We start from the raw sequence: 57,671 nt of genomic DNA, 5'->3' as shown, positions 1-57,671 counted from the left end.
CCTGCGCGGAGATATGAATCGATCGCTTCCACCGTACCGCCCTCTATTTTTTCTCCGGGCACCACAATTGGAACTCCCGGAGGATATAAGTTAATAAATTCGGCGGACGTCCTGCCCTGCGCTTCCCGAACCGGTATATAATGATACCCTTTTTCGTCGGATAACGCAATCGCTTTTGCAATAGACATCATTATTTCCAGAGGAGCCAAAACCCTTTCCTCCTGTATATCCGCAACAGACGCCGTTATTTCGTTATCGATTTCCAATAAAGCCTTCGCAAGCCGTTCCAGGCCCTCCTGTCTGTCTATCGGAGAAAGCATTGCCAAAACATAGCCGTCTGCCGCCATCTCCAGCTGGAGGTGATACTTCTCTCTTAGAATATCGTAGAGCTGCTGCCCCGTCAATTCTCCGTTCTTTATGGAAATCACTACCTTCGTGGGATCCATGACCTGCATACGGCAGTCAGGAATTCTCTGCATGTCCATAATCTCCAAATATCTGCATCCCGCAATCTCTTTTATGAAACTGTCGCGGTAATCCAACAACTGTTCTAAAAGCTGCCGTCCTTTCGTTTTCATCAAATTCATACATGAATCGATAGAAGCCATAAGGACATAGGAAGGGCTGCTGGTCTGGAATGCCTTGAGATACCTCTTAAGACGCTCTCTGTTCACCAGTTTCCCATTTACATGCAAAAGAGCTGTCTGTGTCATGGCGGGCAGCGTCTTATGAACGCTGTGTATCACTATGTCAGCACCCTGCCTTACCGCATTTTCCGGGAAGGCTTCATGAAAACCGAAATGTGCTCCGTGGGCCTCGTCTACAATCAGGGGCTTTCCATATCTATGTGTTATATCGGCAATTTTCCCGATGTCGGATACCACTCCTTCATAGGTGGGAGAGGTAATAATTACCGCCGCTATATCCGGCTGTTCCTCCAAGAGCCTTTCCACGCTCTCGGGAGCTACTGCGTCCGCAATGTTGTACTTTTTCACTATGTCAGGATATAAATAGGACACCTGAAGCTCCTGCAGATAAACAGCATAATACACCGACTTGTGACAGTTCCTCGCCACTAAAAGCCGGTCTCCCCTTTGTGTCACTGCGAAAATTGCGCTGAGTATCCCGCAAGTGCTTCCATTTACGAGGAAGAATGTCTCTTCCGCGCCATAAAGCTTCGCCGCCTCCTGCTGTGCTTTTCGTAAAATTCCCTGCGGTTGATGCAGGTTGTCGAATCCGTCTATTTCCGTAATATCGATTCCGTATGCCGCCTCCAAGGCGCGGCCACACTTTCCTACAGCATTTCTCTTATGCCCCGGCATGTGAAAGGGGTAATAGTCAGAATCTCTGTATTTTTCAAGTTGTTCAAATAAATCGCTCAATCTTTTATCCTTACGGGTGTTCCGTACTTATTATGAGTGTTGTTTACTCATTGTGAGTGTTCTTCACTCATTGATATTGCACTTTCACTTTGATACCGAGCTTTGGCGCTCTTCTTTCCCAATACTGCTTCCCGTCTCCCCGATGCAAGCGTATCGTCTCCAAAAGGGAGCAGTATTTATCCGCAGTAGTCACTATCCACGCCTCGCGGCACTGGGGCGGAACTACTGTAAGCGGCCACATATGCTTCTTGATAATATCCCTTTCTCTGGGAGTAAGCTTATATTCTCTTGAAGCATTCCTAAGCGCTATTCCCGGATGGTAGAAGCCGTGCAGCCGCTTTCTGTTCTCCCTTTGCTTGTCGTGCCAGTCGTAAAGAAAATAATCGTGAAGCAAAGCTCCCCGTACCAGTTCTCTTTGGCTGCAATTAATTCTCAGCTTTTTACTGATGGCTAGGCTGTATTTGGCAACATTGATACAATGGTTATTCACGCTCATATTTCCATGCTGGATATGCTCGTTTGTCTTCTTGAAGTTGTCGGAATCCAGAATGTCCCCACCGTGCTGCTTCAGCAGATTGTTCAATTCTTTTTGCTTATGAAAAGCTTCCTGCAGCTTCTCTCTTTTCTTTTCACTTTTTTTCACTGTGTCTCTCATCTCGCATTCAATCTCAGCTTTCTTGATTTTACAAGCCTTTATATCGAATTACTAATTAATAATAACATACAACTGGGAATCCGGTATATATATATTCGTAAATTATTTTTGCATTTTCTAGTGGAAGATTTATACAACCGTGAGAACCGTTAGTCTCGTATATCTGCCCGCCGAAAGAGCCGCGCCATGTGGCGTCGTGCATTCCGATATTTCCGTTAAAAGGCATCCAATAGTTCACGGGCGTCTCATATCCCTCTCCCCGAAGAACCGCATTCCTGGCCTTGTAGGTCAGACCGTAGACTCCTGCAGGCGTATTCCAGCCTCTGGACGCATTTCCTGAAACAAAATCGCTTTCTACAATAATAGCACTTTCCACATACAAATACAGGTGTTGGTTGCTCAAATCGATTTCCACATAGCTGTTTCCGATGTCCTGCTGTCCGGGCGCTGCTGCCGTATAGCTGTATGCCGGCTCCCGGCTCTGAGTTTCCCCATTTTTCACAGCCGCGGTCAATGTTTCTATTTCGGCCTCCTTATCGGTCTTCCAGCCATATGCACCGCTTTTCAATTCGATTTCCCGGCCGTCCGTAGTATGAAATATGCGGTTCTTCCCGTAGGTATCATACAGCTCAGCCTGCTCTGTCACGAATTCCCTTATCTTCTCTTCGTCCAGGGTTGCCGAATCCTTCGTTATGACAATCCATCCGCTTATTACATCTCCATCCACCACTACATCGCTTCCATTCCAGTTATAAATAATATTGGCTGAAATGTATTTATTAGCCTGAACAGCCAGCTCATTTAGTGTTTTATCGTCCGCATTCACCTCTGCATACCGGTAGCAATCTTTTTCATCGAGGTCCACCGAGAACTCCATTCTGTTTATCGCTTCTTTGATTACTTGTGCCGTCTTCTCCTTTACTATGTCCGTTCCCGGGCTGCTGTCCACAACGATATAGCATTTTCCCTCTGAGGAATATGTGAGATAAGCGTCGCTGGGCGCCCTGATGTTCTCCGTTTTAAAAAAGGTAAGACCGTCTATCTTTTCGTCCAGTATTTCTTCATTATATTCTACTAATTGCGGTATGTCATAGGAATATTCCTTAAAAAATCCTAAAATCCACAGCAGAGGACTCTGCTCTCTCTTTATGTTTATAAGAGAATCGTCGAATATGTATTCCATATCTATCTCAGCCGGCAGAATTGTATCATACATTCCCTCTCTTCCCTGAATCTCAAGAGAATATTTCTGAAACTCTTGGTACATGATGGCCTCTGCCTCCACCGGTGTCTTATAACTGTAATCGTCTCCATTTATTTTTGTATGATAATAATAGTGATCTTCAAAAAACAGAGAAAAACCGGCATATGTAGCCGCTATCAGTATAACGCTCACAATCACCACAGTAGCTGCAATTTTCTTCCATAATGACTTTTTTCTCCTTTCCATGTCCCTTCTCCCCTATCATTTGTCTCTCTATTTTATGTGAATATCATTTGAATAAGCACCATATAACATATTGTTCCCAAACCTACCGAAATCAGTATATTTTTTTTCCATAAATGTAAAATTGCCACAAGTGCAACGGAAATCAACTCTGGAAATCCATGCGTCCCTTCCATAATTTCGATATTTCGCAGACAATATATAACCAAGGTAGCCATAATCGCTTCGGGAAGAAATTTCCCTAAATAATGTATGGTCTCGGGCACCTGCCTGTTGCCACCGAACAAAAGAAACGGAACAGCGCGTATCAAGATCGTGCAGGCCGACACTACCGCAATAATTGCAACCGAATGTATAACGTCCATATGAATAATCTCACCTTTCTTTCTATTCTTCCGTTCGGATACAGGATGCATCCTGCATCTGTGCCTCTTTACCGTCCAGATGTTTTCTTGCCGCAATCAAGATGATAACGGACATAAGAAGAGACGGAAGGATAAACCTGTCAGCCCCGAATACGAATAAAAACAGCAGGGACATCAAAAAGCCTGCGGTTGCTGGAATATGAGATTTGCTTTCCCGCCACTGCTCCACCACAATCGCTACGAACAAAGCGGTCATGGAAAAATCAATTCCCGTTGAGTCAAAGGTGATGAGTTGTCCTGCCAGTCCGCCGATTACTGAGCCCGCAATCCAATAGCATTGGTTGAAGAAAGAAATAAGAAACATTACTTTCTTTTCGTTCATTTCGGGGGGAACCTTGGTCCTGCACAGCACGGAATATGTTTCATCCGTCAAAGAAAACACCATATAGGGGTATACTTTTCCCATACTACGGTATTTTTCGATAAAAGAAAAACCATAAAAGATATGTCTGCCGTTAATGAATAACGTCATGATTGCCGTATAAAAAAGGCTTGCGCCTCCGGAAAGCAGCGTAACCATTACAAACTGCATGCTTCCCGCATAAACGACCACACTGATCGCAAATGCCCACATAAAATGATATCCCGCGTCTTGCAGCATCAGCCCAAACGCTATACCTAAAAATATATAACCGAGCATAACAGGAATCGAATGCCTGAATGCATATTGTATACAGGATGTTCTTTTATCTCTTTCCACTGAAAATCACCTCAAAATTCATTTCATTGTATCATTAATAGGGCAATTAATCAATGTTGGAATATGCAGGTAGCCAAGATAAAAACGATTCCTTTCACACTGGAAATAGCAATGTTGACGGTTATCTATATGATATAAAGATACTGAGTTTCGAAGACTTGCATAAAAGAGAGTTCGTTTCGGTGCCATTATGGGATTCGCTTTATTGTGAAAACATGCAGATTGGATGAGTATACCATAAATGAATGGGTATCAGCTGAAGTATTAAAAGCCCTTAACTGATACCCATTCACTCTATGTTTCAAGGAAATGGCAATAGGACAATTCTGAAGAAAAACTGCTTCTTTTGAACAGTCGATAATATTCACAACATAGCTTAGTTCCCATCCCTATCGTATCAGCAAAGCTCACTCCAAACAGTATTTTTCAACCGTCTAGTCAGTGATGTTGTTCCCGCATCCTTAAGCTGGAAGGTAAGCAGCATTGTCAGTTTATCCTTCGGGCTGTTCGCGAAATATGCGCCAAGCCAGCCGTCCCAGCCGTATTCCCCTTTTGTTGTCATCATACAAGCCTTTCCTGGCTGTGTCACAATGCGCAAAAGATTCGCATATGTATGTCCACTCAATCCCTCCCATCCCTGCTCCAGAACGTCTTGCTGCCACGGCAGCAATTCTGCCTGCGTCATATAACGTACGGTCTGTGGCTTGATAATCTGTCCGCCTGCATAGCTGCCCTCGGCTAGAAGCATCGATGCAAATTTTTCATAGTCATCCAGGGTGGATACCAGACCTGCTCCGCCCGATTCAAAAGCCGGCGGTTGTGCCATTGCATTAGGAACCCCCAGATGACTGTCTGCATACAAAATCAGTCCGTCCGGAGTTCTTTCATATACCTTGGCCAACCTCTCCTGCTTTTCCTGCGGTACATGAAATGCAGTGTCCTTCATTCCCAGAGGTTCAAAGAATTCTTTTTTTAGAAATTCACCGAAGGGCACTCCGCTTATTATCTCGATAACAGCACCAAGCACGTCTGCAGAGGCTCCATACTGCCATGAATCCCCCGGATGGAAAGCCAGCGGCACAAGCCCCAGGGAATTGGCAATTTCCACTGTAGTAAGAGCATCCTTCCCTAACAGCCTTTCACTGACTTTATGGAACAGCTTCTCCGTTTCTATGGAACTGATGCTTGTTGTATCGCCGCCATAAACCAGTCCTGAAGTCATATTCAGCAACTCGCAGATTCGCATCGGACGCCTTGCCGGAGTTCTTCCCTTCCCTTCTGCAACGGACGCATTGTGAAAGCCCGGCAAAAAGTCCTCCACAAAACCGCCCGGATCCAAGAGCCCTCGCTCCATCAAAAGCATTGCCGCTGCAGCAGTCACAGGCTTTGTCATGGAATAAAGCCTTGCTATCGTGTCCCTCTCATAAAACTTTTTCTCTGCTCTGTCTGCATAGCCTGCCTGTGCATATGCAATTTCTTTTCCCTCTTTCAGTATCAGTATATTTGCTCCGGCGATTTCCTCATTATCCACAGCCCGGAGTAACAGCTGTTCTAATTTTCCACTTAATGTTTTCATAAATACCACTCTCCTATTCGTTGCCGATTACTAAAAACATTATACCATAAGAAGAAATACCGACTACCGTATAAATTAGACCTATAGAACCTGAAAAATTATGAATAGCAAAAAACTTAATTAAATGGTATGATTTAGAATTATGATGTAAAATAAATATACCAATCTATTAGAAGTTCATCAGAGTAATATAATGCGCAGTTGAATAGTGATAGTGTGAAAACTATGAAGAAATATATATGAAGGGATTAATATTTAAATGAATAAGTTATTATTGAAATTTGTTAATTTGTTGCCTGAACCTTTAATAATCGAATTTGTCAGGTTTTATGTTGATTTTGAGATGAAAAAACATGCAAGATTAGATGTAGCAGGTCTTGAAAACTTAAACTGTGATTTTAAAAGACCATATTTATTTATATGTAATCATTTAAGTAATTCTGATGGATTATTATTGAATAAAGTTCTGGAAAAAGAGAAAATCATCTTTATAGCTGGAAAAAAGCTAGAATCTAATTCTCTGACTAATTTAGGTTTTAAAATTGTCAGGTCAATACCAATATTGCCGAATTCACCTGATAAAGATGCAATCAAAAAAGTCATTGGTGTCATAAAAGAGGGTAACAGCATTTTAATATTTCCTGAAGGAACACGGAGCAGAACAGGGAAGATGCTTGAAGGAAAAAAAGGAATCTTGCTATTTGCAAAGCTTACCGATGCTCCAATAGTACCAATAGGTATTTGGGGTACGGAGAGATTTATGCCTATAAAAGAAGACATGAGTCAAGAAGTATTTCATGATGCTGATATAAATATAAAAATAGGTAAAGTCTTCCATCTGCCCCCAAAAAGTGATGATGAGACCAAGGAGCACTGGGAAACCAATTGTTTAAATTATATTATGATGAGAATTGCTGAGCTTTTGCCAAAAGAATATAGAGGTTTTTATGATGATATAACATAAACCAAAAAGACTGTATCCGAACTCCTCTTGTTCGAACCAGTCTTCTAAAGTGAGACATCGGGGATTCGAACCCCGGACAACTTGATTAAAAGTCAAGTGCTCTACCAACTGAGCTAATATCCCATTTCTATATTTTAAACCCAAACTACACAGTACTTATTAAGCTTGTCCACAACTCGAAAAAATGATGCCCAGAGCCGGAATCGAACCAGCGACACGAGGATTTTCAGTCCTCTGCTCTACCAACTGAGCTATCTGGGCACTAAATAGCGGGGACAGGATTTGAACCTATGACCTTCGGGTTATGAGCCCGACGAGCTTCCAGACTGCTCCACCCCGCGTTATTCAATTAATCATTGATTGTATAATTATATGCAATCACTTGGTATTTTTATACCAAATGGATGGAGGTGGATTCGAACCACCGAAGCAATTTGCAGCAGATTTACAGTCTGTCCCCTTTGGCCACTCGGGAATCCATCCATATTAAATATTCATTACATTGACAGAAGTCTTTCGTTGAGCTCCTATCAACAGCCGATGATCGGACTCGAACCGATAACCTGCTGATTACAAATCAGCTGCTCTGCCAATTGAGCCACATCGGCAAAATGGGACCTATAGGGCTCGAACCTATGACCCTCTGCTTGTAAGGCAGATGCTCTCCCAGCTGAGCTAAGATCCCCTAAAAACAATATACAATTCTAACGACCCGGATGGGACTCGAACCCACGACCTCCGCCGTGACAGGGCGGCGCTCTAACCAACTGAGCCACCAGGCCACAATAGTACAAACATAAACGTTTGCACCCTCAAAACCGAATACCAACAGGCTTCTTCCCTTTCGGAAATCTACCTACTACAGGTGTTGTTCACCTGTCACTCTCTCCTATCTCTTCCATCCGTTTCTTTCCTGTCTCTTATGAGCGTCTTATGAGTGTCTTTTACTCATTACTCATTATGAGTGTTCTTTACTCATTAACCAGCCTTACAAGGATAAGCCCTCGACCGATTAGTACTTATCAGCTACACGCATTGCTGCGCTTCCACCTTAAGCCTATCTACCTCGTACTCTCCAAGGGGTCTTAATACAAAGCAAGCTTTGTATGGGATATCTCATCTTGAGGGGGGCTTCACGCTTAGATGCCTTCAGCGTTTATCCCTGCCGGACTTGGCTACTCTGCCATAGGTCTGGTACCTAACAGATACACCAGCGGTCCGTCCATCCCGGTCCTCTCGTACTAAGGACAGCTCCTCTCAGATATCCTACGCCTGCGCCGGATAGGGACCGAACTGTCTCACGACGTTCTGAACCCAGCTCGCGTACCGCTTTAATGGGCGAACAGCCCAACCCTTGGGACCTACTACAGCCCCAGGATGCGATGAGCCGACATCGAGGTGCCAAACCACTCCGTCGATGTGAACTCTTGGGAGTGATAAGCCTGTTATCCCCAGGGTAGCTTTTATCCGTTGAGCGATGGCAATCCCACGTTATACCACCGGATCACTAAGTCCTAGTTTCCTACCTGCTCCACCCGTCGGTGTCGCAGTCAAGCTCCCTTATGCCTTTGCACTCTGCGAATGGTTTCCGACCATTCTGAGGGAACCTTTGAGCGCCTCCGATACCCTTTCGGAGGCGACCGCCCCAGTCAAACTCCCCGCCAGACATTGTCCCGGGACCAGATTCATGGCCCTCGGTTAGAAATCCAATACTGCAAGGGTGGTATCCCAACATTGGCTCCATGGAGACTGGCGTCTCCACTTCATTGCCTCCCACCTATCCTGTACATACAGCATCGAATCCCAGTATCAAGCTGGAGTAAAGCTCCATGGGGTCTTTCCGTCCTGGCGCAGGTAACCAGCATCTTCACTGGTACTTCAATTTCACCGGGTGCATTGTCGAGACAGCGCTCAAATCATTACGCCTTTCGTGCGGGTCGGAACTTACCCGACAAGGAATTTCGCTACCTTAGGACCGTTATAGTTACGGCCGCCGTTTACTGGGGCTTAAATTCAAGGCTTCGGTTGCCCTGACCTCTCCTCTTAACCTTCCAGCACCGGGCAGGCGTCAGCCCATATACTTCACCTTTCGGTTTTGCATAGACCTGTGTTTTTGCTAAACAGTTGCTTGAGCCTATTCTCTGCGGCCCCATTTCTGGGGCACCCCTTCTCCCGAAGTTACGGGGTCATTTTGCCGAGTTCCTTGACAATGCTTCTCCCGCCGGCCTTAGGATTCTCTCCTCATCCACCTGTGTCGGTTTACGGTACGGGTACATAATGAACAATAGCAGCTTTTCTTGGCACATGGCTTGCATGCTTCGCTACTTTATTTCGCTCCGCTTCACGCCTTTGGATTGAGAAAGGGATTTGCCTCTTCCTCTCCTACCTCGCTTGCACCGGTCTTTCCTTTCCCGGCTCATGCGCTCCACATGCGTCCCTACAGTTCTGTCATTATGCAGTACAGGAATCTCCACCTGTTGTCCATCGGCTACGCATTTCTGCCTCGCCTTAGGCCCCGACTTACCCAGAGCAGATCAGCTTTACTCTGGAATCCTTGGATATTCGGCCAAGAGGATTCTCACCTCTTTCTCGCTACTCATTCCGGCATTCTCTCTTCCTGACGCTCCACGGCTCCTTACGGTACCGCTTCCCTGCATCAGCAATGCTCCTCTACCAATCATACGAATGTATGATTCCTAAGCTTCGGTGTCGTGTTTCAGCCCCGGACATTTTCGGCGCAGGACCTCTCGACTAGTGAGCTATTACGCACTCTTTGAATGTGTGGCTGCTTCTGAGCCAACATCCTAGTTGTCTTTGAAATCCCACATCCTTTTCCACTTAACACGCACTTTGGGACCTTAGCTGTAGGTCTGGGCTCTTTCCCTTTTGACTGCCCAACTTATCTCGTGCAGTCTGACTCCCATATAACATCTTCACGGCATTCGGAGTTTGATAACCTTCGGTAAGCTTTGACGCCCCCTAGGGTATTCAGTGCTCTACCTCCGCAAGACTCTTTATGAGGCTAGCCCTAAAGCTATTTCGAGGAGAACCAGCTATCTCCGGGTTCGATTGGAATTTCTCCCCTATCCACACCTCATCGCCACCCTTTTCAACGGATGTGCGTTCGGTCCTCCATTGCCTTTTACGGCAACTTCAACCTGGACATGGATAGATCACCCGGTTTCGGGTCTGCACATACTGACTCAACCAACATAGTTGGTTTTGCGCCCTATTAAGGCTCGGTTTCCCTTCGGCTCCACACCTTAAGTGCTTAACCTTGCCAGTATGCACAACTCGCCGGACCGTTCTACAAAAAGTACGCGGTCCCACCTTAACGTGGTCCCACAGCTTGTAAACACAGGGTTTCAGGTTCTCTTTCACTCCCCTCCCGGGGTCCTTTTCACCTTTCCTTCACAGTACTATGCGCTATCGGTCACTGAGGAGTATTTAGCCTTACGGGGTGGTCCCCGCTCTTTCCCACAAGGTTTCTCGTGTCTCGTGGTACTCTGGATACCGCTCTGTCTGGTCTGGTTTCACGTACGGGGCTCTCACCCTCTCTGGCTGGTCTTTCCAGGACCATTCCGTTACCTTTCCTGAATCAGTTGATGCGGTCCGAACCCCGGAGTGCACGCACTCCGGTTTGGGCTCCTTCCGGTTCGCTCGCCGCTACTTCGGAAATCACTGTTGTTTTCTTCTCCTCCGGCTACTTAGATGTTTCAGTTCACCGGGTTCCCTTCCTTACGCTATGGATTCACGCAAGGATACATAAGGTCTTCTTATGTGGGTCTCCCCATTCAGATATCTGCGGATCATAGGATATTTGCTCCTCCCCGCAGCTTTTCGCAGCTTATCACGTCTTTCTTCGGCTCTCAGTGCCAAGGCATCCACCCTGTGCTCTTTCTTGCTTAACCTGTTCTCGTCCCTCTAGCGTGAGGAACGCAGGCTGGTCTGCTGTCTGCGAGCTTTCGCTCGTTCAGCGACTGACTTTCGTCAGACTTTTGTCTCTAACATTTATAAATACAAGTGTCCTTCACTTTTACAAGTGTCCTTCACTTGTTGCCCATCCTTTCGGATGGACCTCGGATGTCTTTGATACTTGATTGTTTTTCGGTATTCGGTTTTCAAGGTGCAAATTTGTCTATTATGACACTTGACTGTTTTATCAGTCATTAAAAACCAAAATAATAGTATTTTAATCTTTAATCACTGGTAAAACCAGCTACAAAACGCTTTCGCATTTTATATTTATATATGAAAGCCTTACGGCTTTATTTACATAAGGAATCTGGCAGCCACCTGCTCTCCCATGCCGTCTCCAGCATAGTACCATCGGCCGCTTAAGTCTTAACCTTCGTGTTCGGGATGAGAACGGGTGTCTCCCCTAAGCGCATCGCCACCAGAATCTTCGCGTTAATGAATCTGATTAAAATCAGATCGGGATTGCAAATGTAAGGACAAACGGATGGGAGAACTCGTTTTCCCAGACTTTTTTTCTTACATTTATTAGCGTCTTCGACGCGGCCGAGAGGCTATGCCTCGAGGTGCAATCCTTCCAGAAGGTACACATCTCTCAGGGCGAACCCTTTCCACATGTTCCTTCTTTGCTATTCCCTGTCTTTTTAACAGGCAATACCTTTCCTTAACAGCTAAACAGTAATACAACCCCTACTTCTTCTTCCTTAGAAAGGAGGTGATCCAGCCGCACCTTCCGATACGGCTACCTTGTTACGACTTCACCCCAGTTATCAGACCTGCCTTCGGCTGCTCCTCCCCTTGCGGGTTAGGTCACAGACTTCGGGCATTTCCGACTCCCATGGTGTGACGGGCGGTGTGTACAAGACCCGGGAACGTATTCACCGCGACATTCTGATTCGCGATTACTAGCGATTCCAGCTTCATGTAGTCGAGTTGCAGACTACAATCCGAACTGAGACGTGTTTTTTGGGATTTGCTCCAGGTCACCCCTTCGCTTCCCTCTGTTCACGCCATTGTAGCACGTGTGTAGCCCAAATCATAAGGGGCATGATGATTTGACGTCATCCCCACCTTCCTCCGGGTTATCCCCGGCAGTCTCTCTAGAGTTCCCATCTTACTGCTGGCTACTAAAGATAAGGGTTGCGCTCGTTGCGGGACTTAACCCAACATCTCACGACACGAGCTGACGACAACCATGCACCACCTGTCTCTGGTGCCCCGAAGGGAATAGGATGTTACTCCTACGTCACCAGGATGTCAAGACTTGGTAAGGTTCTTCGCGTTGCTTCGAATTAAACCACATGCTCCACCGCTTGTGCGGGTCCCCGTCAATTCCTTTGAGTTTCATTCTTGCGAACGTACTCCCCAGGTGGATTACTTATTGCGTTTGCTGCGGCACCGAAGGTTTAATAACCCCCGACACCTAGTAATCATCGTTTACGGCGTGGACTACCAGGGTATCTAATCCTGTTTGCTCCCCACGCTTTCGAGCCTCAACGTCAGTTACAGTCCAGTAAGCCGCCTTCGCCACTGGTGTTCCTCCTAATATCTACGCATTTCACCGCTACACTAGGAATTCCACTTACCTCTCCTGCACTCCAGCCGGACAGTTTCCAAAGCAGTCCCGGGGTTGAGCCCCGGGCTTTCACTTCAGACTTGCCCTGCCGTCTACGCTCCCTTTACACCCAGTAAATCCGGATAACGCTTGCCCCCTACGTATTACCGCGGCTGCTGGCACGTAGTTAGCCGGGGCTTCTTAGTCAGGTACCGTCATTTTCTTCCCTGCTGATAGAGCTTTACATACCGAAATACTTCTTCACTCACGCGGCGTCGCTGCATCAGGGTTTCCCCCATTGTGCAATATTCCCCACTGCTGCCTCCCGTAGGAGTTTGGGCCGTGTCTCAGTCCCAATGTGGCCGGTCACCCTCTCAGGCCGGCTACTGATCGTCGCCTTGGTAGGCCTCTACCCCACCAACTAGCTAATCAGACGCGGGTCCATCCTGTACCACCGGAGTTTTTCACACTGTCTCATGCGAGACCGTGCGCTTATGCGGTATTAGCACCTATTTCTAAGTGTTATCCCCCGGTACAGGGCAGGTTGCCCACGCGTTACTCACCCGTCCGCCACTAAGTACCTAAGCTTCCATCCGAAGACTTCCGCTTAATTACTCCGTTCGACTTGCATGTGTTAGGCACGCCGCCAGCGTTCATCCTGAGCCAGGATCAAACTCTCATGTTCAAAAGTTCTCTCCGATCCAAGATTAACTTTGGCTAATCTTTTCCCGTAGTCATTCCGGGCTTTCCCGCTCTTTACGAGCTTCCTCTTCCCGTTACGACTTTTACTGTTTTTTAGGTTGCATCCTTTCGGATGCCGTTCTCTGAATTTTCATTCATGATACTGCATGTTCCCCTTCCGGGGCATGCTCTCATTTAAGAATTTTCAGGGTTGCATTACTGTTTATTTGTCAAGGTTCATCGGTTCATAATTTCTAATCTTTGTTTTGTCTTTCGCTCAGACGCAACTTTGATATAATATCATATGCGGTTAGCTAAGTCAATACTTTTTTTAATTATTTTTTATGAACTTGTCCGCCATCTCTCAACGGTGGATTTTTATTATATCACTGCTTGCTTATATATGTCAACCTATATTTTCAATCAATTTCATCAATTTTTCAAACAAATCTGACTATATCTATAAGGCTAAGGAATTTTCAATCTTCAAAACCCGCTTTTATACAACCGGATTTTAAGTTCTTCCTTGCAGTGCTTCGTTAGTGTACCCAAAATATTGGCAAAAGTCAATATCTTTTTTACATATATTTTATATTTTTATGATTAGGTTATTATAGGAGATAAATCTTGAAAACGGATAAGTGTATAGGATAACCTCCCAGCTATTCATATCCGGACCTGAATGCAACGTCCATAATCTTTGTATCTATAGTTTCTATATATTATAGCAATTCCTGCAGATGCCCGGCGACGTATATATTCTACTCACCAAGAGATGAACCACACACTATGATCTTCAATAAAGTAAATTGCTTTTGGGATGCAGTTTATCGTGTCCATCCGTTCACCTTTCGTCTATCTAATAGTATAAAATAATTACTCAAATTGCAGAATCAATCTGTCATCATAAAATCTGCCCATTCATACAGATAATCTTTATGGTGCTCTCGCCAATAATATATTCGCTTAATATATTGTTGCTTACGGTCCTCAACAATCCGCTTGCATTCTGGTATGCCATAGTGTCTAATTATCGCTGTTAAATCATAGATTGGAAATCCAATAGCATGTCCATTTGCATGAACTACGCCGCAGGCTTGTCCAATGGCATGGCATAACGCTATATCTTCAAGAGAGTCTATTTCCTTTGCCACTGCGTGAGCCTGCAAAATCGCACGCTTCGCCACGGGCATTTTTACTTTACCGGAAGCCCAGTCTTTTGAGGTCAGCACAGCAGATTCGAGTCGCTTTTCGTTTGGATAATGTTCAAACATCTTCTGAACAGTTTCATCGGCAAATTCAAACGCCCATAAGACCATTGTCCGATGATTTTGTTCTTGAATCAATGCTCCTAAATCGGCCAAAAATTCATTGTCTTTAGCAAAAAGAACCTGATTTTTTCTGTTAACCCTGTTTTGCACTTCGTTAATCCAATTCATATCTTTCTCCTTTGGCAGATGAATTGTTATCTATCTATACGCTCAATAAATAATCAGCCTTTTTCAATTATAGTTTATCGAAAAACAAAAAGAAACAGACAAATTTGTCTGTTTTTCTGGAGAAATAGTTCATAAAAGATTTTTATTATCAAACGGAGAATCCGGAATCTAGCCCATAAAGTAGAATTTAGTAATTTTGCATTTATGCTCGATTAACGACGGCTTTGAAATTTCCCTGAAAGAGTAGCTTCCTGCAAAATATGTCCGTTGATATTTGCAATAAGATCTCGTTTTCTGCAGCTTGCAGCTAAATCTAGCTTGCTGTCCAAAATATAAACAGTAAACACATATGTATGGATAGACTTAAGCGGTGGTTTGGGACCTTTATATCTGTTTCTTCCATAGGCAACTCCCTGTACAGCTCCGCCTAAACTGTCCACAAATTTACCAGAAGGTATCCCTTCCGGAATAATCTCGCGTATGGGAATATTCCATATTACCCAATGGTTATAGTTTGGAAAAATCGGATGCGATGCATCATCGAAAGTGATTGCAATAGATTTTGCATTCGGAGCAATACCGCTTATTTCAAAATCTGGAGATAAATCTTCTCCACGAGCAGAGTACTTAACAGGTATCCACATACCGTCATTGAACGCATTACTCTTGATTCTTAATGTTTTCATACGAATGTTCTCCATTATTACTATAAACAAAAACCGGCACTGAAAACCTACGCACGGTTAACCATTATCATTCCTATTCCTAATTACGTGGACAGGCATTTCTCAACATTAATTTATTATACCAAACGGCGCTATCAAGTACAATGAAATTACCAACATACTTACTGAATTGCAATATTGAGAAAATTATAGCAGATAAGTAAGAATACGATATTTGGGGCATTACTTATAATGATGGGAGTATGCTTATATTTTTTATAAATATATATTGATTTACACCAAGAAGTCTATATCGATCACCTTTACAGAAAAATATATTAAAATAAAAAATAAGGACATGCAATTATGGAAATGGGAAATGAATTATTTAATACCATAACAGAATACTTAATACTTAGCGAAAAACCTTCTGATTATCTAAACCGGTTATTTAATTCAGAGGATTTCAAGCAATGGCCCTTTTCCATGTTAAGGAGGTTAAAGGACACTGAACAATCAAAAATCCACCATCCCGAGGGAAATGTCTGGAATCATACGATGCTGGTATTGGATGAAGCTGCCGCAGTGAGAGAAAACAGCAGTGATCCAAAGGCATTCATGTGGGCAGTCTTGCTGCATGATATAGGGAAACCAGATACCACCAGAATAAAAGGGGAAAAGATTACTGCCTACAATCACGATAGCGTAGGAGCTGACTTATCAAAAGAATTTCTGGAGGCGGTTACATCTGAACAAGATTTCATTGTAAAGGTATGTATGTTGGTTAAATATCACATGCATATGCTTTATATTTTAAAAGACCTCCCGTTTAGTGATAAAAAGGGGTTGATTTCAAGCGTTGATATTAATGATATAGCATTATTAGGGTATTGTGACCGATTAGGCCGGGAGGCTGCTAACCGTAATAAGGTTATGGAGGAATATCGGAGATTTTATTCTATGCTGGAAACTATGGAGAATGAATAAAGAAAATACTTATTAGCCGAATAAAAGCTACAAACTCATCCACAAAGCGGGGCGTACACCACCGTCGCGTTCCGGGCCAAAGCTACGGAAGAAGACACTGTTGCCATTGATACCTACGCAGCCGCCCGGGCTACCGTGGATATACGCGGCAACCCTATCAATGCGACCGGGCGACCGTAGCCACCACCAGTAGTCATACCCCTTAAACTTTGCGATTCGCTTACTGTTGTTTTCGTCTTTGTTTTGAAACCAATAATTTTGCTTTTTGCTTCGATTTCGCAATTTTTCGCTGCTGTCTCCGAAATATCTGCATACCACATCTTCAATGTCTAATAAAAATATGCTATCTTGTGTATCTTCTCCACCATTTGTACCAAACCACGGATTATCCGAATTTTTATTTGTCACTGTAAGGATTCTTGATTTACTGACTTCCATAAATTTATCATGAAATTCACCGTTAAGATATTTTCTTAATTCACAGTCAGCCCATGTTATATCTTTATAACTATCATGGTAAGGGCGTTTTTCTACTATATCTTCGGTTATAATCAAAGCCGCATTGCTTTTTACATCAAGCACGCGCCATTCGTATCGGTCAAATATTATTCTATCTCCCGCCTGCATGTATACCTCCCGTATTTGATATAAATAATCTTTACTCTCATTAATGCCATAATAAGTGCCTGGCGTTATACTAATTCGGAAATTACCCTTCCCAAACATACTTCATGGAACTAAAATGATATAAATAAAAAGAGACGGACAAATTTCTTATCGAAATTCGCCCGTTTCTTTAACGGAGAAAGAGGGATTTGAACCCTCGCGCCGCGTGAGCGACCTACACCCTTAGCAGGGGCGCCTCTTCAGCCTCTTGAGTATTTCTCCATAGCCTGAACCAAATCACGTGAAATCTCTTATCAAAAACTATTCACGTTTATCGGATATTAAATTCCGCGTTTAATGATAACGCAAATGTTATTATACCTAAGGGAATTTTGTTTGTCAATAATATAATTCCATTTCTTTTTTTATATTATATAGGATTACAATACATATGTTACAAAACTAAATAATAAAAAGCGAGAATACCTTTTTGTGTTATATTTAAGTCACCACAACAAAAACCTACACAAAGGAGCGTATTCTCGCATGGCTAGTATAACACAGGATATGAGGTATCGTCTATCTCTCATTCATTACGCGGATAAGTATGGTGTCTCCAAGGCCGCTGTCAGATATAAGACCAACAGACAGTATATTTATCGTTGGAAACGTCGTTTTGATGGTTCTATCGAATCCCTTAGGGACCGTTCCAGAAAACCTCACCATCACCCCAACCAGCATACCGATGCCGAAAGGAAGCTCATTTCGGATATGCGCAGACGCAATCCAGATGCCGGACTGGTCGTCCTTTGGGTCAAGCTCATGCAGCGGGGATACTCCCGCTCCATCCCCGGACTCTATCGCTTCCTGAGAAAACAGGGCATTCTGGCACGAAGACCTCCAAATCCCAAGTACATCCCTAAGCCTTACGAAGCCATGAGCTATCCCGGACAGCGCATCCAGATCGACGTCAAATTTGTCCCTTCTGTCTGCCTGACAGGTGATGCCAAAGGGAAGCGTTTTTATCAATACACAGCCATCGATGAATTCTCCCGATGGCGTTTCGTGGAAGCCTTTGAAGAACACAGTTCTTATTCTTCCTCACAGTTTTTGGAGCACCTGATCAAAGCATTTCCCTTACCCATCGAGTGTGTGCAGACCGATAATGGGCAGGAATTCACCAAGCGGTTTGCTTCTTATGGTGGTTGCGATAAACCGACTCTTTTTCAGGTAAGGCTACAGCAGCATGGCATCCGTCATAAGTTGATCCGTCCCTTCACTCCAAGACATAATGGGAAGGTAGAGCGCAGCCACAGAAAAGACAATGAACGCTTTTATGCCACCCATCGATTCTACTCATTGGAGGACTTTGGCAGACAGTTAAAGATCTATAACACAAGGGATTATAACCGCTTTCCCATGAGGCCCCTTGGATGGAAATCTCCCGCAGAGATATTAAAGAATTATTTACGGTCACTGTAACATATGTTTGACAAACCTACAATAATTCCATTTCTTTTTTTATATTATCTATATGTGTCCGGCTATTACCTCTTCTATACGGCGTTTCACTTCTGCCGCTATTTCCATCGTCTTCATATCCTTATATTCTTCATAATACATCGGGGGGAGATATATGATTTTCACAGTTAACGGTTTTATCGATTTCTCGTCAAACGGCTTGAATGCATCCACCAGTGCGCAAGGTACTATCGGACACTTTGCCTTCTGGGCACTTTTAAAGCTTCCGCCCTTAAAATTCAACAGCTTATTGCCCTCACGGCTTCTGGTGCCTTCCGCAAAAATAAGAAAGTTTTTTCCGGCTTTTACCTCTTCCGTAACCTGCTGTATGACCTTCATCGACTGACGGATATCATCTCTGTCCATGGCGATGGAGCCGAGAGCTTTCGTTACCTGTTTGAGCAATATGACATTCTTTGCTTCCTTTTTAATAACGAAAGCGAAAGGAACCGGGCAAGATTCCAAAAATGCCAGCACATCATACAACCCTTGGTGGTTAGGGAAGAATATGAACCCGTTCTCCCTGGGTATATTTTCCAGACCGAAAGATTCTATCTTGACTTTTCCGGCCCTGTTTGCTGCTATGGTCGTCTTCTTCACGACAGCATATGCCTCTTCATAAGTTTTCTTGCTGCTTTTCCCATACCACCATATTTGCAAAAGATAAAAAGGCACTTTCAAAAACAATCTTAAGACCATCATCATAATTCTATACATACTATCTTCTTCCTGCCTTTTATATTTAAGGATTATAATTCTTTATACTTTTCCAATGCCGTCTCGTATAAGTTGCTGCCTTCCGAATCGATTACAACAATAACGGGAAAATTCTCTACCTGCAATTCACGAATAGCTTCTGTACCGAGATCTTCGTATGCAATTACCTTTGAGCTTTTAATAGATCGCGACAGAAGTGCTCCTGCGCCTCCCACCGCCGCAAAATATACTGCTCCATTACGTAAGATTGCTTCTCTGACCGCTTCCGTCCGCTTACCCTTCCCGATCATCCCTTTCAATCCTCTATCAAGAAAATCCGGAGTATACTTATCCATACGGCTTGCCGTAGTAGGCCCTGCGGAACCGATGGATCTGCCCTCACGTGCCGGTGACGGCCCCATGTAATATATGATATTATTCGTGAGATTTATGGGAAGTTCCTTTCCTTCCTCCAAAGCTTCATACATTCTCTTATGGGCGGCATCCCGTGCAGTATAAATAGTTCCGGTAATATAAACGTAATCTCCGGCTCTCAGCTCTTTTGCCGTTTCGCTGCTTATTGGCGCATTTATATACTTATCCATTATATCCACAATCCTCTCACTCTATTTAAGCGATACTCAACAGCTTCTAAATAATTCTCACCGCATGCCTGTTTACATGGCAGCAAATATTTACAGCTACCGGAAGTCCGGCTATATGTGTTGGATAGGTGTCTATATTGACCGCAAACGCGGTGGTGCTCCCTCCTAGTCCTCCGGGGCCGATTCCGGTCTTGTTGATCTTTTCAAGCAGCTCTTCCTCCATTTCCTTTATATAAGGAATATCCGAGCGTTTGTTCACCGATCTTGTGAGCGCCTTCTTCGCCATCAGGGCACACTTTTCAAACGTACCTCCAATTCCCACACCCACTACCATAGGCGGACATGCGTTCGGACCTGCGTCTTTTACAGCAGTCAGTATTGCCTCCTTTACTCCATCTATACCGTCGGAAGGCTTTAACATGAACACGCGGCTCATGTTCTCGCTGCCAAATCCCTTTGGAGCCACTGTAATCTTCACTTCTTCTCCCGGTACAATTTCATAATGAATCACTGCCGGCGTATTGTCCTTTGTATTCTCACGAATCAAAGGGTCTTTAACCACCGATTTCCTTAAGTAGCCTTCTTCATATCCTGATTTCACGCCTTCGTTGACCGCATCCTCTAAAACGCCGCCTTCGAAATGAACCTCTTGACCAATCTCCATAAAAATAACCGCCATTCCGGTATCCTGGCAAATGGGAATCATATCCTTTGCCGCAATCTCAAGGTTTTCTTGTAACTGGCATAAAACCTGCCTGCCCAAAGGTGCCTTTTCTGAAGACGATGCCTCGTTCATTACTGTCTTCATATCCTCCGGCAAATAATGATTGGCCTCTATACACATTTCTTTTATACTATCCGCAATAACAGACACTTGTATCGTTCTCATAAGTCAACCCTTCAATTATTCAACGATTCTTTTTCGCACTTCATCAAGCTCTTCTTCCGAGGGCTTCATCGCTTTCCATCCTAACGTCTGTCCGTCGTCCTTGTAGCGGGGAATCAGATGCAGGTGAAAATGGAATACCGTTTGGCCTGCCGTTTCTCCATTGTTCTGTACCAGATTAAAACCATCGCAGTTTAGCTTCCCGGACATTCCGGTCGCCAGCTTTTTAGCAAGCACCATAACCTTTGCTGCCGCTTCGTCCGGCAATTCATATAAATCGCGGTAATGGTTCTTCGGCAAAATGAGCGCATGTCCTTTGGTAGCCGGCCCCAAATCCAAGATTACCTTAAATTCTTCATCCTCATAGATTTCCTTCGACGGAATATCTCCGTTCGCTATTTTACAAAAAATACAGTTGTCATCTCTCATACCTATATTCGCACTCCTTTCAGCGGTTGCCTGCGCCCTAAAAATAACGATGCAGAGTTATTAAAATACAAAAATATGATCCAAAGTACGAAGCACCTTAAAATCGCCCTTCAGCTTCATCACCCCGGACATAAATGCCCTTTGAAATGTCATCCTAGCATAAATAATATCATCCAATATCTGAGAGTTTAGCTGCAATTCCACATCCGCATGATCCACGGTGCCGTAAGAGCATTGCAAGTCCGCATTTTCCACCTTAATAATCAGATGTTTCTTCCTCCCTTCGATAACGATTCTATATACGGCGTGAAAGCCAGGCTGAGGGCTGAAGCTTTGCTTGAATTTATCGATGACCTCTACGCTTTCTTCTCCGTCCGCATTATCTATCAGATTTCTGAAAATACTGGTAAGTTCCTGAATATCCTCCTTCTGCCTCTGCACATATCTGTCGTCGGAGGCATACTGAGAAAGCTGCTCCGTTTCCTGCGGAGTCAAATCCATCTGGACCCGCGATACCGCCTGCTTAATCGCCTGATTACTGGCGGGCAGGCTAGCCATTTTCTGATTTATTGTCCGATACATATTTTCCGCTTTTTTTTCTATTAAAGCAACATATTCCGCATTTGTCTCCAGTAAGGAGGTATCCGCTATGTAGCCGCATATGCCGCTGCAAGGGCGCCCTCCAAGGATCTCCCATGCGGAGGTCAGATTAAGCTTTCCTTCCCTCTCTCCGTATGTAGTAGACATCACGATAGGGCACATATATATACTGCTTATCTTCTCCTTGTCAGCATATAGCCAGCAGGAATCCAGGAATTGCTGCATATACCCGCCAATCCCATACCATTCCACAGTAGTGGCAAGAATAATGCCGTCTGCTTCTTTCAACGTTTGAGGCAATGTAGTAATACTGTTTTTAAGCTCGAATAAATTGAAGCGCTCCACTTTAACCCGAAGTTCCTCCAGCACCTGCTGTATTTTATTAATTACAAATAGGGTTGGATCATCGATTAATCCCCTGCCGCCGTAATAGATGTTAATTTTCATGTAAAAACTTTCCTTTCCTTAAAAGCCTCCGCGGGCTGCATCTTCGTTACTCTTTGTCCGAAATTTGCCCGAAGATAAAAGCCATATTATAAATGCAGTTCCTACACCACTTAAAAATCCGCCGATATGAGCCGCATTATTTATATTTGTCCCTACAAATCCGCTGTATAGGGAATAAAATATCATAAACAGCAATCTGCTCAGTGTAATCTGTTCCAAATGTCCCTTATGGATGAGTACCAGAAACAACAGTGCACCTATCACTCCGAATATAGCACCACTGGCCCCTGCCGACATCGCATAATTGCTGGTATATAATTCATAACTCATGGACAGGAGATTTCCAAAGATTCCCGACACAAAATATATAACTATATACTTCACATGTCCAAAATGCTTTTCCACCACTTCCCCCAAGTAATAAAGCACCAGCATATTACTTACCAAATGATTGATATCCCAGTGCAAAAATATGCAGGAAAGAATACGATAATACTCTTTGCCGGAAAAAAAGTCGGCAACACTGAATGCCCCTATATTATATAACAAATCACCGGTGAATGTACATATTAGAAAAATAACGATGTTTATGATTACCAAGGAAATTGTGATAAAAGGAAGCTTTTTGTAGCCCTGCTTAGGCGGCACTTCCTCCCGCGGCTCCTGCCATGCAGCTTCGGGAAGATGCGACAGCCAATATTCCAGCTTACCGCGCATTCCGTAAAAGTCGCTGACTTGATTTTCATATACAATCAGCCGCTCATGAAAAGGATCTATAATCCAGCATAAGGAATCGTCTTTGCACAATTTCTTTGCCTTCACATAATCTGTACACAAAATTAAAGATAAAATATGAATATTCGTAATCCCCTTTTCTACGAAAAGTTCATCTATCTTTTTCTTTATATGCGTATACTGGTCCTCCGAAATATATAACTCATTTCTGTAATCAATGATATGGAAAACATTCACATAATTATTTTCCATATGAAAATAAAATGTAAATTCCGGCAGATTGGATGGAATTTTATTATAGCCTTCTCCGGTCAGAAAAAGCTCTAGCTGCTCTCTTACCATAATGTCTCCCGACTATTATAATATTTAGGAAGCCAAAAATCACACTTCCCAATCAATAAATAATGTCATTTGGCAAAACGAGCGCTTCCGCTCGTTTTAATATTATACTATGGTAAAGGGTAACATTTTCAAATATTTGTGTCAACGAATTTAATAAGATGAATCTGGACTACCGATAGCAAAATGTCATTTTCCCAAATCTTATCTCATCTCCTGCTTCTATGCCTGCCGTTTCATTCGGCTCCAGGCGAAGCCCGTTCTTGAAGGTGCCGTTTGTTGAATTGAGATCCGTTACGTATATATTTTCTCCCTCCTTCGTAAATCGTGCATGTATTCTGCTTATTGAACTGTCCTTAATGACGAAATCCACACTCCCCGCCATCTTTCCTACCGTACAGGGCAGCTCATTTAAATCAATATGATATTTATTTCCTTTATTTGTTCCATATAATTTATTTTCTATGCTGTATAAGGATGCCTCTATAAAAACAGTGCTTCCATAAATAGTCTCCTTTTCTTTTCCACTTTCTGATGAGTCCTCCCTTTCTTCCTTCTGTTGAAAATAATCATCTACTGTCATATATTGCTGCGGCTCTTCATTTTCTTCCTTTCCGGTTTTTCTTCCCCCATAATCTCTTCTTCCTCTGACAGGTACCATAATAAGTGATAATAGTAAAAACGAAGAAATAATAACAAGCGTTATTATACCGGCTACTGTCAATACTGATTCTTCTATTGATAATACACAAAAATATCGAATGCATAAAACACCCACCATTGCACCTATACAAAGAATTAGTAAAATTCCGGAAATAATCATGTTGCTCTTTGCCAATGTGCTGTCTTCTTCGTTCTCATCTGTAACACACTCCTGTGCCTCCTGGTTAAGCCAATCCCTGCATAGTGATCCATTCTGTTCATTTGTGCATGATTCCGTTTGGATGCTGCTCGTTTCCTCAGTATCTTTTATTACTGGGCCATTCTTAATTTCCTGATTTGCAGCACCATAATCGACAGGCTCATGAAATAAATTCATAATCTCCGGCAATACAAAGTTTTCATCCTGCATCTGCTCATATATTTTATAGATTATCTGTACCGTTTTTTCACTTTCCCTATCTGCCTTTTCAAGTAAAAATTCGGCTAGCGGCATTATCGGTGTATCTCCGTTTCCCGGATAATACACAAAAAAGAATTCTTCTCCTTCAGGATTTACATAAATATATTCCGGGGAAAGCAAAAGGCGATTATCCTCAAGCAGATATTCCCTCACTTCCTTTGAGGCCTCAAGAAGGTATTCGAACAATTGAAACATCCGCTCATACTTCATTCCTCCTCGTTCATAAAAGTTTTTTATACTTTGCCTTGAGCTTATCTCATAATAAAAATGAACCTCATCATCTATATTTCTAATAATGCATGGAAGAAGGCGTTTCATCTTATTCCCTGTAATCATTTTATTTTGATATTCACTTTTTTCCTCAACTTCTGTGTTTCTCAAAATTAAATAATTATGGCTTAAATCTTTATAATATTTAGCATCCACCGCAACCACTTAACTAATCCTCCTCCATATCTTGCATTCTTTTCCATGCTTTTTTCATAAGTCGGATCTTTCGAATATATTCTACGGGGTCGTTTCTCTCCGCCTGGCCTGCAGCCGTTAGCACCCATCCGTTAACAGTTCCTCCTTCCAGCTTTACCGTGACTTTTTTATTGCTCACCTCCAAGCTTTTTTCAAGTAGTTTCATTCCTATATATTTATTGCCGAACTGATCCTTAGCGGATTCCTCTATATATCCCTGCACGGCGTTCCCATCCGCCTCTCTTTGTATGCTTCCTCGAAATGCCAGAAGGTACGCATCCTGAGAAAGAATACATCTGTTATAGAGAAAAAAAGAAATATATAATAAAAGCGCCATCAAAAGAATAACCGAAGGCATGATCATAGCCGCCTCTACCGTCATGTATCCTCTCATTCCTTTCTTAAAAAAATCAGACAAAGAATACGACCCCCAATCCCGCAGCAAGAAATGGCATAAAAGGCATTCGGCTTTTTCCTCTCACCTTTTTAAACACGAGCAGAACGAGTCCGACAACTGCCGACAGAAAAAGTCCTGCCAAAACGACAAATACACATTCCACAAAACCGAGCAGTACACCTAACACGAGGACTACAAAGCCGTCACCATATCCTATGCTTTCCTTTGTACAAAGGCTGAGCCCCAGCATCGCCGCCCCAGGAATCAAGGAATACAGGACTGAATATAGTTCAGGCTTTTGTGCAATTGCCACGGCAATTAAGGATAAAATCCCAAAAGCCACGATGATAAAAATCGGTATTTCCTTCTTTCTTATGTCAAAAATACAACATATTGCTATAAAAGCTGCCGCCATATACCCCATATCTATTTTCATTTATATTAATAACCATGCCTTTCTCATAGCCTGCAAACTTTGGGCCATATTTGCAAGCATAATAAATTATGCTGTGAAAAATTCATTTTTCACATTACTCTCCTTTTCCTTACCGTCGTCTGGCAATAACACACACGGGCGTATAAGGCCTTGTCAGGCGATGGTATTCTTATTTGATAATTATGAAACTTGTAACCTTTGTTAACTTTTATCCGCATTTGGAACATTTTCCCTTTCCCCCTGCTTCAGATAAATGAACGGTATAAATCGTCCGTTTTAATCCGGAACATTTCAGAGAGTTATGGTACCGGTTTCCCTGCATGGTAATATACAGAACTGCTTGAATCCCACCTTTGCCGCATCTTTCGCATGCATAATATTTTTCTCCCTGCTCATTGCGTATGTTATCCTTTTCGAAGGCAGAAATCATATTTATGGAGGGACACAGATATGTACAGCTCCTCGACATGTGGTATACCACGCCGGTTTCAGCAATGAACACAATTGGGTCCTCTTCCTGTCCGCCTTGTCCGTTTTCTACATCATACCCGGTCCAGGCCCGTCCGTAATATCTATTTTCCATAGGAAAATCAGGGAATCCGATTATTCCGATAAGCGGCTTCACTTTATAGGAGGCAATTAAATCAATAATATCATTCTCCTTCATAATGGAAGAATTGACAAAGTGCAGCCCTGCTGTCCCTGAGGAAAGACAAGTATTATCCAGATAGTCCGCTCCGAGCAAACTAATTACCCTGCCCCTCGCATACCCCTCCGATATAACGATCGAACTTATGTCATCGGAAAACGAGGACCCTTGCACTTCCATATTCTTATAAACATATCCGCAAAAGGCCATTTGATTTCCGGTCTGATGTACGGCCCCCGCGATATTCCCATGGAGCCGGAGCATATCGAAGACAACCAAGACATTTATCATGAAAAACAGAAAAAAGGGGACTGCAAGCGCCGCTTCCACCGTCATGCTGGCCTTGCAGCTTAAGGAGGGGAAGAACGATATCCTTTTTTTGGATTTCTTTTTGAATAACAAGCGTATGTTATTTAGAATTGCAGATGAGAACCTTGCCCGGAGAATTGCTTGATTTTTGATATGATTATAGTTTTTTGCTTTATTTACCCAAAAAAAGGACACCGTTTTTCCCCTCCTTATCGCATAATTTGTTTACAGGCAATCAATTATAGCCATATCTTTTTCTTATGTCGAAGTGATAGCCAAATCCGCTGGAAATCGAAATATCGGCCAGGAAGCTGTCAAAGCAAGCATCCATTCTAAAATAAATGTTACCGGGCGTCATGCGTATGTCCATTTCCATAATGTCCATGGTACGCAGCTTTTTCGTATCATCATTTTCCAAAGACAACATAATTCTTAAGTAATCTACATAAGTGGGTCCGTTTTCCCCTTTATTCTCATCTTGTATGGCTCCGCTGAAATTCACCACACTGTCAATATCTGTTTTCCAATCCGCGCTTGTCTTTAGTATTGGTACCTTACCACCATTTAAAAGGCACCTCACGTCATATAGGCTCTCTATATATGCCCATGCAAATAAAATGGAATATTTAACCGGTTCGGTCAGCGCAGGAACCTGCAAGACTGCCGTCAGACTAAGAGCCAGAGTTCTGGCCTGTGTACACTTTTCAGAATCCGACAAAATATAAATTACATTGGAGACCTCCCGCCAAGTCAAAAGCCGCTTTGCTATACTTTCCAAATTCTCCTTATCAGATGCTTTTCCTTCAAGGATATATTCAATCTGATATTTCAGCAGAGATTTATCCAATTCCTCTCCATACCTGCTGCATTTTTCAATTAAATACTCATCGAATAAAAGATTATTGACCACTCCGCCTACGCTTGGGCCTTCCGGCGAAGGCCCCGTCCCTTTATATATGGCCCTATGGGATATGTAGTCCTTTGTATGAATGGCTGTGCTCGATAGCAAAGTGGTATCCTTCAATACCAGCGAGAGGATACCGCCTGCTCTAAATGAATTTACTTTATCCGCAGGATTATTAAGTGGTATTTCTACTTCCTCATCATTTTCATTTATTTCCTTAGGAAGCTCTATAGCATCTATCTGCTCCTGAATATTGTTCCTCTCCCCTTCTATATTTCTCGTATCCAATCCGAGCCCTTCTAATAAAGAGATATCTTCCGATATACGGCCAACCACTTCTGAAAGCATTCCTTCCGCTGTACTTTCTTTCATGTAGGCTAGGGCTTGCCCTTTCATCACATCACCGTTATTGTCCGAGGCGATGGCATATTCCGAAAGAACAGCCTTGTCCACAGACAGCAACAGCCAGTCCCGCACATTGGCAGGTCCTTGTTCCCCGGCAGTAAAATTTTTCTGCATATAATTTCTGAGGTGCTGTGCGGACTTTTCCACAGAAGGGGATGCGGTTCCATATGAGCTATCCACAAAGAGCAAATCATATTGCTCCAAAAGTTCTCTGTGAAATTCCGCCAACACACTATTCATCCCTATATCCGCTACACATTCGCTTTCCATCCGGATCGTATTGATTCTTGCTCCTTCAGCTAATGTCAGTATGAGGGAGAGGAGAAGTATAAGGGAGAGCGAAAGATATACTGTAAGATAACCGCTTTTCGCGGGTTGGCCGTATTTCATGAGATAATTGTATTACTGTCTTCACTAATCTTATTAAAGACATTCGACACCAGGGCTTGAAGCTGCTTTTTAAAAATGATCACAAGACCAATTAAAACCACTAAAATCAATATAATTTCTACCGTTCCCAGTCCATCTTCCTCCCAAATAAAATTTTTAAAGTTCTTTAATTTTCTTTCCATATTCTTCTCCCTTTCATATTTTATAATTTTTAATCTCTGCTTATATATATTTTGTTCTTATTCACGCCTTTGTCGATTTAACAATTAAATGGAAAAAGAAAAGTAAGCGGGCACAATAATGAGTACCATTACAATACCAAGCATAAGCATCATCGGAAACAATAGCTTTGTTCCTGCCTCCTCTCCTATCTTTTTAGCCGTATTCTTTCTCTCTTCAAAAGCATTTGCCGCTTCCTGGCGCAAAGCCGTTAATATTCCATTGCTGCCTTTTCTTAGATTTTGTATCAAAATATTGCTGAGCTTTGTATACTGCGGCAGGCGGCATCGCTTACCAAAATTCTCATATGCCGATGTTTCTGAGATTCCATTATCCAATTCATAGCAGGTTATAAGCATTTCCTCGTATATATAACGAAAAATACTTTCCTTCCTATAGTCATATGCGATTTTGCAAAAGGCGTTGCGTATTGTCATCCCGGCCCCCATATAAAGGGTAAGCTTACTTATAACGCCCGGATAGTCCAGCAGCATTTGACGGTTTCTTTGTTCTGCTTTTTCTTTCAAATCCCTGTCCTGAAGGAAATAAATGCACACGGCTCCTAAGCACACAAGAAGGAATAAATAGCCGCTGCCGTCATTCTTTATTTCCGTCCATTGCAGTTTTATATTTCCCACCGTATCGGGCAATTGCATTTGCTGTTCTTTGCCATACAGCTCCTCCTGTTCTTTTAATGCTTCATAAATCTTTTTTGTTATTGTCTCTTCCTTGGAGTAAGACGGAGGCAGTATCCGGACAGCAAAGACGTGTTCCTCTCTGTAATCTTCATAGGTGAGTGCGGCCGTAAGATTTACCATTTCTCCGTTCTTCTCCACTTGTTCATTGACAACAATACCGTCCGTATATACCAACTCGTAGTTGTCGCTTTCCCAGGAAATCTGAAAAGGATACCCGTCTATTTTCCGCACCAGATTGAGCTTACTCCTTATCTCCTCCTGAGAAGAGTTGCTGCCCAGCATGATGCCCGGAAGAAGCTTTGAGACTTCTTCTGCAAGTGTCTGCAGCTCTTCCCTTTCATACTTGCGTTCATGAATAGTCAAACGGAATTCCTGACTGCTTTCCTCCTCTCCCTCCGCGATTTTTGCCTGTAAATCAGCCTCAATACTTCCTTCCCCGTAAGTATTCCTCTGTATATACCTCCCGTCCGTCAATATTCCTTCGTTTTGGCTGTTTAAACTTAAGATTACTGCAGACACATCCCCAATAAAAATTAAAAGAAGTACAAGACTGATTTTGCGGACATAATATCTATCCACAAGACTGTTATAGGAATCGCTCTTTTTCTTTCCCATCGCCTCTTTTGGATGCAGCATTTCCAAATGACTTTTTGTTTTATTAGGGAAAAAAGGCTTTTTACCATAACATTTCTTATATATGTACATTCCCATTTCTTCAAAAGGAGTTCTCTTATGTCGAGCTTCCTTTTCTCTATATCTTGTAGAAATGAAGAATAAGGCAATATAAAGAATCAATACTGCTGCGTAAACGACCAACATTTTTATTATTCTCCCTTCAAAGCTGAAAACTTTTTCTAGTTATCTATTTTATATTTCGATATTGACGATTTTTCTTGAAATCATCACTGCGGCTATATATGCAGCAAGGCAGGCGGTCATTATAATTATTCCCGGCAGATTATGATACAGTATGTCAAAAAAGCCCTTGGAAGTAATTTGTATGTATAAAACTATTCCAAACGGAATGACATTCATAATTTTTTGCTCCATCTGCCTTGCCGCCAGCAGCACTTGAATTTCCTTTTCGGTTTCCACCTTTTCATCTATTACCGAAGCGCTCCTCTCTATAATTTCCGTCATATTTCCTCCGCTTCTCTTTGCTACGGCAAAAACCTGAGCAAATTCCAGCACATCCTCTGTCTGACTCCTTTTTGCGAAATCATATAAGAGCTTTTCTAAAATCACGTTATTTCCAAGACCAGCGCCGATGATGTATAGTTCTCTGCAAATAAGACTATTTTTGCCGTATAATAAGACCATATCTGCATATGCCTGTTTAAAGGAATTCTCCACCGAATAGCCAGCCTTTTGGTTTGCCGATACAGACAATATCGCATCCTTAAACTGTATTTGTATTTCCCTCCTTTTCTTCAAAGCTATGGCTTTTTTCTTTTCCTTCATATATAGGAAGAGTAATGGGGAAAGAAAGATTGCCCCCCAAAGAGATCGATAAAAGAAAAGGGCCAGCACCAGAACGAGAACAGTTCCTTCCACAATACCTTTTAAATTATCAAAACCGATTTCTTTTTTATTTGAGAGATATGCCTGCCATTTTAAGCTTTTTAACATGAGTCAGCTCCTCCTTTCTTTTCAGCCTTCCTATTATTCTTCCATCCTTCTCCTCTCCTTCCTCCTCGAAGGAATATAATACCGACAAGCGAATTTCATTGTTTTCATATCCAATTACTTCAACAATTTCCAATACTCTTCTGCTCTTATCTCTAAGCCGGCCCAAATGAACGATGATATCTATACCTGAGGCAATTTGCTGCCTGATTGCCGAAACCGGCAGATCCATTCCCATCAGAACCATGGTCTCAAGCCTGTTCAGCATATCTGCCGAACTGTTAGCATGTCCTGTAGACATGGAACCGTCATGTCCTGTGTTAAGGCACTGCATCATGTCAATTGCTTCCCCTCCCCGTACTTCACCTACAATAATTCTGTCCGGCCTCATGCGAAGACTCGTCTTAATCAAATCTCTTATGGTAATCTCCTTACAGCCCTCTACATTTGCATTTCTGGTTTCCATTTTCACTATGTTCGGAATGTTTTTAATCTGAAGCTCTGCGTTGTCCTCTATGGTAATGATTCTTTCCTCCTGCGGAATATAATAGGAAAGTGCGTTTAAGAACGTTGTTTTTCCTGAGCCGGTTCCCCCGCTGATAAAGATATTGTATTTCGCCTCAACCAGCTTGGCCAGAAATCCGGCAGCTTCTTCCGTCAATGTGCCAAAGGCAAGTAAGTCCTTCATCATAATCGGATTGTCGGGAAATTTTCTTATGGTTACGATGGGACCGTTTAAAGCTACAGGACTTAGAACCACATTGACACGGGAGCCGTTTTGCAGCCTGGCATCTACAATCGGAGACGCTTCATTTACCGTCCGGTTACAGCCTGCTACCATCTGCTGAATGACATCCTCCAGTTTCCCGGCGGACTCGAACTTCATCTCGTAGCGGCATACCCTTCCCCTTCTCTCAATAAATATATCTTCCGGTCCATTAATCATGATTTCTGTGACACTTGTGTCATCTACGAGTTCCTGTAAAACATCCAGCTTCCTTATGGAATAAAAAAGTTCCTGCCTAAGATGCCTTCTCTCCTCCAAATCAATCGGCCGCCGCTTGCTTTCCCCTATTACCAGTTCGTCGATCATATCCTTGATTTCTTCATCCGGTAATTCTCTCGAAAAATCGATTCTTTCTAAAATCATCGCTTTCAGTTTATTTTTTGTTTCATCCTGTCTGCTCATAGATATCTTCCTCGACGATTTTTTTTACGAAGCATGCCAATTCCCCGTGGGTTAACTGCTCCAGGCCATCCGGAAGCCTGTGGAAAACAGGCAGGTTCCATTTTTTTGTCTTAGCCGCCACATCCATGTACTCTGTCATACTCAGCATCGCTTCATACTGTTTCATTTTGGCTGCAGCAAACCCATCCTCCCTCGTTATCGTGTAGACCTTGAAGCATTGCCGCAGAATATTAAAAAGTCCATGCATTTGTTCTGAAAGATCCAAAATCAAGTACTCATAGGAGGAGGCCGCTTCGACTTCCTGAAACAAATGCAGCCATTGTTCCCCTGTCACTCCGCTTAAATCCTGATAGGAAACTACTGGCGGAATGAAGTCCATACCGTTTATCGATTGCACCATTCCCGCCAGGCGATACGCCAACTTTTCTCTTTCGCAGTTGAAATAATACAGCACATCACTAATGTCTACGTTAAATTCCCGATTCAGCAGATAACTTAGTCCTGAATAGTTTTCGAAGTTCATGTATAAGACCTTATGCTTTTTTGCCAATATCTGACCCATGGTAAGAGAAAAAGTAGTTTGCAGGCATCTTCTTATGGGGGTATAATTTCCGATAATCTTCATCGGGTTTCCCGATAGCCGACGCGTAGAGGCCGCTTGCACATTTTCCATACAGCTTTCCATGATTTCACGGAAAATTCCTTCCGCCGACTGATATTTATTAATATTTTTTATTCCGTCACCCGCCTCGTTTCCGCTCTCATTCAAAATAAGGATATGCTCAATCGGAAGCCCCTTTAAATCCTCTTCATAGAGGCTCTCCGCAATGAGCAAAAGCTCAATTTTCGTTTTGCTGCTGAATTTTCTAAGCGCTCTTTCGTTCGTAAAGGCACAAATCGAAAAAGGCAGGAGCTCTCTGTTTTCCAGACATTCTACGAGTCGGTAAAGATATTTCTCCTCCTTATCGCAGACCGCTAAAACTTTTTGATCCATTATAATGTAAATCCCCCTTTTAATAGCATTACGCTGAGCAAAACCGGCAATGCAAAATGTATTTTCCCTTTATTCCTCTCTTTTCTTGCTTTTATTTCTTCAGATCCATTTTTTTGAACAAACTTATTTTTTTGAATTTCATATAGCTTCCATTCTTTACTCTTGAAAACGTCGCAGACATACGACAAAAGATACCTTAACCGCTGCAAAAAGTTTTTCTCTGCAGCCATTTTCAGCAATGAAAAAATAGCTCCTAACAGAAATGATAACATTACACAAACAAAAATCTCTTTTACTGTAAAAAAACTTCCCATTACAGATAACAGCTTCACATCTCCTCCTCCCATGACTCCGATCATAAAAAGCGGGTATAATAGAAAGAAGGGAATAGTCATGGATACGAGGGCCTTTATGGCTCCTTCAAGGCCTCCGTTCCAAATCGCATATGACATTCCTGTCATAAATAAAACAAGAATCCATTCGTTATAGATTTTATCAAAGAAAAAATCCATGATAACCGCTGGCATCAACAATATTAATATTACAAAAATAATACACATCACTCCTTTTTTTGCATACATGTAATATATAAGCGTTTTGAAATTTTGGAACGAATCGGACAACGGAAATCATTTCCTCGTCTTTGTTCCCTGAGATAATTCTTTAAAGAAATATGTTTGAACTGTAAAATGAATTATAATTGTTAAAAATAAGCTTGTCCAGTGCTTTCTATGAAAAAATAAAATTTTGTCACATCTTCACAAAAGGGTGTATAGATTTATCCCGTAAAGCATGATGAGGCCCGGAAAACCGAGGATCCCAGATGTCAAAACTGTAATGGGATTTATACCGATTGCAATGGAAAGACCTTGAGAAACCAGGAAGCCATTTGCGAAAAAAGCTACCGCCGTACCGATTACTGCCCGCAGAATAAAGTTGATGATCCACTCCTTCTTTTTGCGAAATGCACCTATGAGAAGCACAAGAATACACGATGCAGCTATCATGATTGCGCCCATATAATTATCCATTTTTTAATCCTGCTCCTTTCGGCCTCATGCCATGCAAGTTTAGTTCTTTGCTTTACAATATATGACCTGTACTTTTTTCTTATTCCATGAATATTTGCTTTTATAGTGTCTATACTTAGAAAAAGAGGAAATTATTGGAGATATTTTTTTTATGAAAAAGAGGTGTTTGTATGAAAATCTGCTTTAGTCAGGCTATCTATCACAACCAGAACATCAGCGAAAAAGAAATGGAAAGAAACAGTATTTTAGCGGATATCGAAAAAACCCGCTGCGCCTTGGAGGATGCTTACGCCGGTTTTGACAACGTGACCGATCCGGATTTAATCGACTGCTATATATATGAGGTGAACTCTGTTCTGAAAAGATATAAATTCTTATTAGAACAGGCAGCAAAAATTAATTTGCTGCCTGAAGAAGAGCTACACCCTGAACCCGCGGTCAAAGCCTTGATCGGCTAGGTTCTCGTTTAAATTATTTTTACCGTAGGTCAAACCCGCATAAACCGTCTGAACATTTTCCATAACTGGTCCGGAAGTATCCATTTCGCCGAGCTTTTCATAAGCTTTGTGAAGACCTTCTATCACTTTTTCAATGTGATCGAACGGTTCCGTGATATTCCGGACCTCTGCTTTTGCCAGTTCTCTATTCACATATAAATAAAGCTGTAAAAAGTTCATCGCAAGGCTCTGCTCGAAGTTGAGCGAAGTCAAAAGCTCGTTCACACAGCCTCTTGCTTTGCGGATCGCTTCCCTGAATCCCAGTCTATCCTCTTTGGCATGTGCTGCTCTTCCTTCTTCTGCATAAATCAGAATCATTTCATAGAGAATGGTAATGAGCTGAGTCTTGTTCGCCTGTGTTATTTTCAAGGTATATTCCTGTTTCAGTTCTTTCGTCATGAATCCATCCCTCTCCTTACTGCAAAAGCTGCAGTACCTGTGCCGGTCTTTCATTCGCCTGTGCGAGCATGGACATACTAGCCTGAGAAATTACCTGAATGGTCGTATATTCCGTCATTTCCTCAGCCATATCAACATCCATAATTCTGGAATATGCGGCCGTCATATTTTCGCTTGTAATATCCAGACTGCTGATGCTGTGCTCCAGGCGGTTCTGGTATGCGCCGAGCCGGCTTCTTGCGGTGGATATATACTGAATAGCGCCTGAAATGCTGTCGATTGCGTCTACTGCGCTGGCCTGGTCCGCTACGCTGAGGTTCTTGAGTCCCATTTCATCCAAGGATATGGTAGAAATACGGATGTCCAGTGTCTGCCCTTCATTGGAACCGATCTGCATGGTCATCGCACCGATTCCGGTGATATCCAGCTCTACGCCTGTTAATACTTTCGGAGTCGTAATAACATCGCCTGTCAATACATCCCTATCCGGATTTATCTTTACATTAATTTCAAAAGACGGGTCTCCCGCGCTCGTAATCTTAATCGTATTTCCATTTACTTCAGTAACTGCCGCGTCCGTCGGAAATGCAGGAGATCCTGTTTCATTAAGATTATAAATTACAGATGCAGGGTCGATACTTCCATCCGGATTGAAAGTAACAGTCAGATCATCAATTGTATACGCTCCCGGTGTCACTCCATCGGAGTAATATCCCACTTTTGCATCGGCATTGTTTGTATATCCCTTCAAATCGAAGTTGCCATTCAAAAGCGTCTGCCCGTTAAACTGCGTATCCTCTGCAATTCGCGTGATCTCCTGCTTGAGCTGTTTGATCTCTTCTTCTACCGTAGCCCTGTCCACATCGCCCATCGTTCCCGTACTGGCCTTCACGGCTAATTCGTTCATTCTCTGCAAAATGTCATGAACCTCGGCCAAAGCACCGTCAGCCGTCTCGATAACGGAAATCGCATCGCTGCTGTTCTGAGAAGCAACGCCAATGCCTTTAATCTGAGCATTCATCTTTTTACCCATCGCCATGCCTGCCGGATTATCCTTCGCATCCACGATCTTCAGACCTGAGGACAGTTTCTGCAGGGACTGGGAAAGTCTGTCGTCGTTTCTTGTGAGTGCGTTGTTGGCAATCATCGCCTGTGTATTATAGCAAATTTTCATATTTAGGACCTTTCACCTTTCTGTATATAGCTTATATACGTCTTTGCCATCTCATATAATTTCTTAGTAGATACTTCCTGCTTCTGCCCTTCTGTCTCAGGCCCCGGTTCTTTACCGCTCGTTTCGTCGGACTGCAAAGCTCCCGTAATATCCAGCTCCAGGTTGTAAATGAAATTCAAGCTGTTTACATGTATATCGGATTGCTCGAAAGCATTCTTTAGCTTTTCCTCCGATTGCTCCAGAGCCTTAAAACCTTCCTTGTTGTCGCATACCACATACCCCGACATCTGATAATCCGCAGAGGCTTCGTCTGATTCCGGCTGCTTTGTGAGATGGAACCTTGCCAGGACCTTTCCGTAGCTTTCTGTCTGCATGGAAGCCGTCACCCTTCCGCTTTCGTCTCCGCCATGAATGATCCTTAAATTGATAGAAGTCATCTGTCCGTCGATATCTGCCGGCACCTCGTAATTTTCCTCTTTTGCCAGATTGCCTGCAAGAGATATCTGCTTATACATATTGCAGATTTCCCTTATATCGATGTTAACCGCATCTGCCGCATCCTGCTCGTAAACGGCCTTGTCCAGAATCTCCGTAAATACCTGCCCAAGCTTTTCGTAAGCTTTTTTGGCGGATACATCATCCGTCATATTTTCCTGAAGATTATTAACGGCATCCTCAAACTGCTCTGTCTCTCCGGCTTCGGATGCGACATCCTTCATCTTTCCCGCCAGCCTTCCTCTTTCTTTCATCAAAAGTCCGGCTGCCATAAGATTGTTCGCCGTAACCGGCTGGTCGAAGTTAAGCAGCTCCTTTACCACCGCTTCCTCTGTCAGTGCCGCTTCCCGGAGCATACCCATCTGCTGTTTTTGATATTCTCTCTTTACAGCCGGATCCGCCTCCTGATTTTGAAGCAGTGCAGCGAATTCCTCAAGGGTTATATTGTCTGCCATCGCCTGCATGGGCAGCTTTCCGCTTTCCAGGTTGTCCAGAATATGATTGGAAAGCCTTTTATAATAATTCGTTTGACTCGAATTTTCCTTATAGCCGTTTTCGATTTGCTCAGAAATACTCTTGCCCTCATACTCAGACGAAACACCGCCGAAGGAGTCGTTTACCGTCACATCCATTCCATGCTTTTTATTGCTTCTCATGGCGGAGAGAAGATTTTTTACTGTCGGTTCCACCCCTTGATTGATGAGAGTTCCTATCGCTGCACCGTCCGTTTTATCCAATTGGCGGAACAGCCGGTATATTCCAATGTAGGCATCTCTTTCTTCCGATGCGATTTCTTTATTCTTATCTAATTTATATAAAAATTCACTATACTTTTCAACGCTTTGCGTCGGGCTTTGGTCCTTGCTGTCCAAATATGCTTCCAGCTCCTCCATGTTCATGGAAAGAGGATTCATACCGTCCCGAATCATTTCAAGAGCTGACGCAGGTGTCATTTTATTTACTATCCGCTGAATGGTTAAATCCGTTTCCTTTACCGCGGCTATGTTTTCCTCGGAAATCTCCATTTGGTTATATCCCAGAATGCGAACTGCTCGTCTGTTTTCTTCGGATGTCTCCATATTTATGCTCTGTAAAATATCGTCCACATTGCGGAACGCCTTTTTTATAGAATCTCCCATATCCGCCCGAGGGGCCGTCATGAGCGTTTCATAGCTTTCTCCCGCTTTTTCATAAGCGGCACGAAGTGCGCTTCCTTCCGAATATACGGTTTCAAGCGAATAGCCATCCGCAGTGACAGCACCGGTGCTGCCTGATGAACCGGAACCCTGAAGGGCTAATCTGCCTACCGCCGCCGCAGGCATCTGAGGAATCTCTTTTACTTTCGCAAGGGTATCCTCATATATCCCGGCACGCTTGGATGTACTCTGATCATCTCCTCCGAACAATACCTGCTGTCTTTGCCGTTCTGCCGCCTTCAGCTCATCTACAAGCTGCTCCAGCTCTGTGGTATCGATGGTAATCCCGCTTCTTATCAAATGCAAATTGGCCTGTGCGGTCATTTGCAGTCTTATTTCCTCAAGCTGTCTTCTTCCCGCAGTGTTTACTGCATACGACTCCGTGCTGGAAGCTGTTACCCCGGCACTTATCTGAAGCTGCGCCGCCTTTAAGTTACGGAGGTTCAGCGTCTTTCCTTCCGCCGCCACCTTATCCACGGCCTCATCGCTGATGAAGTTCACATCATCTATGTAGCTTTGAGCTTTTTCCAAGTCAGTTCTGTCGTCAGCAAGATTGGCGCTGTTTGCCTTCTTCCCGTTGGCGATAGCCGCTGCTGCCGCCTTGACCACCTCTTCCATGGAGTCAGGAAGCTCCAGATTATCCAAATCATAGTACGATTTCAGAGACTCCTCAGTAAGGGGCATCCCCTTCTCAATCAACCATTTAGCATCCGACATAGTTTCATCAGATATCTCCAGACCCGCATTTTCAATGACCTTCTCCATCTGAGGCGTAAGCTGCTGCCAGTTGAAGGTCTCAGCCTTTTTCGCGTAATAACCTGTTTCATCCTGATAATAGCCCTTGCCCTGCTTTCCCGTATCGGATGTAGCACTGTACTGCGCCTTATATATATTGTCGAGAGTCGGTTCCATATGGTTGCGCACCATATATTTCTTAATGCCGTCACTCAAGTCCTCAAGCTGGGTCGCCGTCTTGCAGGCGCTCATGACATCCTCTACATTTTCTTTCGTAACAGGTATATCATGTTCCTGGAACTGCTTCACCAATTCATTGGCAAAAGACGCGCTCCCGGTAATCTGTGTCAGTGTCTCCACATCAAGATCATCCGTATAGCCCGTAATATTCTTACCGCCCTTAGCGAGGGCCGCCTTTATTTCATCGACAATGGTAACAACAGTCTCTATGTCCGTATCTCCCGGATGATAGCCCTCTTCCTGAAGCCTGGCAAAGTCCTCCTCGGACATAATATTAGACATTACCGCCATATAGTTTTTCTGCGTGGCAATATCAACCTGCCCTGCATCCTGCATAACGTCTTCTGCGGTCTTTCCTTGACCATCATAAGCAGTGTTATCCGTAACTGTACCAGAAATGTCTAATGCAAATGCTCCCCTGCCGCTTGTCTCTTTCACATGGGAACCACTATATGAAGTTGATGTTACCGTCTTGTCTACATTGGAATGGGGTCTTACCCCGTTGTTTTCAAAATTAATATTCATATGCTCATTCCATCCTGAATGCAGATTAAGATAAAAGGATGAATGTATTCTAACATTCATCCTTTATTTCGGCATAAAATATAATTTCCTTAACCTTTTATACATGAATAATATATTTGGCAACAGTAATCAAAAGACAAATACTGCCGCACCATAAGCGGGCAAGTCGAAGGCAATGCTGTAATTCTTATAGTTGACCTGTCCGTTTTCCTCCGTGGCCTGAAGTTCTTTAGGTATGGAATTACCATTTCCTCCAAACCTCTCTTCATCGCTGTTTAAAAGCAGCTTATACTTTTTCTTTTCCGGAACACCGACCATATAGCCGTTCCGGGCCACAGGTGTCATGTTCAGCACGAATAGAAGATTGTTTTTCCCGTCAGAAGCCTTCCGGTAAAAGCTGTAAGTACTCTGCTGCGCGTCATCCGCATTCAGCCACTCGAAGCCCGACCAGTCGTTATCAATCTCATACAGGCACGGATATTTATTATACAGCTTAAGCAATTCCTTCACGTACTCGTGCATTCCCTTATTCAAGGTCTCTTTCAGAAGATACCAGTCCAGCTCTCTTGCCTCGCTCCATTCCCTCTCCTGAGCGAAATCCTGCCCCATAAAGAGCAGCTTCTTGCCGGAATGACCGAACATATATGTATAACCGATGCGCAGATTCGCGTATTTATCCGCCGGGTAACCCGGCATCTTATTTACCATGGAGCATTTTAAATGTACGACCTCATCGTGAGAAAGAGGTAAAATATAATTCTCAGCGCTATTGTAACTCATGGCAAAGGTCATGGCATAGTGGTTATTCTTACGAAACAGCGGATCCAACTTCATATATTCGCAGAAATCGTGCATCCAGCCCATATTCCATTTAAAGCTGAAGCCGAGCCCGTCCTCTTCCACACCGCCGGTCACCTTCGGCCATGCCGTCGATTCCTCCGCGATTGTAAGAAATCCCGGATATGTCCCCAATACTACCGAATTCAGATGCTTAAAGAATTCTATCGCATCCAGATTCTTGTTACCGCCATATTTGTTCGGCAGCCATTGTCCCTCATTCTTGCCGTAATCCAAATACAGCATAGAGGCCACCGCATCCACCCGGATGCCGTCTATATGAAATTCCCTAAGCCAGAATAAAGCGTTGGCAATCAGGAAATTCTTAACTTCTGTCCTTCCGTAATTAAATATCTTCGTTCCCCAGTCAGGATGCTCCCCCAGGCGTTTGTCGGGATGCTCGAAGATACATTGTCCGTCGAACTCCGCCAGACCGTGTGCATCCGTAGCAAAATGCGCCGGTACCCAGTCCAGAATTACCCCTATCCTATGCTTGTGCAGCTTATTGATCAAATACATGAAATCTACAGGCTCCCCATAACGGGAAGTAGGCGCATAATAGCCCGTTACCTGGTATCCCCACGAACCATCGAAGGGATATTCCGCAATACCCATAAGCTCGATATGAGTATACTTCATCTCCTTCAGGTACTCCACGATTTTGTCCGCAAATTCCCTATAATTATAAAAGCCGTCCAGAGTACCGCCGGGATGCTTCATCCACGAACCGATATGGCATTCATAAATGGCCAGAGGCTCCTTTTTATAGTCCTTACCCTCTCTCTCCTTCATCCAGATATCGTCCGTCCATTCAAAACCGGACAAGTCGGTAGTCTTGGATGCATTTCCCGGCCTGAATTCCGCATAATTGGCAAAAGGGTCCGCTTTATATAGCTTTCTGCCGTCCGGCGTCAAAATCAAGAATTTATACAGCTCGTCCACTCCTACTCCGGGAATAAAAAGCGCATGAATGCCGCCCGGACCCAGCCGTCTCATCTCATATTCGTCCTCCTGCCAGCCATTGAAGGTGCCTATAACGAATACCTTCTCCGCATTAGGAGCCCATACCCCGAAAAATGTACCTTTTTCTCCGTTTTCCACGGAAGGGTGTGCCCCCAGCTTTTTATATATATCGTAATGTGTCCCCTGGGCAAAGAGATATTGATCTGCTTCGGAAATAAAAACTTCCTCTTCTATATATTTCGCTTTCTTCTTCGCCGCCATAGGCAACCCCCTTTAATTTAATAGTGCATGAAGTCATTTTCCCGAAGGATGATCATATCCTCTTCGTCATACCTCTTGCCTACAAGAATATCGCACAAGTGCCGCAGGTTCTTCTTGTCTGCAAAATAAATCGCATCGTCCACCAGCTCCTTCACCTCTGCTACAGTCACCTCGTGATCGCTTGTCTGCATATCTGCAATTCTCGTATGGAGTGCCAGTATTCCGAGGTTATCAATAGTATATTCCATCTCCTCCGCATACTGCTTGGCATATTCTACAAGAGCATGGTCGCCAAGAGCCTCGATATCGATTCTGGCATTGAAATTCTCTGACAGTATATGATTCTTTCTCAAGAAAATATTCATTTCATCTTTTTTGCCCTCCATGATAACGAGAAGACCGCTGTTTTCCTTAGACAATGCATTTTTTAAATCCGCTGCCGTAGCACTGGACATTTCCGTGGCACGCTCGATGATAAGTGCTCCGTCGGTCAAGTGCGAAAGAGTTTCCTCCACATTTTTCTTTTTCAGGGTAGCTCCTGAAATCTTAGCCACTTTACCGGAAAAATTGCTGTCCGACATCTGCATCATACGGATAAGGTTCTTCGCCAGTTCGATAGTTCCCGTTCCTTCTTCTCCTGTGATGATCACATTGTCGGTAAATGCATCCATACTCATGGTATCTACTGCCTGTATAATCTGTTCCTTCGCCTTTTTATTATAAATGAAATTACCGAATAGTTCTTTTTCCTCATTGGATAAAGGACGCAGCCTATTAGCATCCTCTACCATGCCTACAACCCTCTCCGCCGTATTTGTCGGCTCCATCCCGAGAGAAACCGTCTCTAAATCGATGATTTGATCCGCATCATTTTTATCCTCTAAAGGGACGGCCTCCGGCACTTGCGTATCTGTCTCTATTTCTTCTAACGCCTGAGGTGTCACCGGTTCTTCCTGCAAGGTAACTGCCTGAGTATCTTCTTCTGACTGAACTGCCGGTTCCTCAACCTCATTATTTTCACTGCCGGTATCCGCATCGTCACTTGTAGACTGCATTGCCGATTTTTCCGCCGCCGCTACCATATCCGATAATCTCGCATCCGGTATTTCCTCAGGACCTGCTGATTTCTTACCGGCTTCCTTTAAAATAGCCTCTACAACAGCTTTTTCCAGATGTTCTAACAAACCTTTTTTGGTAGCTTCATCGAATTCGGAAAACATATTGCCCGTGTGCTGCTCCACACGTCTGCGCACGTCCTCGCTGCGCTTTTCTTTGTTCTCCTTTTTCATCTTCTCCCACTCGGCCATGATATCCGTAATGTTCATCTGACCGGTAATCTGCTTCTCGAGCTGGTTCCCCTCAGGTACTGCCAGGCTAATCTGGCCATCGTATTCCTGGGAAAGCATCTGTTCAAAGCCTGAAGGCTTTATCGTTGCCTTAAGCTGATGAGATGGGATGGGCTGCATAGGCGCAGGCGTGGGCGGAATGGATACGGAAGACACCACTGTCGGGTATATGACTCTTCTTCCCGGATGGAGCTCCTTCGTATCGCTTAAATTACCGGAGCTCACTTCTTTTATATTTATTTCCTTCGTGTCCTCTAAAAGAATGTCCTTTACATCCTCGAAAAATACTTCCTCCATTGCCGTCTGTTCTTCCGCGGACTGTGACTGCGGAGGCTGCGGCGGTATGTCCGAAGCGGAGGGTGAAGGTGCGGCCGGAATATTCTGTACATTTAAAGCAGAATCGTCTGCCGCAGTATTCTGCGCGTCCAAAACAGGATGTATAGCCGCAACATGCGGTACTGCCGGCGTGGACTGTACGGAGGGCTCTGATTCCTCATGAAAAGATGCAAAGTTAACAGAAGAAGTATGAGGTGTTTCCATCGTATTGCTCTGAGCATCTTCGCCCAAAAGCTCTTTCATACTCTTTGCCAGTTCCTTCTGCAGATTAATGGTGTTATATTGTCCTACATCCACCGTCTTTACCCGGAATTCTTCCTCTTCCTCATCGTTGGCATTATTCTGGGCGGTATATTCAGGGAATTCTGCAATCTTAGCACTTTCCTCTTCCTGCTGCTTCTCTCTCGCCGCCAGCTGAGCTTCCTGAATCTCCCTCTCCCGCTTAAACAGAAGATACTTTTCCTGCTGGTCGGGCGTCAGGGTGTGGTGAAGCTGTTTTAATTCCAACGCTTTTATAACGTATCTGCCTTCTCCGAACCAGAGAATCATTTCGTCGCATTCTTCCACGCATTTTGTCTCAAGCCCCACTCTATGATATAAATACGCCAGTTCATATGCCCATTTTTCCCGATAATCCCGCTTCTTGAATTCCTCCAATACAGCGATGCGCTCCTCTAAGCTTACATCCTGCGCCTCATACAGCTTATACTGCAATATATATCTTCCCGTATCCTTAGGCGCAATCTGAACGAATTCTTTATAATACTCGATCGCCTGCACATATTCCCCCATTTTCACGGACAACTCGCACAAAGAATACACAATAAGACGACCGCCCGGATGGCGCTCGTATGCCATTAACAAAATATCTTTACTTTCTTGAAATCGGCGGTTTATCTTGTATAAGTCGCTGATTGTGCAAAGCATCATGACACTCTTGACTCTCCTCCAGTCAATCGTATCAGCAATCTTTACCGCCTCCGCGAATTCTCCCTCCGCGATCAGTGCTTTTATTTCCTCCGCCCGTACTTTATATTCGTACTTATCCAAGGTACTCACCTCATAATTAATTCATTTTTCCCATCTGACAAAAGACAGCATAATATCCCTATTTTCATTTTCTAAGTTTACCATACGAGATAATTAATGTCAAAAAAATATCAGGATTTTTCTCTATATATGGCGATTTTTTTCTAAACTTATCCATATATCTTGTGTTATTTTCCCAAAAAACAAATATTATCGGGAAAGCAGGTTGCTAAGCCGGGCAAACTGCGCCAAAGTAAGCGCTTCTCCCCGAATCGCAGAGGGTAGTTTCATCTCTTCCAGCGCTTTAAGCACATCGGCTTTTCCTGTTTTTAGATTCGTCGCATTGGTAAGACCGTTCACTAACGTTTTGCGTCTCTGGTTAAAGGAGGCACGTATAAGCGAAAACATGAAGTTCTCATCGTCCGCCTCCACCGGAGGCCTTTCGTATCTGGTCAGCTTGATTACCGTGCTTCCTACGCTCGGTTTAGGCATAAAGCAGGTAGGCGGTACCTGAATCATTACTTCCGGCTTCGCATAATACTGCACAGCAAGGGATAGTGCTCCGTAATCCTTCGTTCCGGGACCGACCTGCATGCGGTCCGCCACCTCCTTCTGTACCATAATCGTAATGCTCTCAAGCGGAACATGGCTTTCAAACAGTCCCATAATAATGGGCGTAGTAATATAGTATGGAAGATTTGCAACCACCTTTATGGCCTTTCCTCCATTTTTTTCCTGTACAATACGATTAACATCCACTTTCAGGATGTCCTCATTTATGATCGTTACATTGTCATATTCAGACAAAGTATCGTTAAGTATTGGTATAAGGGCCTTGTCTATCTCCACTGCAACCACTTCTCTCGCGTTCTCCGCCAAATATTGGGTCATCGTTCCGATGCCGGGACCTATTTCCAGCACACAGTCCTCTTTCGTGACTCCGGAGGCTGCTATAATTTTCTCTAATACATGACTATCGATAAGAAAATTCTGTCCGAATTTTTTTTGGAAATTGAAATTATATTTTTTTAGTATTTCTATTGTATTCGTGGGGGTTCCTAAGGTGGTCATCTTTATTCTCCATCATTTAATTATGTTGTTTCATCATATCATCTTACAGTTATATAATAAACAGAAAAAAACTTATCTTCAATATTTTTAGTATTGAGATAAGTTTTACTTTTGATTACCGTTACTGTTCACGACCTTATCAGTAACTAATTACCCACTATACGTTTACCGTCCAATCAGTCCAGCAAGGGCAATTCGATAACGGATTGATAATTCTTGCCCATATAAATATTTTGTCTCGCTTTCTTTGTTTTCATACATTTCGCCCAGTTGCCTGCATAATTACTATGAACTGCATATTGGGGAAAATCAGAAGAAGAAACATCGAGACGAAGACAGGAGCCTTCTTGAAGCTTCCATGCAATATCCCACATCTCCAAATTAATTTCCACCACATTTCCCGGCATATATTTCATTGCTGTGGAAGCATTATTACGGTAAGCAAGAGTGGTAATGCTTCCTCTTATATTCACTGCTTCACCATCCGGAAAAACCTCCGATATTTTTGCAGTAAAAGCTGTGTCCTGTGCATCGGAACTCACATGTAATTTCACATTGATACGACCGCATATAAAAAGCTCCTTTTCTATAGACGGCGATACGAAGCTGATCACATCATCCCTATACCCGCATAACGGTTGAACCAAACTTCCTACACTCTGTGTTGTGTGAAATAAGGATTCCGCACCATGAGAAAATACCGGATTCTCCGGATCATATTCATATTCTATTCTTGCATCCTCACCGGCTTCTTCCCGGAGGCTTAAGGCACCTTGACCTTCCTTGCCTACCGCCAGATAAAAGGTCTTTATTTTGTCGCATATAACAGGATAGTTATTTAAGCTTTCCCACTTATTTTGCCCGATCACATAGAAGGATAGTTTCTTTTCAGGCAATTCTCTTTTTCTGAGCGTCTGCTCAAACCATAAAAAAGGCGAAGAAACGCTGTCATCTTCCAAATCGCTTAAATCATGTTTTGCAACAGCAATTCCATAGCTATGGTTCCAAGGTCCTATCTGCAGCACGCAATGCTCTCTGGTTTCTTCAGGCAGGCTTTGATAACTGACAAGTGCACTTCCCAAATGGTGATCGTACCACCCTTCTCTTATGAAAATCGGGATACTGACCCTGGAAGGGATTTCTTTCAGCTCTTTCCATAGGCCGCTGCTCCAATAGTCGCTCTCTCTGCTCTCATTACATATCCAGTCCTTATACCATGGAAGCTTAGTACCCCACAGCTTCTCATCCACCTTCATCTGCGGTTTAAATCTGCACGACTCCAAATAATCCGCCTCAATTGGCGTTCCCGCATTCTGCATCGCCCAGGCAGTCAGAATATCCTGCCTGAACAAACCGTCTTTATACGCGGATGTATATCTGTCTGTACCATATACGCCTAAATACATGGAGGCCACTTTCCCGGACACCTGATCAGCCATGCACCACCCTGTATAGGCTAAGTAAGAATTTCCCCAATAACCTATAGCTTCTGCAAAGTCTTGAGCCTTAATCCAATTCACCGTATCGATCCCGTCAAGTCTTTCATTTACATTAGGCTCCCATTTACCCTGCGATCCGCCTATGCCCCGGCACCACTGAACAACAAATATATATCCTCTTTTACAATATTCCTGTGCATGTACCTGCAACTCTCTTTCCATATCAGTATAACAGCAGCGCATCAATATTACCGGCGCACTTTTTACATCCTTCGGAAAATGCACATCTGTTTTCAAACATACACCATCCCGCATCGGCAATAATATTTCTCTCACGTCACCTATTTTATGTGTACATGGAGCATCCAGCTGAGTATACAACGAGCATATGTAGTCTGCTTTTTTTATCTCGCTCTGTTCCATAAGCCCTCCGGTTTCTAAATAACTTTTTGTTGTTTTAATTTAGCCAGGTCATCATCGGACATTCCTAAAATGTCTTCATATACATATAAATTATGCTCTCCCAAAAGAGGCGCCGGCACTTTTACTTCCGGCTTTGTATCCGATAGCTTTATCACGCAACCGTTTACCTTCATCGGGCCTATTTCCGGGTGGACCATTTCCACGAACATTTCTCTGTAGTCCGCAATATGTTCATCCTCACTTACCTCTTTCAAATTGTAGACAGGCCCTGCCGGTATTCCTGCCTTTAGAATTAAATCGGTAGCCTCTTTTGCCGTGTAATGACTCAGCCAGTCTTCGATAATTATCTTTAGTTCGGCATTATTTTTTACCCTGTCTTCCATTACGGCAAAACGTTCATCCGTTATTAAATCTATCCTTTCCATCAGCGCACAAAGCTTCTCGTACAGCCCCTGATTGCCGCAAGCTATAATCATTTCCGTGTCCCTCGCATGAAATACATCGTAGGGTGCACAAGGAGCATAACGATTTCCTATTCTTTGCGGAATCTCTCCATTTTCAAAATAGCGCTGTGTAGCGGAATCCAAACTGGACACTACCGAATCCACCAGTGCCACATCTACCATTTGCCCTGCACCGGTAATATTTCTCGCATGCAGTGCACCGAGAATGCCTATGGTCAGATTCAGTCCTCCCAGAACATCCCCCATCGCATTGCCGGCCCGCATGGGCGGGAGTTCGGGATAGCCCGTCAGGCTCATCAATCCACCCATAGCCTGCGCCAATATATCATATCCGGGACGCTGTGAATATGGGCCATAACTTCCGAATCCGGATACGGCAGCATAAATAATCTGATTATTGATCTTCTTCAGGTCTTCATATCCCAGGCCCAATTTATCCATTACCCCGGGACGGAAATTCTCTACTATAACATCTACTTTTTTTACAAGCTTTCTAAAAATCTCTCTTCCTTCTTCCGTTTTAAGGTTGAGGGTAATGCTTTTTTTATTTCTATTAATGTTTGCAAAATACATACTGGAGCCATTTTTGTACGGAGCATAATTTCTAGTATCGTCTCCTTTATCAGGTATTTCCAGCTTAATCACTTCTGCTCCCAAGTCTGCCAAAATCATCGTACTATACGGTCCTGCTACTACTCTTGTAAGATCCAGTACTCTGATATCTTCTAAGGCTTTATGAGTATTCAATTTACATTCCTCCAGTTTCTGTTACTTTAATAATTTATCATCCACTTCTATTTTCATTCTCATAAATGCGGAACCCATGGACTTTCCTAAGCTGTCCAAGCGAAGAGAATGTGTTGCACCACCGCCCAGCGCATGCTTCATGACGAAATTAAATCCATTTAACGAAGCGACTTCGTATCTTGTAATATCTCCTTTTACCATATCCCCAAAATGCTCTCTTACCTTCTCTACCGTTACCTCATTTTTGATTGTTTCATAGAATTTAGGATCTCTTGCAAAAACACAGACATTACTGGTATCTCCTTTGTCACCAGAGCGCCCGTGAGCAATGTCGTTTAAATATAACAGTGCCATTATTTCACCTCCAGAATGTGTGAATGCAATTGTAAAGTGTCTCTTGGAATCAATGTTGGCCATAAACCTATTACTTCCTGCACTTTAGCCCGTCCGCCGAAAAAACTTGCTCCCGGAGGTCCGTTCAGTTGCAGCGGAGAAATCTCGGGAATTATTTTTGCGGCTTCTGCTTTTTCTTTCGTACGTATAGCAATTCTAAGCACAACCTCATTCATATTTTTAAGCATTTCCGGATTCATATTCGCCACGCCTAAGTGCAATGCGTTTACTCCCAAATAATCAATACGGATTTCTTCAGCCACAAGACCCTTTCTTTTCATTTTCTTCATAAGAATGTCTGCGGTATATTGGGCTTTCTCATAGGCATCGGGCCAGGCAAAGCTCAAATAAGTAGCCACCTTATAGCCTGCATGATAACCGATACACAATTTAACCGTATCCGGTCGTTTTTTGCCTTTAATTCCTTCTACCTTTACTCTGTTATCTCCGGCATTCGTCAGAGTCGCATGGCTGATATCTACATTTACGTCCGGAGTAAGATAGTTTGCAGGGTCCAAAACCTCATACAGAAATTGTTCCTTGCAGGATTGCTCACATATAATTCCTCCGCAATCCGGTGCCTTGGTTATGTACATTTCATTATCGGATAGCTCTACAATCGGAAATCCTAATTCGTCCATTCGGGGAACACTTTTCCAATCGTACATATAGTTGCCGCCCGCTCCCTGACCTCCGCATTCCAAAAGATGACCGGTCATAATTCCTCTAGCGAGATTATCGTAATCATCCGGTGCCCAGCCGAATTCATACATCATAGGTGATAAAAAGAGAGCTGAGTCCGTTGCCCTTCCTGTAATTACCATGTCTGCTTCTTGATTCAGACACTCTAATATAGGTTCATGCCCATAGTAGACATTAGCGTTCACGATTTTATCTTTAATTTCATTAAAATCACCCACGTCGTCCATATTTTGAAACCCGATTCCCTGCTTCATCATTTCCGGTATACGCGCAAGCATGTCATCGCCGGTTACATAGCCAATCTTGAATTTTTCCACACCCTGCTCTTTTAATGTCTCACTCACTTCTTTTACACAGCCGTCAATATTCATTCCGCCTGCATCCGTGAGGATTTTTATATTTTTTTCATAGGCCTCTTTACCGATTTCTTTCACCAGTCCAACAAAATCTCTGGCATAACCCATAGCCGGATTTTTCAACTTCTGGCGCTGCATAATGGAAAGGGTAAGCTCCGCCAGATAATCGCATCCCAAATAATCGATATCCGAATGACGAACCATATGTATTGCAGCGTCGTTGCTATCGCCCCAAAAACCTTGTCCTCCGCCTATTTTCACTTTTTTACTCATTATTTTCCTCCCATCTATTCATAAAGGGTACATGCTACAAAATGTCCCGGCTCTATCTCTCGAAGCGGAATGTCTTTTCCGGTACAACACTCTCTCGCCTTTGGGCAGCGCGCAGCAAAACGGCAACCCGCCTTTGGCTCGATAGGACTTGTGAGTTCTCCCCGCATTACTTCCGTCTGAAGCTTTTTGGCAGTCAGCTTCGGAACGGGAACCGCATCCAAAAGTCCTTTCGTATAAGGATGCAGGGGGGTACCGAATAAGTCCTTTGTTACAGCATATTCTACGCATTGCCCGAGGTACATGACCGCTATTTCATGGCTGATATGTTTTACTACACTGAGATCATGTGTTATAAATATATAGGTCAGTTCCTTTTCTTCCTGAAGATCCATCAGAAGATTTAATACCTGAGCCTGAATAGATACATCAAGAGCAGACACCGGTTCATCACATACAATAAATTCGGGATCCATTGCTAGTGCCCGTCCTATGCCGATCCTCTGGCGTCTTCCGCCATCCAGCTCATGGGAATAGCTATCCGCATATCGTTTGGATAAACCTACCGTATCCATAATCTCTAAAACTTTTTCATTATATTCTTCTTTCGTCCTGCATACTTTATATACTTTTAACGGTTCCCCGATTAAATCCCTCACCGACATTCTGGGATCCAGAGAGGCAGACGGATCCTGAAAGATCATTTGCATTTTTTTCCGTATTTCTTTTAATTTATCAGGATTATATTTCGTTATATCCTGACCATCATAAATGATTTGCCCATCCGTAGCCTCATGTAAGTGAAGAAGTGTTCTTCCCAGTGTCGATTTACCGCAGCCCGATTCGCCTACTACGCCGAGAGTAGTTCCTTTTTTTACACGAAAGTTAATCCCGTCCACCGCATGCAGCATACCTTTCGATGTTTTAAAATATTTTTTTAGATTATTTACTTCGATCAATACTTTTTCACTCATGATTCATTTCCTCCGGTACCTTTTATATCTTTATCCTCATATAAAAAGCACTTTATAAAATGCGACTTTTCCACTTCTACCATCCGGGGATTTTCTTTGCATTCTTCGGTGGAATGCTTACATCTGCCTGCAAAACGACAGCCATCCAATTTGACGGTCGGATCCGGCACCATTCCTTCAATTGTCTCAAGCCTCCTCGTTTCTTCATCCAATTTGGGAATTGCAAGAAACAGTCCTCTTGTATAAGGATGTAAAAATTTGCCCTCAAATATATGCTCTGCACAGCCGTACTCGATAATTTCTCCCGCATACATAACCGCCACTTTTTCACATGTCTGGGCAACTACGCCTAAATCATGTGTAATCAGGATCATTGCCGTTTTCAGACGCTTCTGCAAATCGCTGATCAGTCCGAGCATCTGTGCCTGTATGGTTACATCCAAAGCAGTAGTAGGTTCATCGGCCAGAATCAGTTTCGGTTCGCACACCAAAGCAATAGCAATGACAATTCTTTGCTTCATTCCTCCGGAAAACTCATGAGGATATTCATTTTTTCTATTTGCCGGAATACCCACCATTTCCATCATTTCATCTACAGATTTATCCAGATCCTTATTTGTCATATTTTTATTATGAATCTTAAGTACTTCCTTAATCTGGTCACCGACTGTAATTACGGGGTTAAGACTGGACATAGGATCCTGAAATATCATAGACACCGCATTCCCCCTTAAATTACGAACTTCCTCCTCCGGAAGGTTGAGCATATCATGCCCATCCAGATATATTTCGCCGGACGTCACTTCTCCGATTCCTTCCGGCAAAAGGCGCATAATACTCAATGCGGTTGTTGTTTTACCCGCACCGGTTTCGCCGACCAGCCCCAGCGTCTCACCATATTCCAGCGATAAATCCATCCCATTTACAGCATAAACCGTTGCGATTTCCGTATTGTATTCAATGCTGAGGTTCTTAACTTCAAGAAGCTTGTCTGCCATAGCTCAATTCCTTTCTGTTGCTTTTTCTAACCACTTTTTTTCTGCCCAATGTACCCCTCAGTTTAGGGTCTAACGCATCTCGGAGCGCATCGCCTACCATGTTAAAGCAAAGAACAACTATCATAATGAAAATTCCGGGCGCGATTGCAATAACAGGTGCGGAGTTCATAAACTTATAGCCATCGTTTACCATGCTTCCCCAACTCGATGTAGGAGGATTGATTCCCATTCCCAGGAAGCTTAATGCCGCTTCGTTCAATATTGCGTTTCCTAGATTCATGGTCATCAAAACAATATTGGAGGATACGCAGTTAGGTAAAAAGTGTACAAAAGCATTTCTGAACTTGGAAGCACCGCATAAAGTACCGGCAGTAACATAGTCCATTTCCCTTACCGTAAGAACTTGCCCTCTCGTAACCCGCGCATAACTGGGTATCATACAGATACCTATCGCCAGGCAAATATTCCCCAGACCTTTTCCAAAAATACTTCCCAGAAAAAGAGCAAGTATAATCATTGGAACAGACATCATGGCATCCATGATTCTCATAATAACCGCATCGATAATACCTCCGGCCATTCCTGCAATGAGGCCGAGCAGCATACCGAAACCTCCCGCTATGACAACAGAGACCAGACCAACTGTAAAAGAAACTCTTCCTCCATAAATAATGCGCGAAAAGACATCGCGTCCCATGGAGTCTGTTCCGAATATATGCTCAGGCGACATTCCCTTAAGCATATTCAGCAAATCCTGCTTATTGGGGTCGTAAGGTGCAACAATAGGGGCAAATACAGCCATCAGCATTAATAATGCTAAAATTATCAAGCACGCAACCACTGATTTTCTGGCAAACAGAACGCGGATAATTCTGGAATTATTAATTTTACTTATTAACTTCTTATTCATTCCATTTCTCTCCTATCTCCATATCGATTTATGTATTCCTGATTCTGGGGTCAATTACTCCATACAGAATATCAACCAGCAGATTACAGATAGCTACCGCAATCGAAATAATCAATACTCCGTTTTCAACTACCATAAAGTCTTTTCCCTGAATGGATGTAATCATTAAATTCCCCAGACCCGGAACAACAAAAATGCTTTCTACCAGAACAGTACCGCCGATCATTCCGCCAAGCTGTACGCCCATAATAGTTATAATGGGGATAAGCGCATTTCTTAATTGGTGTTTGAACGTAATCGCTCTTTGACCCAGGCCCTTGGCTCTGGCCGTGGTAACATAATCCTGGCGAATTACTTCTAACATAGAGGACCTTGTTTGTCTGGTAAATTGAGCTAACGGTCCCATGGCCAAAACAGTCATAGGCATAATCAGGTGAATGGCCCAATCTCCGGCGCCTTCTTCGAATGCCGAATATCCCGACGTCGGCAGGATGCCTAATTTTAAACCGAAAAGCAATATAAGGAGCATGCCGAACCAGAACATAGGCATGGACATTCCGATATTCGCAAAAAAGGAAATGGCCGAATCAATTCTTGTGCCTCTTTTCTTCGCCGCGATAATTCCCAATATGATTCCCAATATGACTGCCATAAAAAAAGCCGGAAACACAACCGATAAAGTGACGCTCAATCGCGAAAAAATAATATCGGAGATTTCTTTTTGCAAAGCGACGGAACGTCCCATCTGCCCATGAAAAAGACCCTGTATCCACATAAAATACTGTATGAGCACCGGTTTATCGTAACCGAACTGCTTTGTATAATATTCAATTTGATCTTCAGTAGCATTTGCTCCCAGAAAGTTGACAATCGGGTCTCCGGGCACCAACTGCATAAGCAAAAAGACAAGCAGTGTTACGATAAAAATCACTATCACTGATTGAAAAATTCTTTTTATAATCATTTTTATTAATTTATTTTGCACGTGAAACCCTCCAGTTTATATGAGAGGACGCTTTATGAGGCGTCCTCTTCATAACCATTTCGATACTTTTATTTATTTAACCAGCAGTTTTCAATATTCCAGGTATTGGAGTTGCAAACACCCGTTGCATCGTCAATTACATAATCGTATTTAATATTGGGTTCATTTTGTACAAACAAAGGCTTACCGAACAAAGCCAATCCTGTTTCTCCGTCATACATTAACTTCTGCATATCCCATTCAAGCTTCACTTTCTCTTCCTCAGAAGGAGCGGTGCGGATTGCTTCCAGTAAATCTAAAGCTTCCTGGGGATGCTGGATTCCTTTTGCATAGAATGCACCGTCTACATCGAGATGGCGTCCCATATATAATCCGAGATCAGGTCCTATTGATGCAAAATGTCCCATGATTCCTTCCCATGCGCCTGTCTGATACAAACTGCTCCCTGTACTTTCATCCACCAAGTTGATTTCACAGCGGATTCCAACCTCAGAAAGCATATTGGCAGCTGCCGTAAACATATCTTTGCTTCCCGCATCCGTTGTTAAAATTGTATCAAAACCATCCGGATATCCTGCTTCCGCCAAAAGTGCTTTTGCCTTTTCCGGATCATAGCCGAAACTCGTTAAATCCTTATTATATGTAATTGCATCTCTGGAGGCCCATTGATCGGTGGTTTCTATCAAACCATATCCCAAAGCGGTACAAAGAGTTTCCGTGTCAATGGCATAACACATGGCCTGTCTAACCTTTTCATCTGCAAAAGGCGTATTTTCCCGTGCACTGTTAGGAATTAAGCCGGTCATAATGAGACCTTGTCCCGATGTATTCTTATTAACTACATATTTGCCCGTATTGATCAGGTCATTAGCAACCGTCAAATTATTCATATGTACGATATCATATTCTCCGGCTGCAAATGCGGAAGAACGCGTTGTAGGCTCAGCAACTACATCGATGACAACTCCATCCAAATACGGCTTCCCTTCCTGTCTGTAATTTTCATTCTTGGTATATTCCGTTTTTACATTAGGTTCAAACTTCGTTACTTGGAACGGACCTGTTCCGCATGATGAATTCCTTAAAGTATCCACATCTTCCAAGGCTTTCGGAGACATATAATATACGAAAAATCCCACAGACTCTAAAGTGGAGGAGCTCCATGAATTCAACACCATTTTAATATGCGTATCATCGATCACTTCACAGCTCTTGATATTTGCCACCTCGTTACGCTGGCAGCTCTGGTATTCTTCAATGTTTCTTTTTACCGCTTCGGCATTAAAGGGTTCGCCGTCGGCAAAGGTTACATTTTCCTTTAACGTCCATGTGATACTGGGCTCGTTGGCATCCGGCAGCCATTCTTCCGCCAGCTTGGGAATAATATTTCCTGCCTCATCATAATAAATTAAAGATTCATAGGCAGTTGTCAAATAAAGCAAGCCTGCATTATTGGTAATTTCAGGCGTATAACCCGGCGTTGCACAAGAAATATGGGTCGCCAGCCTTAATGTACCGCCGTATTTGGGATCTCCCAGATCCTGTACTGCTTCAGAATCCGCCGCAGCGTTTTCATCAGTTTCTCCTGAGGCATCCGTCTGTTGTCCATCTGTTTGTGTTGCTTCCTCTGTTTGAGCGGTTTCATTACTTGTGGCAGAATTGCTTCCACAGCCCACAAGCAAAGAAGATACAAGCGCCATACAAAGAATCGAACTTAAAAATCTCTTTTTCATATAACCTCTCCTTTTATTATATTATGCACTTTGTATAAGTAACACGTTCTAGTATAACGTTCTACTTAATAAGTTTACCCTAATAAAATAGCAAATAAACAAAAAAAATACAACTGCTTTTTAATAAACAATTGTATTTTCGTCTTATTGTACAAACAAGACTGCACAGTTTGTACTTTTTATTTGATTTTTTATTTATTTTTACCAAATTTATATTTCTGTATTTTCAATTTACAAAACAGAAGGGCAACTTTCTCTAGCAATATATTCAACGGGAACTTTTATTCTCATAATCTCCTTCTGTCTGAATTTCAAAATATCGTATAAAAGAATAATGCATTTCTTACCCATCTCCTCGATTGGAACTTTAGCGACTGACAAAGAAGGAATCGCATATATTTCCTGTTCGTCGTCTCCATTTCCCACTGCAATTACTTTTACATCTTTTGGAATCTTAACTCCCTTTTCATGCAAGGCCCTTACAGCACCTATGGCAATAGCGTCCGAACTGCAAAAAACGCTGTCAAATTCAATTTGATCCTGCATTACTTTGTTAATCAGTCCATAGCCGCTGCTTATCGTATCTTTTCCGGTCACGAGATAGGGTTTCGACACCTGATAGGAAAACAGATAGTTCTCAAAAGCTTCTTTCCTTATCTCCATGCCTTTAAATCTTGCAGGTGATGAAAGCATTAAAATCTTTTTACATTTATTTTCAATAAATGCTCTGGCCGCATATTCGCCCAGGTTCTGATCATCAATATTGACGCTGCAATAATTATCGGAGTAACGGTTATAGATTACCATTGGCTTACCCAAATCGACGCTGTCTATAAATTCCATATCCTGCTCCGACGCATTACATAGTATTATTCCATGACACATCTTAAGTACCCGCTCCGTCATAGCTTCCTGCAACTGTCCGTTAATGTATGGCTTTATAATCAATTCGCAATTCAGATTATTTTCCATGATCTGTTCCTGCAGCCCTCTGAGAAAACGGATCATGATTCGATCCCGCTCATCAGACGTCCAGAAAATCGTAATATAATACGTAAACCGTTCCTCCAAATTGCTGCGGAGTGTCCCGGCCACTACATTGGGATGGTAACCCATCTCCCTTATAACATCCCATATTTTTTTCTGAGTCTTTTCAGATATCTTTCTTTCCTGACCTTTGTTATTCAACACAATGGATACCGTTGATGTTGAAACTCCTGCTCTCTCAGCTACATCTTTAATCGTCATTAGCCTTCCCCCTTTTCTTTAAAAAACAGCCTTTTCGCATTACGTGCGGTTGTTTCCACTACCTCCTCATAAGAAATCCCCTTAACCTCCGCTATTTTCTCAGCAATAAGCGGAAGGTTCAGAGAGGAATTCCGTTTTCCTCTGTAGGGCATAGGCGCCAGATAGGGGCTGTCCGTTTCCAGGAGAATGTTCTCCATAGGGATATATTCCACCGCTTCCCTCAGTTTCTTCGCATTGTTAAAGGTGATGACTCCCCCAATGCCGAAGGAAAAGCCCATCGCGAGAAATTCCCTCGCCGTCTCCTTCGTATAGGAAAAGCAGTGAATAACTCCGCCTACCTCCTCCGCACCCCCGGCCTTCATCATATCCACCGTATCCTTTGCAGCATCTCTGGAATGAATGATTATCGGAAGTTCTACCTCCCGTGCCATTTGAAGCTGCCTGTCAAACCACTTTTTCTGGGTCTCTCTATCCGGCTCGTCCCAATAATAGTCCAGCCCGATTTCCCCTACAGCTACAATTTTGGGAAGGAAGCATTGCTCCTTCAGCCATGCGAATTTTTCCTCGTTAAGCTCCGCCGTATCGGAAGGATGTACTCCTGCCGCACCATATATAAAAGGATACTTCTTCGTTAAGGCTATGGTGTTTGCCGTAGTCTGAATGCTTGCTCCTATATTTATTACGTATTCGATGCCGTTTTCCTTAAGGCTTTCAAGAAGCTTCTCTCTGTCCTCTTCGAACGCCTCATCGTCATAATGGGCATGACTTTCAAATA

49 protein-coding genes, 8 tRNA genes and 3 rRNA genes (2 of these 60 cut by a window edge) are annotated in these 57,671 nt (G+C 43.1%); 5 read left to right on the top strand and 55 right to left on the bottom strand.

The window, feature by feature from the left end; all coding sequences use genetic code 11:
- The 6 genes from V6984_RS00605 to V6984_RS00580 form a co-directional block, all read right to left on the bottom strand.
- On the bottom strand, positions 1–1,382 hold the 5' portion of the coding sequence (locus V6984_RS00605) for an aminotransferase class I/II-fold pyridoxal phosphate-dependent enzyme (protein WP_342757890.1). Its footprint begins 88 nt before the window's first position; the window shows 1,382 of its 1,470 coding nt (coding positions 1–1,382); its start codon is at positions 1,380–1,382; its stop codon lies beyond the left edge, outside the window.
- A gap of 67 nt (positions 1,383–1,449) precedes the next feature.
- Positions 1,450–2,037 (bottom strand): HD domain-containing protein, encoded by a 588-nt coding sequence (locus tag V6984_RS00600; protein ID WP_342757889.1) that lies wholly within the window; start codon positions 2,035–2,037, stop codon positions 1,450–1,452.
- Between the two features lie 55 nt (positions 2,038–2,092).
- Positions 2,093–3,487 carry a L,D-transpeptidase family protein gene (locus V6984_RS00595; protein ID WP_342757888.1) on the bottom strand — a complete coding sequence of 465 codons (1,395 nt, stop codon included), beginning with the start codon at positions 3,485–3,487 and terminating at the stop codon, positions 2,093–2,095.
- 32 nt (positions 3,488–3,519) lie between these two features.
- Entirely contained in the window at positions 3,520–3,849 is a 330-nt protein-coding gene (locus V6984_RS00590) for a branched-chain amino acid transporter permease (protein ID WP_342757887.1), read from the bottom strand.
- Between the two features lie 22 nt (positions 3,850–3,871).
- Positions 3,872–4,549: an AzlC family ABC transporter permease gene (locus tag V6984_RS00585; RefSeq protein ID WP_342757886.1), complete on the bottom strand. Its 678-nt coding sequence runs from the start codon at positions 4,547–4,549 to the stop codon at positions 3,872–3,874.
- A gap of 457 nt (positions 4,550–5,006) precedes the next feature.
- Complete coding sequence (locus V6984_RS00580) at positions 5,007–6,185, bottom strand: serine hydrolase domain-containing protein (protein ID WP_342757885.1); 1,179 nt, start codon at positions 6,183–6,185, stop codon at positions 5,007–5,009.
- 259 nt (positions 6,186–6,444) lie between these two features.
- Between V6984_RS00580 and V6984_RS00575 the strand changes: the two genes are divergently transcribed.
- Complete coding sequence (locus V6984_RS00575; protein WP_342757884.1) at positions 6,445–7,149, top strand: lysophospholipid acyltransferase family protein; 705 nt, start codon at positions 6,445–6,447, stop codon at positions 7,147–7,149.
- Between the two features lie 50 nt (positions 7,150–7,199).
- On the opposite strand, the gene V6984_RS00570 is transcribed toward V6984_RS00575, so the two are convergent.
- From V6984_RS00570 to V6984_RS00515, 12 genes are all read right to left on the bottom strand, one after another.
- A tRNA-Lys gene (locus V6984_RS00570) sits at positions 7,200–7,272 on the bottom strand.
- Positions 7,273–7,337: 65 nt separating this feature from the next.
- Positions 7,338–7,410, bottom strand: a tRNA-Phe gene (locus V6984_RS00565).
- Between the two features lie 6 nt (positions 7,411–7,416).
- Positions 7,417–7,490, bottom strand: a tRNA-Met gene (locus V6984_RS00560).
- A gap of 60 nt (positions 7,491–7,550) precedes the next feature.
- Positions 7,551–7,632: transfer RNA gene (locus tag V6984_RS00555), tRNA-Tyr, on the bottom strand.
- Positions 7,633–7,684: 52 nt separating this feature from the next.
- Positions 7,685–7,757 (bottom strand) — tRNA-Thr (locus tag V6984_RS00550).
- Between the two features lie 4 nt (positions 7,758–7,761).
- Positions 7,762–7,834 (bottom strand) — tRNA-Val (locus V6984_RS00545).
- Between the two features lie 23 nt (positions 7,835–7,857).
- A tRNA-Asp gene (locus V6984_RS00540) sits at positions 7,858–7,931 on the bottom strand.
- 210 nt (positions 7,932–8,141) lie between these two features.
- Positions 8,142–11,060: ribosomal RNA gene (locus V6984_RS00535) — 23S ribosomal RNA — on the bottom strand.
- Positions 11,061–11,432: 372 nt separating this feature from the next.
- Positions 11,433–11,550: ribosomal RNA gene (gene rrf, locus V6984_RS00530) — 5S ribosomal RNA — on the bottom strand.
- Between the two features lie 282 nt (positions 11,551–11,832).
- Positions 11,833–13,364, bottom strand: a 16S ribosomal RNA gene (locus V6984_RS00525).
- Together the 16S, 23S and 5S rRNA genes with 7 tRNA genes alongside form the textbook arrangement of a ribosomal RNA operon.
- An 889-nt stretch (positions 13,365–14,253) precedes the next feature.
- Entirely contained in the window at positions 14,254–14,799 is a 546-nt protein-coding gene (locus V6984_RS00520; RefSeq protein WP_342757883.1) for a putative immunity protein, read from the bottom strand.
- 212 nt (positions 14,800–15,011) lie between these two features.
- A complete protein-coding gene (locus V6984_RS00515) occupies positions 15,012–15,485 on the bottom strand; it encodes a YbhB/YbcL family Raf kinase inhibitor-like protein (protein ID WP_342757882.1) in 474 nt (157 codons plus the stop codon).
- Between the two features lie 351 nt (positions 15,486–15,836).
- On the opposite strand from V6984_RS00515, the gene V6984_RS00510 reads away from it, so the two are divergent.
- Complete coding sequence (locus tag V6984_RS00510; protein WP_342757881.1) at positions 15,837–16,451, top strand: HDIG domain-containing metalloprotein; 615 nt, start codon at positions 15,837–15,839, stop codon at positions 16,449–16,451.
- A 27-nt stretch (positions 16,452–16,478) separates the two neighbouring features.
- Here the strand turns inward: V6984_RS00510 and V6984_RS00505 are convergent, their stop codons facing one another.
- A complete protein-coding gene (locus V6984_RS00505) occupies positions 16,479–17,078 on the bottom strand; it encodes a DUF6273 domain-containing protein (protein WP_342757880.1) in 600 nt (199 codons plus the stop codon).
- A gap of 173 nt (positions 17,079–17,251) precedes the next feature.
- Positions 17,252–17,339: transfer RNA gene (locus V6984_RS00500), tRNA-Ser, on the bottom strand.
- A 264-nt stretch (positions 17,340–17,603) separates the two neighbouring features.
- On the opposite strand from V6984_RS00500, the gene V6984_RS00495 reads away from it, so the two are divergent.
- The gene (locus V6984_RS00495; protein ID WP_342756820.1) at positions 17,604–18,539 is read left to right on the top strand and encodes an IS481 family transposase; all 936 of its coding nucleotides are present in this window, start codon (positions 17,604–17,606) and stop codon (positions 18,537–18,539) included.
- A 48-nt stretch (positions 18,540–18,587) separates the two neighbouring features.
- On the opposite strand, the gene V6984_RS00490 is transcribed toward V6984_RS00495, so the two are convergent.
- From V6984_RS00490 to V6984_RS00445, 10 genes are all read right to left on the bottom strand, one after another.
- On the bottom strand, positions 18,588–19,295 hold the full coding sequence (locus tag V6984_RS00490; protein WP_342757879.1) for a lysophospholipid acyltransferase family protein: 708 nt from the start codon (positions 19,293–19,295) through the stop codon (positions 18,588–18,590).
- Positions 19,296–19,327: 32 nt separating this feature from the next.
- Entirely contained in the window at positions 19,328–19,879 is a 552-nt protein-coding gene (locus tag V6984_RS00485) for a Fe-S-containing hydro-lyase (protein ID WP_342757878.1), read from the bottom strand.
- Positions 19,880–19,925: 46 nt separating this feature from the next.
- A complete protein-coding gene (locus V6984_RS00480; RefSeq protein ID WP_342757877.1) occupies positions 19,926–20,768 on the bottom strand; it encodes a fumarate hydratase in 843 nt (280 codons plus the stop codon).
- Positions 20,769–20,783: 15 nt separating this feature from the next.
- Positions 20,784–21,194 carry an HIT family protein gene (locus V6984_RS00475; protein ID WP_342757876.1) on the bottom strand — a complete coding sequence of 137 codons (411 nt, stop codon included), beginning with the start codon at positions 21,192–21,194 and terminating at the stop codon, positions 20,784–20,786.
- A 60-nt stretch (positions 21,195–21,254) separates the two neighbouring features.
- Positions 21,255–22,241, bottom strand: coding sequence for an SCP2 sterol-binding domain-containing protein (locus tag V6984_RS00470; RefSeq protein WP_342757875.1), 987 nt, complete (start codon positions 22,239–22,241; stop codon positions 21,255–21,257).
- A gap of 18 nt (positions 22,242–22,259) precedes the next feature.
- Entirely contained in the window at positions 22,260–23,318 is a 1,059-nt protein-coding gene (locus tag V6984_RS00465) for a rhomboid family intramembrane serine protease (protein WP_342757874.1), read from the bottom strand.
- Positions 23,319–23,487: 169 nt separating this feature from the next.
- Positions 23,488–24,873, bottom strand: a complete 1,386-nt coding sequence (locus V6984_RS00460; RefSeq protein ID WP_342757873.1) for a DUF6382 domain-containing protein — start codon at positions 24,871–24,873, stop codon at positions 23,488–23,490.
- A gap of 4 nt (positions 24,874–24,877) precedes the next feature.
- A complete protein-coding gene (locus tag V6984_RS00455; RefSeq protein ID WP_342757872.1) occupies positions 24,878–25,321 on the bottom strand; it encodes a TadE family protein in 444 nt (147 codons plus the stop codon).
- Positions 25,314–25,736, bottom strand: coding sequence for a prepilin peptidase (locus V6984_RS00450; protein WP_342757871.1), 423 nt, complete (start codon positions 25,734–25,736; stop codon positions 25,314–25,316). The genes V6984_RS00455 and V6984_RS00450 overlap by 8 nt, the downstream gene beginning before the upstream one ends.
- A gap of 208 nt (positions 25,737–25,944) precedes the next feature.
- Positions 25,945–26,676 carry a hypothetical protein gene (locus V6984_RS00445; protein WP_342757870.1) on the bottom strand — a complete coding sequence of 244 codons (732 nt, stop codon included), beginning with the start codon at positions 26,674–26,676 and terminating at the stop codon, positions 25,945–25,947.
- Between V6984_RS00445 and V6984_RS00440 the strand changes: the two genes are divergently transcribed.
- Complete coding sequence (locus V6984_RS00440; RefSeq protein WP_342757869.1) at positions 26,675–26,839, top strand: hypothetical protein; 165 nt, start codon at positions 26,675–26,677, stop codon at positions 26,837–26,839. The two genes, V6984_RS00445 and V6984_RS00440, sit on opposite strands and share 2 nt — an antisense overlap.
- Positions 26,840–26,929: 90 nt before the next feature.
- Here the strand turns inward: V6984_RS00440 and V6984_RS00435 are convergent, their stop codons facing one another.
- From V6984_RS00435 to V6984_RS00400, 8 genes are all read right to left on the bottom strand, one after another.
- Complete coding sequence (locus V6984_RS00435) at positions 26,930–28,393, bottom strand: DUF5702 domain-containing protein (RefSeq protein WP_342757868.1); 1,464 nt, start codon at positions 28,391–28,393, stop codon at positions 26,930–26,932.
- The gene (locus V6984_RS00430; RefSeq protein WP_342757867.1) at positions 28,390–28,575 is read right to left on the bottom strand and encodes a Flp1 family type IVb pilin; all 186 of its coding nucleotides are present in this window, start codon (positions 28,573–28,575) and stop codon (positions 28,390–28,392) included. The genes V6984_RS00435 and V6984_RS00430 overlap by 4 nt, the downstream gene beginning before the upstream one ends.
- An 84-nt stretch (positions 28,576–28,659) precedes the next feature.
- The gene (locus V6984_RS00425) at positions 28,660–30,129 is read right to left on the bottom strand and encodes a type II secretion system F family protein (protein ID WP_342757866.1); all 1,470 of its coding nucleotides are present in this window, start codon (positions 30,127–30,129) and stop codon (positions 28,660–28,662) included.
- A 48-nt stretch (positions 30,130–30,177) separates the two neighbouring features.
- Complete coding sequence (locus V6984_RS00420; RefSeq protein ID WP_342757865.1) at positions 30,178–30,939, bottom strand: type II secretion system protein F; 762 nt, start codon at positions 30,937–30,939, stop codon at positions 30,178–30,180.
- A complete protein-coding gene (locus tag V6984_RS00415; RefSeq protein ID WP_342757864.1) occupies positions 30,899–32,125 on the bottom strand; it encodes a CpaF family protein in 1,227 nt (408 codons plus the stop codon). Before V6984_RS00415 ends, V6984_RS00420 begins: the two co-directional genes overlap by 41 nt.
- Positions 32,109–33,119: a hypothetical protein gene (locus V6984_RS00410; protein WP_342757863.1), complete on the bottom strand. Its 1,011-nt coding sequence runs from the start codon at positions 33,117–33,119 to the stop codon at positions 32,109–32,111. Before V6984_RS00410 ends, V6984_RS00415 begins: the two co-directional genes overlap by 17 nt.
- Positions 33,119–33,631, bottom strand: coding sequence for an A24 family peptidase (locus V6984_RS00405; protein ID WP_342760071.1), 513 nt, complete (start codon positions 33,629–33,631; stop codon positions 33,119–33,121). The genes V6984_RS00410 and V6984_RS00405 overlap by 1 nt, the downstream gene beginning before the upstream one ends.
- Before the next feature lie 246 nt (positions 33,632–33,877).
- Positions 33,878–34,150, bottom strand: a complete 273-nt coding sequence (locus tag V6984_RS00400) for a pro-sigmaK processing inhibitor BofA family protein (RefSeq protein ID WP_342757862.1) — start codon at positions 34,148–34,150, stop codon at positions 33,878–33,880.
- A gap of 170 nt (positions 34,151–34,320) precedes the next feature.
- On the opposite strand from V6984_RS00400, the gene V6984_RS00395 reads away from it, so the two are divergent.
- On the top strand, positions 34,321–34,608 hold the full coding sequence (locus V6984_RS00395) for a DUF2508 family protein (protein ID WP_342757861.1): 288 nt from the start codon (positions 34,321–34,323) through the stop codon (positions 34,606–34,608).
- On the opposite strand, the gene V6984_RS00390 is transcribed toward V6984_RS00395, so the two are convergent.
- The 17 genes from V6984_RS00390 to V6984_RS00310 form a co-directional block, all read right to left on the bottom strand.
- Positions 34,570–35,046 (bottom strand): flagellar protein FliS, encoded by a 477-nt coding sequence (locus V6984_RS00390; RefSeq protein ID WP_342757860.1) that lies wholly within the window; start codon positions 35,044–35,046, stop codon positions 34,570–34,572. The genes V6984_RS00395 and V6984_RS00390 overlap by 39 nt on opposite strands.
- 16 nt (positions 35,047–35,062) lie before the next feature.
- Positions 35,063–36,220, bottom strand: a complete 1,158-nt coding sequence (locus tag V6984_RS00385; RefSeq protein WP_342757859.1) for a flagellin — start codon at positions 36,218–36,220, stop codon at positions 35,063–35,065.
- 2 nt (positions 36,221–36,222) lie between these two features.
- Entirely contained in the window at positions 36,223–39,411 is a 3,189-nt protein-coding gene (locus V6984_RS00380; RefSeq protein WP_342757858.1) for a DUF6240 domain-containing protein, read from the bottom strand.
- A gap of 129 nt (positions 39,412–39,540) precedes the next feature.
- Positions 39,541–41,472: a 1,4-alpha-glucan branching protein GlgB gene (glgB, locus tag V6984_RS00375; protein WP_342757857.1), complete on the bottom strand. Its 1,932-nt coding sequence runs from the start codon at positions 41,470–41,472 to the stop codon at positions 39,541–39,543.
- 17 nt (positions 41,473–41,489) lie between these two features.
- A complete protein-coding gene (locus V6984_RS00370; protein WP_342757856.1) occupies positions 41,490–44,204 on the bottom strand; it encodes a hypothetical protein in 2,715 nt (904 codons plus the stop codon).
- Positions 44,205–44,393: 189 nt separating this feature from the next.
- Positions 44,394–45,254, bottom strand: coding sequence for a 16S rRNA (adenine(1518)-N(6)/adenine(1519)-N(6))-dimethyltransferase RsmA (gene rsmA / locus V6984_RS00365; protein ID WP_342757855.1), 861 nt, complete (start codon positions 45,252–45,254; stop codon positions 44,394–44,396).
- A 176-nt stretch (positions 45,255–45,430) separates the two neighbouring features.
- The gene (locus V6984_RS00360) at positions 45,431–47,116 is read right to left on the bottom strand and encodes a CocE/NonD family hydrolase (RefSeq protein ID WP_342757854.1); all 1,686 of its coding nucleotides are present in this window, start codon (positions 47,114–47,116) and stop codon (positions 45,431–45,433) included.
- Between the two features lie 14 nt (positions 47,117–47,130).
- A complete protein-coding gene (locus V6984_RS00355) occupies positions 47,131–48,327 on the bottom strand; it encodes a CoA transferase (RefSeq protein ID WP_342757853.1) in 1,197 nt (398 codons plus the stop codon).
- A gap of 21 nt (positions 48,328–48,348) precedes the next feature.
- A complete protein-coding gene (locus V6984_RS00350; protein ID WP_342757852.1) occupies positions 48,349–48,681 on the bottom strand; it encodes an AtuA-related protein in 333 nt (110 codons plus the stop codon).
- Positions 48,681–50,051 (bottom strand): acyclic terpene utilization AtuA family protein, encoded by a 1,371-nt coding sequence (locus V6984_RS00345; protein ID WP_342757851.1) that lies wholly within the window; start codon positions 50,049–50,051, stop codon positions 48,681–48,683. Before V6984_RS00345 ends, V6984_RS00350 begins: the two co-directional genes overlap by 1 nt.
- A gap of 14 nt (positions 50,052–50,065) precedes the next feature.
- The gene (locus V6984_RS00340) at positions 50,066–51,022 is read right to left on the bottom strand and encodes an oligopeptide/dipeptide ABC transporter ATP-binding protein (protein WP_342757850.1); all 957 of its coding nucleotides are present in this window, start codon (positions 51,020–51,022) and stop codon (positions 50,066–50,068) included.
- Positions 51,019–52,020 (bottom strand): ABC transporter ATP-binding protein, encoded by a 1,002-nt coding sequence (locus tag V6984_RS00335; RefSeq protein WP_342757849.1) that lies wholly within the window; start codon positions 52,018–52,020, stop codon positions 51,019–51,021. The genes V6984_RS00340 and V6984_RS00335 overlap by 4 nt, the downstream gene beginning before the upstream one ends.
- Positions 52,001–52,930 (bottom strand): ABC transporter permease, encoded by a 930-nt coding sequence (locus V6984_RS00330; RefSeq protein WP_342757848.1) that lies wholly within the window; start codon positions 52,928–52,930, stop codon positions 52,001–52,003. Before V6984_RS00330 ends, V6984_RS00335 begins: the two co-directional genes overlap by 20 nt.
- A 28-nt stretch (positions 52,931–52,958) precedes the next feature.
- Positions 52,959–53,915, bottom strand: coding sequence for an ABC transporter permease (locus tag V6984_RS00325; RefSeq protein WP_342757847.1), 957 nt, complete (start codon positions 53,913–53,915; stop codon positions 52,959–52,961).
- A 68-nt stretch (positions 53,916–53,983) separates the two neighbouring features.
- The gene (locus V6984_RS00320) at positions 53,984–55,648 is read right to left on the bottom strand and encodes an ABC transporter substrate-binding protein (RefSeq protein WP_342757846.1); all 1,665 of its coding nucleotides are present in this window, start codon (positions 55,646–55,648) and stop codon (positions 53,984–53,986) included.
- Positions 55,649–55,879: 231 nt separating this feature from the next.
- Positions 55,880–56,896 (bottom strand): LacI family DNA-binding transcriptional regulator, encoded by a 1,017-nt coding sequence (locus V6984_RS00315; RefSeq protein ID WP_342757845.1) that lies wholly within the window; start codon positions 56,894–56,896, stop codon positions 55,880–55,882.
- A protein-coding gene (locus tag V6984_RS00310; RefSeq protein ID WP_342757844.1) for a TatD family hydrolase crosses the window boundary here: on the bottom strand, positions 56,896–57,671 show its 3' portion. 4 nt of this gene lie beyond the right edge of the window; only the last 776 of its 780 coding nucleotides appear in the window; its start codon lies off the right edge, out of view; its stop codon occupies positions 56,896–56,898. Before V6984_RS00310 ends, V6984_RS00315 begins: the two co-directional genes overlap by 1 nt.

Origin of the sequence: Kineothrix sp. IPX-CK (genome assembly GCF_039134705.1) — a bacterium.
Lineage (GTDB): Bacteria > Bacillota > Clostridia > Lachnospirales > Lachnospiraceae > Kineothrix > Kineothrix sedimenti.
The sequence above is the reverse complement of the archived record's forward strand: the minus strand, read 5'-3'. Positions and strand labels throughout refer to the sequence as shown.

Excerpts from the sequence above, each read along its gene's own strand:
- V6984_RS00415 (WP_342757864.1), bottom strand. The coding sequence starts at position 32,125 with ATGAGCAGACAGGATGAAACAAAAAATAAACTGAAAGCGATGATTTTA.
- V6984_RS00440 (WP_342757869.1), top strand. The coding sequence starts at position 26,675 with ATGAAAAACAGAAAAAAGGGGACTGCAAGCGCCGCTTCCACCGTCATG.
- V6984_RS00390 (WP_342757860.1), bottom strand. The coding sequence starts at position 35,046 with ATGACGAAAGAACTGAAACAGGAATATACCTTGAAAATAACACAGGCG.
- V6984_RS00585 (WP_342757886.1), bottom strand. The coding sequence starts at position 4,549 with ATGCTCGGTTATATATTTTTAGGTATAGCGTTTGGGCTGATGCTGCAA.
- V6984_RS00520 (WP_342757883.1), bottom strand. The coding sequence starts at position 14,799 with ATGAATTGGATTAACGAAGTGCAAAACAGGGTTAACAGAAAAAATCAG.
- V6984_RS00590 (WP_342757887.1), bottom strand. The coding sequence starts at position 3,849 with ATGGACGTTATACATTCGGTTGCAATTATTGCGGTAGTGTCGGCCTGC.
- V6984_RS00435 (WP_342757868.1), bottom strand. The coding sequence starts at position 28,393 with ATGAAATACGGCCAACCCGCGAAAAGCGGTTATCTTACAGTATATCTT.
- V6984_RS00395 (WP_342757861.1), top strand. The coding sequence starts at position 34,321 with ATGAAAATCTGCTTTAGTCAGGCTATCTATCACAACCAGAACATCAGC.
- V6984_RS00465 (WP_342757874.1), bottom strand. The coding sequence starts at position 23,318 with ATGGTAAGAGAGCAGCTAGAGCTTTTTCTGACCGGAGAAGGCTATAAT.
- V6984_RS00575 (WP_342757884.1), top strand. The coding sequence starts at position 6,445 with ATGAATAAGTTATTATTGAAATTTGTTAATTTGTTGCCTGAACCTTTA.
- V6984_RS00350 (WP_342757852.1), bottom strand. The coding sequence starts at position 48,681 with ATGGCACTGTTATATTTAAACGACATTGCTCACGGGCGCTCTGGTGAC.
- V6984_RS00600 (WP_342757889.1), bottom strand. The coding sequence starts at position 2,037 with ATGAGAGACACAGTGAAAAAAAGTGAAAAGAAAAGAGAGAAGCTGCAG.
- V6984_RS00515 (WP_342757882.1), bottom strand. The coding sequence starts at position 15,485 with ATGAAAACATTAAGAATCAAGAGTAATGCGTTCAATGACGGTATGTGG.
- V6984_RS00480 (WP_342757877.1), bottom strand. The coding sequence starts at position 20,768 with ATGAGAACGATACAAGTGTCTGTTATTGCGGATAGTATAAAAGAAATG.
- V6984_RS00385 (WP_342757859.1), bottom strand. The coding sequence starts at position 36,220 with ATGAAAATTTGCTATAATACACAGGCGATGATTGCCAACAACGCACTC.
- V6984_RS00430 (WP_342757867.1), bottom strand. The coding sequence starts at position 28,575 with ATGGAAAGAAAATTAAAGAACTTTAAAAATTTTATTTGGGAGGAAGAT.
- V6984_RS00330 (WP_342757848.1), bottom strand. The coding sequence starts at position 52,930 with ATGAATAAGAAGTTAATAAGTAAAATTAATAATTCCAGAATTATCCGC.
- V6984_RS00410 (WP_342757863.1), bottom strand. The coding sequence starts at position 33,119 with ATGGATCAAAAAGTTTTAGCGGTCTGCGATAAGGAGGAGAAATATCTT.
- V6984_RS00405 (WP_342760071.1), bottom strand. The coding sequence starts at position 33,631 with ATGGATTTTTTCTTTGATAAAATCTATAACGAATGGATTCTTGTTTTA.
- V6984_RS00510 (WP_342757881.1), top strand. The coding sequence starts at position 15,837 with ATGGGAAATGAATTATTTAATACCATAACAGAATACTTAATACTTAGC.
- V6984_RS00425 (WP_342757866.1), bottom strand. The coding sequence starts at position 30,129 with ATGTTGGTCGTTTACGCAGCAGTATTGATTCTTTATATTGCCTTATTC.
- glgB (WP_342757857.1), bottom strand. The coding sequence starts at position 41,472 with ATGGCGGCGAAGAAGAAAGCGAAATATATAGAAGAGGAAGTTTTTATT.
- V6984_RS00380 (WP_342757858.1), bottom strand. The coding sequence starts at position 39,411 with ATGAATATTAATTTTGAAAACAACGGGGTAAGACCCCATTCCAATGTA.
- V6984_RS00360 (WP_342757854.1), bottom strand. The coding sequence starts at position 47,116 with ATGGAACAGAGCGAGATAAAAAAAGCAGACTACATATGCTCGTTGTAT.
- V6984_RS00340 (WP_342757850.1), bottom strand. The coding sequence starts at position 51,022 with ATGAGTGAAAAAGTATTGATCGAAGTAAATAATCTAAAAAAATATTTT.
- V6984_RS00490 (WP_342757879.1), bottom strand. The coding sequence starts at position 19,295 with ATGTATAGAATTATGATGATGGTCTTAAGATTGTTTTTGAAAGTGCCT.
- V6984_RS00495 (WP_342756820.1), top strand. The coding sequence starts at position 17,604 with ATGGCTAGTATAACACAGGATATGAGGTATCGTCTATCTCTCATTCAT.
- V6984_RS00320 (WP_342757846.1), bottom strand. The coding sequence starts at position 55,648 with ATGAAAAAGAGATTTTTAAGTTCGATTCTTTGTATGGCGCTTGTATCT.
- V6984_RS00485 (WP_342757878.1), bottom strand. The coding sequence starts at position 19,879 with ATGGATAAGTATATAAATGCGCCAATAAGCAGCGAAACGGCAAAAGAG.
- V6984_RS00315 (WP_342757845.1), bottom strand. The coding sequence starts at position 56,896 with ATGACGATTAAAGATGTAGCTGAGAGAGCAGGAGTTTCAACATCAACG.
- V6984_RS00335 (WP_342757849.1), bottom strand. The coding sequence starts at position 52,020 with ATGGCAGACAAGCTTCTTGAAGTTAAGAACCTCAGCATTGAATACAAT.
- V6984_RS00345 (WP_342757851.1), bottom strand. The coding sequence starts at position 50,051 with ATGAGTAAAAAAGTGAAAATAGGCGGAGGACAAGGTTTTTGGGGCGAT.
- V6984_RS00505 (WP_342757880.1), bottom strand. The coding sequence starts at position 17,078 with ATGCAGGCGGGAGATAGAATAATATTTGACCGATACGAATGGCGCGTG.
- V6984_RS00420 (WP_342757865.1), bottom strand. The coding sequence starts at position 30,939 with ATGTTAAAAAGCTTAAAATGGCAGGCATATCTCTCAAATAAAAAAGAA.
- V6984_RS00580 (WP_342757885.1), bottom strand. The coding sequence starts at position 6,185 with ATGAAAACATTAAGTGGAAAATTAGAACAGCTGTTACTCCGGGCTGTG.
- V6984_RS00400 (WP_342757862.1), bottom strand. The coding sequence starts at position 34,150 with ATGGATAATTATATGGGCGCAATCATGATAGCTGCATCGTGTATTCTT.
- V6984_RS00450 (WP_342757871.1), bottom strand. The coding sequence starts at position 25,736 with ATGAAAATAGATATGGGGTATATGGCGGCAGCTTTTATAGCAATATGT.
- rsmA (WP_342757855.1), bottom strand. The coding sequence starts at position 45,254 with ATGACCACCTTAGGAACCCCCACGAATACAATAGAAATACTAAAAAAA.
- V6984_RS00595 (WP_342757888.1), bottom strand. The coding sequence starts at position 3,487 with ATGGAAAGGAGAAAAAAGTCATTATGGAAGAAAATTGCAGCTACTGTG.
- V6984_RS00470 (WP_342757875.1), bottom strand. The coding sequence starts at position 22,241 with ATGAAAATTAACATCTATTACGGCGGCAGGGGATTAATCGATGATCCA.
- V6984_RS00445 (WP_342757870.1), bottom strand. The coding sequence starts at position 26,676 with ATGATAAATGTCTTGGTTGTCTTCGATATGCTCCGGCTCCATGGGAAT.
- V6984_RS00475 (WP_342757876.1), bottom strand. The coding sequence starts at position 21,194 with ATGAGAGATGACAACTGTATTTTTTGTAAAATAGCGAACGGAGATATT.